The 57,671-nt window shown below is 54.7% G+C and carries 50 protein-coding genes, 2 tRNA genes and 3 pseudogenes (2 of these 55 cut by a window edge); 20 read left to right on the top strand and 35 right to left on the bottom strand.

What is annotated here, in order from left to right; genetic code table 11:
• Nucleotides 1-288, bottom strand: the beginning of a protein-coding gene (gene ompW, locus ACOTZF_RS16260) for an outer membrane protein OmpW (protein ID WP_013096285.1). Its footprint begins 345 nt before the window's first position; 288 of the gene's 633 nt are visible here — the first part of the coding sequence; the start codon lies at nt 286-288; its stop codon lies beyond the left edge, outside the window.
• Between the two features lie 281 nt (nt 289-569).
• On the opposite strand from ompW, the gene ACOTZF_RS16255 reads away from it, so the two are divergent.
• The 4 genes from ACOTZF_RS16255 (at nt 570) to yciA (ending at nt 2,840) form a co-directional block, all read left to right on the top strand.
• A complete protein-coding gene (locus ACOTZF_RS16255) occupies nt 570-974 on the top strand; it encodes a YkgJ family cysteine cluster protein (protein WP_013096284.1) in 405 nt (134 codons plus the stop codon).
• A gap of 25 nt (nt 975-999) precedes the next feature.
• Nucleotides 1,000-1,743 carry a YciC family protein gene (locus ACOTZF_RS16250; protein WP_013096283.1) on the top strand — a complete coding sequence of 248 codons (744 nt, stop codon included), beginning with the start codon at nt 1,000-1,002 and terminating at the stop codon, nt 1,741-1,743.
• Between the two features lie 56 nt (nt 1,744-1,799).
• The gene (locus tag ACOTZF_RS16245; RefSeq protein WP_013096282.1) at nt 1,800-2,339 is read left to right on the top strand and encodes a septation protein A; all 540 of its coding nucleotides are present in this window, start codon (nt 1,800-1,802) and stop codon (nt 2,337-2,339) included.
• A gap of 105 nt (nt 2,340-2,444) precedes the next feature.
• Nucleotides 2,445-2,840: an acyl-CoA thioester hydrolase YciA gene (gene yciA, locus ACOTZF_RS16240; protein ID WP_013096281.1), complete on the top strand. Its 396-nt coding sequence runs from the start codon at nt 2,445-2,447 to the stop codon at nt 2,838-2,840.
• A gap of 38 nt (nt 2,841-2,878) precedes the next feature.
• On the opposite strand, the gene tonB is transcribed toward yciA, so the two are convergent.
• Nucleotides 2,879-3,604 (bottom strand): TonB system transport protein TonB, encoded by a 726-nt coding sequence (tonB, locus tag ACOTZF_RS16235; protein WP_013096280.1) that lies wholly within the window; start codon nt 3,602-3,604, stop codon nt 2,879-2,881.
• A 220-nt stretch (nt 3,605-3,824) separates the two neighbouring features.
• Between tonB and ACOTZF_RS16230 the strand changes: the two genes are divergently transcribed.
• Complete coding sequence (locus tag ACOTZF_RS16230; RefSeq protein ID WP_008502794.1) at nt 3,825-4,121, top strand: YciI family protein; 297 nt, start codon at nt 3,825-3,827, stop codon at nt 4,119-4,121.
• A gap of 36 nt (nt 4,122-4,157) precedes the next feature.
• Here ACOTZF_RS16230 and leuE read toward each other — a convergent pair.
• A pseudogene (gene leuE, locus ACOTZF_RS16225) lies at nt 4,158-4,794 on the bottom strand (leucine efflux protein LeuE).
• 107 nt (nt 4,795-4,901) lie between these two features.
• Complete coding sequence (locus tag ACOTZF_RS16220; protein ID WP_086528096.1) at nt 4,902-5,075, bottom strand: YciY family protein; 174 nt, start codon at nt 5,073-5,075, stop codon at nt 4,902-4,904.
• Nucleotides 5,076-5,219: 144 nt separating this feature from the next.
• On the opposite strand from ACOTZF_RS16220, the gene cls reads away from it, so the two are divergent.
• Nucleotides 5,220-6,680 carry a cardiolipin synthase gene (gene cls / locus ACOTZF_RS16215; protein WP_020690926.1) on the top strand — a complete coding sequence of 487 codons (1,461 nt, stop codon included), beginning with the start codon at nt 5,220-5,222 and terminating at the stop codon, nt 6,678-6,680.
• 33 nt (nt 6,681-6,713) lie between these two features.
• Nucleotides 6,714-7,043, top strand: a complete 330-nt coding sequence (locus tag ACOTZF_RS16210) for an HI1450 family dsDNA-mimic protein (RefSeq protein WP_013096276.1) — start codon at nt 6,714-6,716, stop codon at nt 7,041-7,043.
• A 27-nt stretch (nt 7,044-7,070) separates the two neighbouring features.
• Here ACOTZF_RS16210 and ACOTZF_RS16205 read toward each other — a convergent pair whose 3' ends face one another.
• The 7 genes from ACOTZF_RS16205 to ACOTZF_RS16175 form a co-directional block, all read right to left on the bottom strand.
• On the bottom strand, nt 7,071-7,940 hold the full coding sequence (locus ACOTZF_RS16205) for an ion transporter (RefSeq protein WP_038985402.1): 870 nt from the start codon (nt 7,938-7,940) through the stop codon (nt 7,071-7,073).
• Nucleotides 7,941-7,954: 14 nt separating this feature from the next.
• Nucleotides 7,955-8,959, bottom strand: a complete 1,005-nt coding sequence (gene oppF / locus ACOTZF_RS16200) for a murein tripeptide/oligopeptide ABC transporter ATP-binding protein OppF (RefSeq protein ID WP_020690924.1) — start codon at nt 8,957-8,959, stop codon at nt 7,955-7,957.
• Entirely contained in the window at nt 8,956-9,969 is a 1,014-nt protein-coding gene (locus tag ACOTZF_RS16195) for an ABC transporter ATP-binding protein (RefSeq protein WP_013096273.1), read from the bottom strand. Before ACOTZF_RS16195 ends, oppF begins: the two co-directional genes overlap by 4 nt.
• An 11-nt stretch (nt 9,970-9,980) precedes the next feature.
• A complete protein-coding gene (oppC, locus tag ACOTZF_RS16190) occupies nt 9,981-10,889 on the bottom strand; it encodes an oligopeptide ABC transporter permease OppC (RefSeq protein ID WP_013096272.1) in 909 nt (302 codons plus the stop codon).
• Between the two features lie 12 nt (nt 10,890-10,901).
• Nucleotides 10,902-11,822, bottom strand: a complete 921-nt coding sequence (gene oppB / locus ACOTZF_RS16185; protein ID WP_013096271.1) for an oligopeptide ABC transporter permease OppB — start codon at nt 11,820-11,822, stop codon at nt 10,902-10,904.
• 83 nt (nt 11,823-11,905) lie between these two features.
• Nucleotides 11,906-13,537 (bottom strand): oligopeptide ABC transporter substrate-binding protein OppA, encoded by a 1,632-nt coding sequence (gene oppA / locus ACOTZF_RS16180; RefSeq protein WP_020690922.1) that lies wholly within the window; start codon nt 13,535-13,537, stop codon nt 11,906-11,908.
• 771 nt (nt 13,538-14,308) lie between these two features.
• The gene (locus ACOTZF_RS16175; RefSeq protein WP_020690921.1) at nt 14,309-14,956 is read right to left on the bottom strand and encodes a YchE family NAAT transporter; all 648 of its coding nucleotides are present in this window, start codon (nt 14,954-14,956) and stop codon (nt 14,309-14,311) included.
• A gap of 478 nt (nt 14,957-15,434) precedes the next feature.
• Here ACOTZF_RS16175 and adhE point away from each other — a divergent pair, with 478 nt between their 5' ends.
• Nucleotides 15,435-18,113, top strand: a complete 2,679-nt coding sequence (adhE, locus tag ACOTZF_RS16170) for a bifunctional acetaldehyde-CoA/alcohol dehydrogenase (protein WP_045903122.1) — start codon at nt 15,435-15,437, stop codon at nt 18,111-18,113.
• Between the two features lie 73 nt (nt 18,114-18,186).
• Here adhE and tdk read toward each other — a convergent pair whose 3' ends face one another.
• Nucleotides 18,187-18,801, bottom strand: a complete 615-nt coding sequence (tdk, locus tag ACOTZF_RS16165; protein WP_013096267.1) for a thymidine kinase — start codon at nt 18,799-18,801, stop codon at nt 18,187-18,189.
• Between the two features lie 549 nt (nt 18,802-19,350).
• Here tdk and hns point away from each other — a divergent pair.
• Entirely contained in the window at nt 19,351-19,764 is a 414-nt protein-coding gene (gene hns / locus ACOTZF_RS16160; RefSeq protein ID WP_008502781.1) for a histone-like nucleoid-structuring protein H-NS, read from the top strand.
• A 199-nt stretch (nt 19,765-19,963) separates the two neighbouring features.
• On the opposite strand, the gene galU is transcribed toward hns, so the two are convergent.
• The 3 genes from galU to rssA form a co-directional block, all read right to left on the bottom strand.
• A complete protein-coding gene (galU, locus tag ACOTZF_RS16155; protein ID WP_029883446.1) occupies nt 19,964-20,872 on the bottom strand; it encodes a UTP--glucose-1-phosphate uridylyltransferase GalU in 909 nt (302 codons plus the stop codon).
• Between the two features lie 200 nt (nt 20,873-21,072).
• The gene (gene rssB / locus ACOTZF_RS16150; protein ID WP_013096265.1) at nt 21,073-22,086 is read right to left on the bottom strand and encodes a two-component system response regulator RssB; all 1,014 of its coding nucleotides are present in this window, start codon (nt 22,084-22,086) and stop codon (nt 21,073-21,075) included.
• Nucleotides 22,087-22,177: 91 nt separating this feature from the next.
• On the bottom strand, nt 22,178-23,080 hold the full coding sequence (rssA, locus tag ACOTZF_RS16145; RefSeq protein ID WP_129251834.1) for a patatin-like phospholipase RssA: 903 nt from the start codon (nt 23,078-23,080) through the stop codon (nt 22,178-22,180).
• 115 nt (nt 23,081-23,195) lie between these two features.
• Between rssA and ACOTZF_RS16140 the strand changes: the two genes are divergently transcribed.
• The 4 genes from ACOTZF_RS16140 (at nt 23,196) to ACOTZF_RS16125 (ending at nt 24,906) form a co-directional block, all read left to right on the top strand.
• Nucleotides 23,196-23,654, top strand: a complete 459-nt coding sequence (locus ACOTZF_RS16140; RefSeq protein WP_029883447.1) for a YchJ family protein — start codon at nt 23,196-23,198, stop codon at nt 23,652-23,654.
• A 48-nt stretch (nt 23,655-23,702) separates the two neighbouring features.
• The gene (purU, locus tag ACOTZF_RS16135; RefSeq protein ID WP_013096262.1) at nt 23,703-24,545 is read left to right on the top strand and encodes a formyltetrahydrofolate deformylase; all 843 of its coding nucleotides are present in this window, start codon (nt 23,703-23,705) and stop codon (nt 24,543-24,545) included.
• A gap of 156 nt (nt 24,546-24,701) precedes the next feature.
• Nucleotides 24,702-24,786: transfer RNA gene (locus ACOTZF_RS16130), tRNA-Tyr, on the top strand.
• 35 nt (nt 24,787-24,821) lie between these two features.
• Nucleotides 24,822-24,906, top strand: a tRNA-Tyr gene (locus ACOTZF_RS16125).
• A gap of 138 nt (nt 24,907-25,044) precedes the next feature.
• Here the strand turns inward: ACOTZF_RS16125 and ACOTZF_RS16120 are convergent.
• Nucleotides 25,045-25,488: an Lrp/AsnC family transcriptional regulator gene (locus tag ACOTZF_RS16120; protein ID WP_061771980.1), complete on the bottom strand. Its 444-nt coding sequence runs from the start codon at nt 25,486-25,488 to the stop codon at nt 25,045-25,047.
• 107 nt (nt 25,489-25,595) lie between these two features.
• On the opposite strand from ACOTZF_RS16120, the gene ACOTZF_RS16115 reads away from it, so the two are divergent.
• Nucleotides 25,596-26,492 (top strand): DMT family transporter, encoded by an 897-nt coding sequence (locus tag ACOTZF_RS16115; RefSeq protein WP_129317581.1) that lies wholly within the window; start codon nt 25,596-25,598, stop codon nt 26,490-26,492.
• On the opposite strand, the gene narI is transcribed toward ACOTZF_RS16115, so the two are convergent.
• From narI to ACOTZF_RS16090, 5 genes are all read right to left on the bottom strand, one after another.
• The gene (narI, locus tag ACOTZF_RS16110; RefSeq protein ID WP_013096259.1) at nt 26,489-27,166 is read right to left on the bottom strand and encodes a respiratory nitrate reductase subunit gamma; all 678 of its coding nucleotides are present in this window, start codon (nt 27,164-27,166) and stop codon (nt 26,489-26,491) included. The genes ACOTZF_RS16115 and narI overlap by 4 nt on opposite strands.
• Complete coding sequence (gene narJ / locus ACOTZF_RS16105) at nt 27,166-27,876, bottom strand: nitrate reductase molybdenum cofactor assembly chaperone (protein WP_038419837.1); 711 nt, start codon at nt 27,874-27,876, stop codon at nt 27,166-27,168. The genes narI and narJ overlap by 1 nt, the downstream gene beginning before the upstream one ends.
• Nucleotides 27,873-29,408 carry a nitrate reductase subunit beta gene (gene narH, locus ACOTZF_RS16100; protein ID WP_013096257.1) on the bottom strand — a complete coding sequence of 512 codons (1,536 nt, stop codon included), beginning with the start codon at nt 29,406-29,408 and terminating at the stop codon, nt 27,873-27,875. The genes narJ and narH overlap by 4 nt, the downstream gene beginning before the upstream one ends.
• Entirely contained in the window at nt 29,405-33,148 is a 3,744-nt protein-coding gene (locus tag ACOTZF_RS16095) for a nitrate reductase subunit alpha (protein WP_129251836.1), read from the bottom strand. Before ACOTZF_RS16095 ends, narH begins: the two co-directional genes overlap by 4 nt.
• Nucleotides 33,149-33,529: 381 nt before the next feature.
• A complete protein-coding gene (locus ACOTZF_RS16090) occupies nt 33,530-34,927 on the bottom strand; it encodes a NarK family nitrate/nitrite MFS transporter (RefSeq protein ID WP_013096255.1) in 1,398 nt (465 codons plus the stop codon).
• A 309-nt stretch (nt 34,928-35,236) separates the two neighbouring features.
• Between ACOTZF_RS16090 and narX the strand changes: the two genes are divergently transcribed.
• Both narX and narL read left to right on the top strand, forming a co-directional pair.
• Nucleotides 35,237-37,033, top strand: a complete 1,797-nt coding sequence (narX, locus tag ACOTZF_RS16085; RefSeq protein ID WP_108453042.1) for a nitrate/nitrite two-component system sensor histidine kinase NarX — start codon at nt 35,237-35,239, stop codon at nt 37,031-37,033.
• Complete coding sequence (gene narL, locus ACOTZF_RS16080) at nt 37,026-37,676, top strand: two-component system response regulator NarL (protein ID WP_003856701.1); 651 nt, start codon at nt 37,026-37,028, stop codon at nt 37,674-37,676. The genes narX and narL overlap by 8 nt, the downstream gene beginning before the upstream one ends.
• 3 nt (nt 37,677-37,679) lie before the next feature.
• Here the strand turns inward: narL and ACOTZF_RS16075 are convergent, their stop codons facing one another.
• From ACOTZF_RS16075 to nasR, 7 genes are all read right to left on the bottom strand, one after another.
• Entirely contained in the window at nt 37,680-39,086 is a 1,407-nt protein-coding gene (locus ACOTZF_RS16075; RefSeq protein ID WP_040022167.1) for a YchO/YchP family invasin, read from the bottom strand.
• Nucleotides 39,087-39,223: 137 nt separating this feature from the next.
• Nucleotides 39,224-41,701, bottom strand: a complete 2,478-nt coding sequence (locus tag ACOTZF_RS16070; protein WP_129318196.1) for a nitrate reductase — start codon at nt 41,699-41,701, stop codon at nt 39,224-39,226.
• A complete protein-coding gene (gene nirB, locus ACOTZF_RS16065; protein WP_348563178.1) occupies nt 41,698-45,687 on the bottom strand; it encodes a nitrite reductase large subunit NirB in 3,990 nt (1,329 codons plus the stop codon). Before nirB ends, ACOTZF_RS16070 begins: the two co-directional genes overlap by 4 nt.
• Before the next feature lie 13 nt (nt 45,688-45,700).
• Nucleotides 45,701-46,489 (bottom strand): ABC transporter ATP-binding protein, encoded by a 789-nt coding sequence (locus ACOTZF_RS16060; protein WP_013096250.1) that lies wholly within the window; start codon nt 46,487-46,489, stop codon nt 45,701-45,703.
• 9 nt (nt 46,490-46,498) lie between these two features.
• Complete coding sequence (gene ntrB, locus ACOTZF_RS16055) at nt 46,499-47,380, bottom strand: nitrate ABC transporter permease (protein ID WP_129251844.1); 882 nt, start codon at nt 47,378-47,380, stop codon at nt 46,499-46,501.
• Nucleotides 47,381-47,382: 2 nt separating this feature from the next.
• Nucleotides 47,383-48,630, bottom strand: a complete 1,248-nt coding sequence (locus ACOTZF_RS16050) for a CmpA/NrtA family ABC transporter substrate-binding protein (RefSeq protein ID WP_129318087.1) — start codon at nt 48,628-48,630, stop codon at nt 47,383-47,385.
• Between the two features lie 228 nt (nt 48,631-48,858).
• Nucleotides 48,859-50,043: a nitrate regulatory protein NasR gene (nasR, locus tag ACOTZF_RS16045; protein ID WP_108453038.1), complete on the bottom strand. Its 1,185-nt coding sequence runs from the start codon at nt 50,041-50,043 to the stop codon at nt 48,859-48,861.
• Between the two features lie 72 nt (nt 50,044-50,115).
• Between nasR and ACOTZF_RS16040 the strand changes: the two genes are divergently transcribed.
• The 3 genes from ACOTZF_RS16040 (at nt 50,116) to ACOTZF_RS16030 (ending at nt 52,812) form a co-directional block, all read left to right on the top strand.
• Entirely contained in the window at nt 50,116-50,469 is a 354-nt protein-coding gene (locus ACOTZF_RS16040; RefSeq protein ID WP_020690905.1) for a DsrE/DsrF/TusD sulfur relay family protein, read from the top strand.
• Nucleotides 50,470-50,575: 106 nt separating this feature from the next.
• Entirely contained in the window at nt 50,576-52,360 is a 1,785-nt protein-coding gene (locus ACOTZF_RS16035; protein ID WP_129251848.1) for a methyl-accepting chemotaxis protein, read from the top strand.
• A 212-nt stretch (nt 52,361-52,572) separates the two neighbouring features.
• The gene (locus ACOTZF_RS16030) at nt 52,573-52,812 is read left to right on the top strand and encodes a DUF1883 domain-containing protein (protein WP_013096243.1); all 240 of its coding nucleotides are present in this window, start codon (nt 52,573-52,575) and stop codon (nt 52,810-52,812) included.
• A 41-nt stretch (nt 52,813-52,853) separates the two neighbouring features.
• Here ACOTZF_RS16030 and ACOTZF_RS16025 read toward each other — a convergent pair whose 3' ends face one another.
• Nucleotides 52,854-53,549 carry a gamma-glutamylcyclotransferase gene (locus ACOTZF_RS16025; RefSeq protein ID WP_013096242.1) on the bottom strand — a complete coding sequence of 232 codons (696 nt, stop codon included), beginning with the start codon at nt 53,547-53,549 and terminating at the stop codon, nt 52,854-52,856.
• Nucleotides 53,550-53,726: 177 nt separating this feature from the next.
• Nucleotides 53,727-53,957: a putative cation transport regulator ChaB gene (gene chaB / locus ACOTZF_RS16020; RefSeq protein WP_013096240.1), complete on the bottom strand. Its 231-nt coding sequence runs from the start codon at nt 53,955-53,957 to the stop codon at nt 53,727-53,729.
• Nucleotides 53,958-54,227: 270 nt separating this feature from the next.
• Between chaB and chaA the strand changes: the two genes are divergently transcribed.
• A complete protein-coding gene (gene chaA / locus ACOTZF_RS16015) occupies nt 54,228-55,328 on the top strand; it encodes a sodium-potassium/proton antiporter ChaA (protein WP_029882731.1) in 1,101 nt (366 codons plus the stop codon).
• Nucleotides 55,329-55,417: 89 nt separating this feature from the next.
• Here chaA and kdsA read toward each other — a convergent pair whose 3' ends face one another.
• The 5 genes and pseudogenes from kdsA to prmC form a co-directional block, all read right to left on the bottom strand.
• On the bottom strand, nt 55,418-56,272 hold the full coding sequence (gene kdsA, locus ACOTZF_RS16010; protein WP_094084405.1) for a 3-deoxy-8-phosphooctulonate synthase: 855 nt from the start codon (nt 56,270-56,272) through the stop codon (nt 55,418-55,420).
• Between the two features lie 36 nt (nt 56,273-56,308).
• Complete coding sequence (gene sirB1 / locus ACOTZF_RS16005) at nt 56,309-57,118, bottom strand: invasion regulator SirB1 (protein ID WP_013096236.1); 810 nt, start codon at nt 57,116-57,118, stop codon at nt 56,309-56,311.
• A gap of 3 nt (nt 57,119-57,121) precedes the next feature.
• Nucleotides 57,122-57,264: pseudogene (locus ACOTZF_RS16000) on the bottom strand (siroheme synthase); the annotation flags it as partial.
• 123 nt (nt 57,265-57,387) lie between these two features.
• Nucleotides 57,388-57,486: pseudogene (locus tag ACOTZF_RS15995) on the bottom strand (siroheme synthase); the annotation flags it as partial.
• On the bottom strand, nt 57,456-57,671 hold the 3' portion of the coding sequence (gene prmC / locus ACOTZF_RS15990; RefSeq protein ID WP_040022154.1) for a peptide chain release factor N(5)-glutamine methyltransferase. The gene runs 621 nt beyond the window's last position; only the last 216 of its 837 coding nucleotides appear in the window; its start codon lies beyond the right edge, outside the window; it ends in the stop codon at nt 57,456-57,458. The gene prmC and the pseudogene ACOTZF_RS15995, both read right to left, overlap by 31 nt.

Genomic DNA, 57,671 nt, shown 5'->3' with positions numbered 1-57,671 from the left:
ATGCACCGTGGCGATATCACCGGTTGGGCCTAAACCAACGCGATGACGGAATGGCGTCGCTGCCAGAAGCTCAACGCCAATGTTATCCGTCGCCATATACGTGAATGTTAAACCTAACTGGGTGTTGTTGCTGACGTTGAAGCCGCCCATTCCCAGCACGTTATCAGAACCTTCAGTTGGACGTACCGTTGCCGAACCGGCACGAATAAAGAATTCACCTGCTTCATGCGCATACGCGCCGCCAGAGAGACTGCTTAAGATAAGGGCTGCCACCGCTAATTTTTTCATATCCGCTCCATCGTTGTGGTTTTAGCTGCGGATGAGAATATACTCACAAATGAGTAATAAGTGATCTGTCACAGATCACATTAAAACCAGTAACTTAACATTCATTGATCTGGGTTAATTTTTGGTGACACACCGTAAGGCCAAAAGTTGTTCTTACGTCAATTTTTGGCATTTCCCGGTTACAAAATTTTCTGTTTCCCCCCTCTTGCTCTTCGAATGGCGGCTGGATAATTTAGCGCTCTCACAATGTGATTTGATGCGTTCTTTTTTGCAGGTGTGCCATGAGTGATATGAACCCGTGCATGACGTGCGGAGCCTGTTGTGCGTATTTTCGAGTCTCTTTCTACTGGGCCGAAGCCAGCGATGGCGGCGGCACCGTTCCGGTTCATCTCACTGAACCGTTATCCCCTTTTCTGCGCTGCATGAGCGGTACAAATCAAAAGCAGGCCCGCTGTGTGGCGTTACAAGGCGAGCCAGGCGTGTCGACCCGCTGCTCCATCTATGAGGATCGCCCCAGCCCGTGTCGGGACTTTACGATGTCTGGCGAAGAGGGTCAGGTCAACGAAGCTTGTAATCGCGCCCGCGCGCGCTTCGGATTACCGCCGCTTTACAAAGATATGCTTTTCCATACAAGCCTTGATGCTGCCACGACCGCGTTATCCGGTGTACAATTGCCGGCTAATTAACACCTGCAATACTCAAGGAGAGTGCATGTCTATCACGGCGAAGTCTGTCTACCGTGACACGGGAAACTTTTTCCGCAATCAGTTCGTAACCTTTTTACTGATCGCGTTGTTATGCGCCTTTATTACGGTGGTGCTGGGTCACGCGTTCTCTCCGAGTGACGAACAGATCGCCAGCCTGAGCCAGGGCGACCATCTTGCAGGTAGCGTGGGGTTGTTTGAGCTGGTGCAAAACATGACGCCAGAGCAGCAGCAAATCCTGCTGCGGGCCTCTGCTGCATCGACCTTCTCTGGACTGATCGGCAATGCCATTCTCGCGGGCGGTGTTCTGCTGATGATCCAGCTGGTTTCTGCAGGCCACCGCGTCAGCGCCTTACGGGCGATCGGTGCCAGCGCGCCGGTATTGCCTAAGCTGTTTATCCTCATCTTTTTAACCACCCTGCTGGTGCAGATGGGGATCATGCTCGTTGTGGTTCCAGGCGTACTGCTGGCTATCGTCCTCGCGTTCGCTCCGGTGATGGTGGTGCAGGACAAAATGGGGATCTTTACCGCCATGCGCAGCAGCATCAAACTGGCATGGGCCAATATGCGCCTGGTGGCACCGGCCGTAATTAGCTGGCTGCTGGCCAAAACGCTCCTGCTGCTGTTTGCCCCAAACTTTGCAGTCTTAACGCCGAACGTCGGTGCGGTGGTAGCCAACACGCTGAGTAACCTGATTTCAGCGATACTGCTGGTTTATCTGTTCCGCCTGTATATGTTAATTCGTCAGTAATCCTGTGGCCGGGTGCATCGCAAAACCCGGCCCCACACAGAAGATGGAATCACAGAATGAAGCAGTTTCTTGATTTTTTACCGCTGGTCGTGTTTTTCGCGTTTTATAAGCTGTATGACATTTATGCAGCCACGATGGCGCTGATCGTTGCTACCGCTATCGTGCTGATCTACAGCTGGGTTCGCTATCGTAAAGTCGAAAAAATGGCTCTGATTACGTTCGCACTGGTGGCCGTGTTCGGTGGGCTTACGCTGTTCTTTCACAACGATGAATTCATTAAATGGAAAGTCACCGTGATTTACGCGCTGTTTGCCGGTGCATTGCTGATCAGCCAGTGGGTAATGAAAAAGCCACTGATCCAGCGCATGCTGGGTAAAGAGCTGACGCTGCCACAGGAAGTATGGTCCCGTCTGAATATCGCCTGGGCGCTGTTCTTTATTCTTTGCGGCCTGGCGAATATCTACATCGCCTTCTGGCTGCCGCAGAATATCTGGGTCAACTTCAAGGTCTTTGGTCTGACGGCGCTGACGCTCATCTTCACTCTGTTAAGCGGTGTCTATATCTACCGGCACATGCCGCAGGATGATAAACACTGATGAATCCCCGACCAGAACGTGCACAACAGGCGTTCTGGTCTATTCTCTCCTGCCAAAAATCATAGTAGCATCCCGCCTGAAGTCTTCAGTTACGAGTTTAAAACAATGACAACAAATGACGCCCCTCAGGGCGAACTGGTTTTACGCACACTGGCAATGCCTGCGGACACGAATGCCAATGGCGATATTTTTGGCGGCTGGCTGATGTCGCAAATGGATATGGGCGGCGCAATTCTGGCAAAAGAGATCGCGCATGGTCGCGTTGTGACCGTCCGGGTGGATGGGATGACCTTCCTGCGCCCGGTCGCGGTGGGTGATGTGGTCTGCTGCTATGCACGCTGCGTCAAGCGCGGTAACACTTCCATTTCCATTAACATTGAAGTCTGGGTGAAAAAGGTCTCATCTGAACCGATTGGACAGCGTTATAAAGCAACAGAAGCGCTGTTTATTTATGTGGCAGTCGATAGCGAGGGCAAACCCCGGCAGTTGCCTCAGGCCTGATCTTCAGGCATAAAAAAGCCTCCTTGCGGAGGCTTTTCTTATTCCATCTGCGCCCCGCCGTTCAGGCGGAAAACAATATTAACGATCAACCCACTGCCTGGTTTGCCTGGCTCATAACGCCATCTGCGCATCGCCGATTTCACTTCACGCTCAAACATATTTGAAGGCTGAGCAGACAAGATTTCCACGTTATCAACACGCCCGTCCGGGGTGACGTCAAATTTGACCCGCACGCGACCTTCAATGCGCAACGCCTGAGCACGAGGAGGATATTGCGGCTGGTTGCGGCTCACGGCGCGCGGGCCAGCGGGCGCGGTTGGCGTCGGTTTTGCGGTCGCGGGCGTGTTATTCATCAACGGACGCGAAGGCGCTGTGTTTTCTACCCTCTGCGTAGCGCGTGGTTCAACCGGACGTTCTTCCCGTTTAGGGCGCTCCTCCACCTTTTTCACCGGTTTTGGTTTCGGCTTAGGCTTCGGTTTGGGTTCTGGCTTATGGATCACCACCGGCGCTTCCTTTGGTGGCTCCGGAACCGGCTCAGGTTCTGGTTCTGGTTCTGGCTCAGCAACCGGCTGCGGCGGTGGTGCAACCTGCGGCGGCTCAAGATCCGCAGGCGAGACCATCGTCACTGAAATGGGCTGCGAAGGCGCTGGCATTTCAATAACCTGATGAACCGAGGTATAGAGCAAACCCGCCACGACAGCACCGTGAATCACGACAGAAAGCAGCGTCGGCCAGGGAAAGCGGCGAGGTAAATCAAGGGTCATCGAAGTCATAATCATCAACGTTAAAAAACCGAATCCTGATTTTAAATGCAAATAGCAATCATATTCAATAAGACACTTTGTTCTGGCGCAATTTAGGCGCGGGAGAGGCCAAAAAAGAGGCATTCAGATCAGGGTATTAACATTGTTTTTATTTTACATTGCAGTCAGTTGTCCTTTCACATAACGTAACTGTCACTTTTAATGGTTAAGGAGCTTCACCGTGTTTTACGTGATTTACTCTGAAGATGTCGCTGATTCCCTGGAAAAACGCCAGTCTGTACGCCCTGCTCACCTCGCACGCTTACAGTTGCTACAGGATGAAGGGCGTTTACTGACTGCGGGCCCTATGCCAGCCGTCGACAGCAACGATCCGGGTGCTGCCGGTTTTTCTGGCTCCACGGTGATTGCCGAGTTTGAATCCCAGGAGGCCGCTCAGGCCTGGGCCGATGCCGATCCGTACGTTGCTGCGGGTGTTTATGCGAAAGTGACGGTTCGACCGTACAAAAAAGTGTTCTGATACTAAAAAAGGCTCCCTCAGGAGCCTTTCTTTCAATCAATGCAGCGATGCTAACCGCGCCGCAAACCCGACAAACAACAGTCCTATCAGGCCGTTCCCCAGCTTTGCCAGTTTCTTTTTCGTTTTCAGATAACGTGTGACAAAAGCGCCTGAGAAGATCAGGAAGCTCATATACATAAAGCTTATTAGCTCAAGCGTGGTCGCGAGGATCAGGAAAGAGGTACCGGTATTCTTCGCATTCACATCGATAAACTGAACAAAGAACGAGACGTAGAACAGAATCGCTTTCGGGTTCGTCAGGCTCAATACCAGCGAGCGTTTCATGATCATGCTGGCAGGCTCGGTACCGCTTTCATGCGTATTATTCTGACGGGTAATGACCGACCAAAGCATTTTGCCGCCCAGCCACAGCAGATAAAAAGCACCTAAATAACGTACGATATTAAACAGTACCGGTGTGGTCTGAATTAACGCGGCAACGCCCGCCCAGGCCAGGAACATCAGTACGGCATCGCCGATAAACACGCCGGTGGCGGCGAGATAGCCTTTTTTAACGCCGTGACCAATCCCGGTTTTCAGCACAAACAAAGTATTCGGCCCTGGCACCAGTACGATAAAAAATGCCCCCGACAACGTATGTCCAGAAATTCAGTACGCCAAACTCCGCAAACACTTCTCCCTCCTTTTGCTCAACACAACAGGAATAGCGCTGCAAAGACGCTATTCCCAACAACCAGACGCCATAAAATCATTGGGCACCTTGCGGTGCCCTGATGGTTCTCAGAAATCCTGGACTGCGAACAGCAACGCATTGCGGTGCCGGGTCATTCCACATTTCCTGATGGCGTGTATACGCATATTGCGGCGGGATTGTGCTTCCAGCCAACGAGCCTTACGACGGTTCACCTGTCGCAACATGCGCCAGCGCCCTACTTCAGTTCTACTGCGCTTCATGTCTACAACTCTTTCTTTAAAAGAGAGGCCATTATAAACCCAACCCTGCAGCAAACCAGCGCTTTTAGCTGGCGTTTTTATTTGCCAGATGATTCCTGATGCGTACACTCATAACAATACGCTTTCAAAAGGATTTTTTTACCTATGACAACCTTCTACACCGTGGTGAGTTGGCTGGTCATTCTGGGATACTGGCTGTTAATCGCGGGTGTGACATTGCGCATCCTGATGAAGCGCAGAGCCGTACCCTCTGCCATGGCCTGGCTTCTTATAATTTATATCCTGCCGCTGGTAGGAATTATTGCCTATCTCTCTTTCGGTGAACTTCATCTGGGCAAGCGTCGTGCCGAGCGTGCCCGGGCCATGTGGCCTTCCACCGCCAAATGGCTGAGCGATCTTAAAGCCTGTAAACACATCTTCGCAGAAGAAAACAGCAGCGTTGCCTCCTCATTATTTAAACTGTGTGAACTCAGACAAGGTATTGGAGGGGTAAAAGGCAATCAGCTCCAGCTGCTGACCTCTTCTGATGATGTCATGCAGGCCTTGATCCGCGATATTCAACTGGCTCGTCACAATATCGAGATGGTGTTCTATATCTGGCAGCCCGGCGGGATGGCAGACCAGGTGGCGGAATCGCTGATGGCTGCCGCACGTCGTGGCATTCACTGCCGTTTGATGCTCGACTCCGCAGGCAGCGTCGCCTTTTTCCGTAGCCCCTGGGCAGGGATGATGCGTAATGCCGGCATAGAAGTGGTCGAGGCGTTAAAGGTCAATTTACTGCGCGTTTTCCTGCGCCGAATGGATCTTCGCCAGCACCGCAAGATGATCATGATCGACAACTATATTGCCTATACCGGCAGCATGAACATGGTTGATCCCCGCTTCTTCAAGCAGGACTCGGGTGTCGGCCAGTGGATTGACCTGATGGCAAGGATGGAAGGACCGATTGCCACCTCCATGGGGATTGTCTATTCCTGTGACTGGGAGATAGAAACCGGTAAGCGTATTCTCCCGCCGCCACCGGATGGCAATATCATGCCCTTTGAAGAGGCCAGCGGACATACCATCCATACCATTGCCTCCGGGCCGGGTTTCCCGGAGGATTTAATCCATCAGGCGCTACTGACCGCCACTTACGCGGCGCGTGAATATTTGATCATGACCACGCCCTACTTCGTTCCGAGCGATGACCTGCTGCACGCAATCTGCACCGCAGCACAGCGCGGTGTCGATGTCAGCATCATTCTGCCACGCAAAAATGACTCGCTTCTGGTGGGCTGGGCCAGCCGCGCGTTCTTTAGCGAACTGCTTGCCGCCGGGGTAAAAATCTACCAGTTTGAAGGCGGGCTCCTGCATACCAAAAGCGTCCTCGTGGACGGTGAGTTAAGTCTGGTGGGCACGGTAAACCTGGATATGCGCAGCCTGTGGTTAAACTTTGAAATCACGCTGGTCATTGATGATGCCGGATTCGGCGGTGACCTGGCGGCGGTACAGGACGATTATATCTCCCGTTCGCGCCTGCTGGATGCCCGGCTGTGGGTAAAACGTCCGCTGTGGCAGAGAATTGCTGAACGACTGTTTTACTTCTTTAGTCCGTTGCTGTAAAACGTGCCCAACGATGTTTAACAGGTAGTCATCATGGAAATGGATCTGAACAATCGCCTGACCGAAGACGAAACGCTCGAGCAGGCCTATGACATTTTTCTCGAACTGGCGGTTGATAACCTCGATCCCGCAGATGTGATCCTCTTTAATCTGCAGTTCGAAGAGCGCGGCGGCGCGGAGTTATTCGACCCTGCAGAAGACTGGGCTGAGCACGTGGATTACGATCTCAATCCTGACTTCTTTGCCGAAGTGGTGATTGGGCTGGCAGATGAAGATGGTGGCGAAATTAATGACATCTTCGCCCGCGTGCTGCTCTGTCGCGAGAAAGACCATAAGCTGTGCCATATCATCTGGCGCGAATAGTAAAAGGCTGCGAATGCAGCCTTTTTTTTAATCCGGTAGCGCACTCCCGCAACGGTTACAGTAGCGGGCGTTAAGCTCATGTTCAGTCCGGTGACAACCCGGACATTTTCGCTGCTGTTTGCGGCTCTGAAATGCGCTGCTCATATGGGTTGTGATAAGACCTGTCGGAATGGCAATCACCGAATACCCAATCAGAATCAGCACCGATGCGACGATACGTCCAAGCGGCGTGTGCGGCGTGATATCCCCGTAGCCAACGGTCGTGACGGTGACAATGGCCCAATACACAGAGGCATTCAGCGTTGTGAAGCCATATTTTGGCCCTTCTATCAGGTACATCAACGCACCGAAAACAATCATGACGATCGCGATAAACGAGTAAAACAGAATGAGCTGATGCCGGGCACTGACTATTGCGCTCCAGAAGACCCGCAGAGACGGCATAAAACGCAGCAATTTCAGAATACGTAATACACGAATAACGCGCATCGCCCGCCATGCAAAGACATAGCTCAGGCTAATCTCCGGCCACAACCACATGACATAGAGCGGCAGGACGGTGGCTAAATCGATAAATCCCCAGAAGCTGAAAACATATCTCGCCGGGTTGGGCCAGCAGACGACCCGCAGCAGATATTCAGCAGTAAAGACCAGGGTAATAATCAGTTCGATCCAGACAAAAATATGCCATTCATCATAGGTCAGGTGATACTGCGTCCCGGCTCCCGATTCAAAGAAAATAACCACCACGCTGATGAGTGCAAACAGTCCGCAGATCCCTTCGAAGCGGCGTCCGGATATCGTTTTAGGATCGAATAAAAAATGATAAAGCCGCCGACGGGCTGAGGTGAATAGACTCGACACGGTAACCTCGCAAAAAATAAGGGCTGACATCATGTCAGCCCTTGCGATTATAACGGGTCTACTTTCAGGCAGGAAACCGCATGTCGGAAACTGCCTTCCAGAACCGGTCGTGTTTTCGCACACTCCGGCCCGGCCAGTGGGCATCGCGTACGGAACACGCAGCCTGATGGCGGATTAATCGGCGACGGCAATTCGCCTTCCAGCAGCTGGATGGTTTTATTTTTTTCCAGATCGGGATCGGGAATTGGCACCGCGGACATCAGCGCTTTGGTGTAGGGGTGCAGTGGATTGTGGTACACCTCATCATAGGTGCCCAGCTCCACGGCATGGCCCAGGTACATAACCAGTACGCGGTCAGAAATGTGCTTCACCACCGCCAGGTCGTGCGCAATGAAGATCAGCGACAGCCCCATCTCACGCTGCAGCTTCTGCAGCAGGTTAACCACCTGCGCCTGAATCGACACGTCCAGCGCGGAGACAGGCTCATCGCAGATGATCAGCTTCGGCTCAAGGATTAACGCGCGGGCAATACCGATACGCTGACACTGGCCGCCGGAGAATTCGTGCGGATAGCGGTTGATGAGGTTTGGCAGCAGCCCCACTTTCATCATCATCGCCTTAACACGATCGCGTACTTCCTGACGTGGCATCTTCGGATGATAGGTCCGCAGCGGCTCGGCAATGATTTCACCAATGGTCATACGCGGGTTTAAGGACGCCAGCGGATCCTGGAATATCATCTGGATATCGCTGCGTACGTCGCGCCACTCTTCGGGCTTCATCCCCAGCAGATCTTTACCCAGCCATGCCACTTTACCACCGGTCGCTTTCACCAGACCGATAATGGCACGCGCAAAGGTCGATTTACCGCAGCCGGACTCACCCACCACGCCCAGCGTTTCCCCTTCATACAGACGAAGCGTTACGCCATCCACAGCTTTCAGGGTCTTGGGCGGCTGCCAGAACCACTGTTTACCGTCTTTGATGTCGAAATGCACTTTAAGATCGGCAATTTCGAGCAGCACATTTCTTTTTTCATCTAATGCGTTCATACCAGCTCCTCCTGCGGCTTAAAGCAGGCGCGCAGACGGCCTGGTGCAAACTCTTCCAGCGGCGGAGCGCTGTTACAAATCTCCATCGCGTGCGGGCAGCGCGGCTGGAACGGGCAGCCTTTCGGCAGGCGCAGCAGGTTTGGCGGGTTGCCCGGAATGGTCAACAGGGATTCCCCTTCCGCATCAAGACGTGGCACCGCATTCAACAGGCCGATCGAGTACGGATGCGCAGGCTGATAGAAAACATCGCGCGCTTTGCCATATTCCATCGTACGACCAGCATACATCACCAGCACTTTGTCACAGATACCGGCAACCACGCCCAAATCGTGGGTGATCATGATAATCGCCGTGTTGAACTCACGCTTAAGCTCGTTCAGCAGGGTCATGATTTGCGCCTGGACGGTCACATCCAGCGCGGTGGTCGGTTCATCGGCAATCAGCAGTTTTGGACGACACAGCAGCGCCATGGCAATCATCACACGCTGACGCATACCGCCAGAGAACTCATGCGGGAACATGCGCATGCGCTTACGCGCCTCTGGCATTTTTACCGCATCGAGCATTTTAACGGACTCTTCAAAGGCTTCGGCTTTGCTCAACCCTTTGTGCAGCATCAGGACTTCCATCAGTTGCTCACCGACGCGCATGTACGGGTTCAACGAGGTCATCGGATCCTGGAAAATCATTGAAATCTGCTCAGCACGCAGCTTGTTCAGCTCGTGTTCAGGCAGGTTGAGGATCTCACGTCCGTTGAATTTGGCGGATCCGCCAATTACACCGTTTGCGGCCAGCAGCCCCATCAGCGCGAACGCCGTCTGAGATTTCCCGGAGCCGGATTCGCCCACGATACCCAGCGTTTCACCCGCGCGCAGGTTGAAGTTGAGATCGTTTACGGCGGTGACATCACCGTCCGGTGTCTTAAAGGTGACGCGGAGATCGTTTACATCCAGCAGAAGGTCACTCCGCTGTTGCGCCTGTGGCGCGGTTGCCGTTTCAATAATTGTCATGACGGCGCTCCTTAACGGTCTTTCGGGTCGAGGGCATCACGCAGGCCATCGCCGATAAAGTTGAAACAGAACAGGGTCACGACCAGGAAACCCGCCGGGTATAACAGCAGCCACGGTGAAACTTCCATTGAGTTTGCGCCGTCGCTCAACAGCGCGCCCCAGCTGCTCAGCGGCTCTTGCGTGCCCAGCCCAAGGAAGCTCAGGAAGGATTCAAACAGGATCATGCTTGGTACCAGCAGTGAGGCATACACCACCACCACGCCCAGCACGTTAGGAACAATGTGGCGGACAACGATATTCCCTGTTGATACACCCCCCACCTGCGCCGCTTCGATAAACTCTTTGCGTTTAAGGCTCAGCGTCTGGCCACGTACGATACGCGCCATATCCAGCCAGGAGACCATGCCGATGGCCACGAAGATCAACAGGATGTTCTGGCCGAAGAAGGTCACCAGCAGGATCACGAAGAACATGAACGGGAAGGAGTTTAAAATTTCCAGCAGACGCATCATGACCGAGTCCACTTTCCCGCCGAGATAGCCGGAGAGCGAGCCATAGAGCGTGCCGACGATCACGGCCACCAGCGCTGCTGCAATCCCCACCATCAATGAAATACGGCCCCCAATGGCAACGCGGACCAGCAGGTCACGGCCGGACGAGTCCGTACCAAAGTAGTGACCGGACTCCATATCCGGCGCACTGGACATCATGCCCCAGTCCGTATCGAAATAGGTGAATTGCGACAGCATCGGCGCCAGGGTCACAAACAGCGCGATCAGCACCAGAACAACCAGACTGGCGACCGCTGCGCGGTTATGCATAAAGCGACGGCGGGCGTCCTGCCAGAGGCTACGCCCTTCGACTTCCAGTTTTTCACTGAAGTTTTCCAGCGCCTCGCTGTTTTTCTTACTCAACATCATGGCGTGCTCCAGTTAGTAACGGATTTTCGGGTCGATAACGGCATACAGCACATCGACAACAGCGTTAAAGAGAATGGTCAACGCACCCACAAGGATCGTCAGGCTCAGCACCAGAGAATAGTCGCGGTTGAGGGCACCGTTAACAAACAACTGGCCAATACCCGGCAGACCGTAGATGGTTTCAATAACCATTGAACCGGTAATAATACCGACGAACGCCGGTCCCATGTACGAGAGCACAGGTAAAAGAGCCGGCTTGAGCGCATGGCGGAAGATAATCCGGCGCATCGGCAACCCTTTCGCGCGCGCGGTACGGATGAAGTTAGAATGTAACACTTCAATCATCGAACCACGGGTGATACGCGCGATACTGGCGATGTAAGCCAGAGAAAGCGCCACCATCGGTAAAATCATGAATTTCAGTGCCCCGCCGTTCCAGCCGCCGCCGGGCAGCCATTTCAGCGTGATGGCAAATATCATCACCAGTAACGGCGCGACAACGAAGCTGGGGATAACCACCCCGGTCATTGCGACCCCCATTACCGTATAATCCCATTTGGTATTTTGTTTAAGCGCGGCGATAACGCCTGCGGTGACCCCGAGAACCACGGCCAACAAGAATGCCGCAGCACCCAGTTTTGCCGATACCGGGAAGCTGGACGCCACCAGGTCGTTAACGGAATAGTCTTTATATTTGAATGACGGCCCGAAATCGCCATGCGCCAGTTGCTTCAGATAGTTGAAGTATTGCGTGGAGATAGGATCGTTTAAATGATATTTCGCTTCGATATTCGCCATCACTTCAGGTGGCAGCGTACGTTCACCCGTGAATGGACTTCCCGGCGCGAGACGCATCATAAAGAAGGAAATTGTAATTAGAATAAATAACGTTGGTATCGCTTCTAAACAGCGACGCAGGATAAATTTCAACATTGCCCGTACCTTCTGGCGTGTGCCTGATGAATGTTACAAAGTAGACACAGTGGGGCAAGCCAGGCCCGCCCCACGTATTGCCATTAATGCTTGATAATATAAAGATTCTTAACGGAAATATTATCCAACGGGTCTTTACCGGTATAGCCGCCAACCCATGGTTTCACCAGGCGGGCATTCACGTAGTAGTAAACCGGTACAATTGCCGAGTCTTTATCGAGTTGTTGTTCTGCTTTGGCGTACAGGTCTGCGCGTTTTGCATCGTCAGTAACCTGCAGCGTTTCAGCGATAAGCTTATCGAATGCCGGGCTCTTATAGTGCGCCGTGTTGTTCGAGCTGTCGCTGAGCATGGTATTCAGGAAGGATGTCGGTTCATTATAGTCCGCACACCAGCCTGCACGCGCCACGTCAAAGGTGCCCTGATGACGGGTATCCAGGAAGGTTTTCCACTCCTGGTTTTCCAGCTTAACGTTCGCGCCCAGGTTTTTCTTCCAGATAGAGGCAACGGCAATCGCCAGTTTTTTATGCAGATCGGACGTGTTGTACAGCAGGTTAAACGTCAGCGGCTTATCTGCGGTATACCCCGCTTCGGCCAGCAGTTTTTTCGCTTCTTCGTTACGTTTTTCCTGTGACCACTTGAACCACTCAGGCTCAACCAGTTTCATGCCGTCGGTGTACGGTGGAGTGTAGCTGTAGGCTGGCAGATCGCCCTGGTTTTTCACTTTGTTCACGATGATATCGCGATCCAGTGCCAGCTTCAGCGCCGTACGGACACGTACGTCGGTGAACGGTGCTTTCTGGTTGTTAATTTCGTAGTAATAAGTACACAGGTATGGATCGACGTGAACTTCTTTCGGGATCTCTTTCTTCAGTTTCTGGAACAGTTCAATCGGCATGTTGTTATAGGTCATGTCGATTTCACCGCTGCGGTAGCGGTTCACGTCAGTCACTTCAGAAGAGATTGGCAGGTAGGTCACCTGGTTAATCACGGTTTTGGCGTTATCCCAGTATTGCGGGTTACGCTCCAGAACCATACGTTCGTTGACCACCCAGTCTTTCAGTTTATAAGCACCGTTGGTCACAATATTGGCAGGCTGGGTCCATTTTTCACCGAATTTTTCCACTGCGGATTTCGGTACCGGGGAGACAGACGGGTGAACCAGCAGTTTATAGAAGTACGGAACAGGTTCGCTCAACGTCACTTCAAACGTGTTGGCATCAATCGCTTTTACACCCAGATCGGTGACCGGTTTTTTACCGGCGATGATGTCATCGATATTGGCGATATGGCCATATTGCAGATAGCTCGCATACGGAGAGGCGGTGTTTGGATTCGCCAGGCGCTGCCAGCTGTAAACGAAATCTTCGGCGGTAACCGGTGTACCGTCGGACCATTTAGCATCTTTGCGCAGATGGAAGGTCCAGACTTTAAAATCTTTATTTTCCCACTTTTCGGCGACACCCGGTGCCGGGTGGCCTTCTACGTCAGTGACCAGCAGCCCTTCAAACAGGTCGCGGTTGACGTTTGACTCTGGCACGCCCTCAATTTTATGCGGATCAAGAGACTGTACTTCCGCCCCGTTGTTACGTACCAGCGTCTGCTTCTCAGCCAGCTGTACCCCTGCAGGCACGTCCGCAGCCATTGCAGCGTTGCCCGCGATTAGCGCAGTTAAAATCCCCGCCGCTACCAGATTTTTTTTTGTGATGATGGACATTGTGTTGGTACTCCACTCATTATAATTACTGGCCTTCGCCAGCTGTGTAATCCCCTGTTGGGGCCTGTACAGCGCAGGAGTTTTTTTTGCTGCTGTCAGGTTCTTTTTTTACTTCTTGCTATCACCGACTTCTTTATTACTGACCGCTCGTATGGCCGTCTTGCGTCGATTCTTTACACGTCTCCCCTGTCTGAGACATGTGTTGGATATTCGCGAAGATGACTATATGAAAATAATTCTCATCTTCTTGTTTTATGCTGCAAAATATTAGGCCGGAAAGTATCAAAAGGCGGAAACGCACGCCAATACATTTTGCAAATTTGTTAAGCAATTCTCTTTTACGAAGTGTACTAAATCGTTGAGGGCAGCCCTGCCTGACATGAAAGGACAAGAAAAATCTTTTCATTCAAAGAGATAAAGAAATCAGTCTCTCTGCGCGCGTCGCTGCGCTACCATCACGTCATTTTGTACAAAAATTTAACAACTGATTATTATTTAGCACATTCCTCTAAGGGAACGTTGAATTTACTAATATCATTTCGGTTATCACTCAGCAAGCCCCAGAGTATCGTGTGAGTAAAATAACACAATGATCGCAGGTTTTCTGTGCAGGCAGGAAACGGTGGGATTAATAACTCGTTGAAATATAAGAATTGAACATTATTAGTAGAATTTATTATGACATGTAAGCATTTCAACTTTATTTATATGATTTGCTGATATTCACGTAAAAAAAACGGAGCCGTTGGCTCCGTTCTTTCATATGAAACTTCAGTGCAATAAGCCGGGGAAAATGCTTTTGATGCCGGTCACAATGAATTCGATGCCCAGGGCCATCAATAGCAACCCCATAATACGGGTAATGACGTTTATGCCTGTCTGCCCAAGCAGACGCACCAGCCAGGGTGCCATGCGGAAAACGCCCCAACAACAAAGCGCAAAAATGGCAATGGCGACAGAAAAGCCAATCAGATGCATCCAATTGTGGTAGCGCGTACCCCAGACAATCGTCGAGCTAATAGCGCCGGGACCGGCCATCAGCGGTAACGCCAGCGGCACTACGCCTATGCTCTCGCGAATGGCGGTTTCTGATTTTTCCTGCTTGTTCTGTTTGTCTTCCCCAAGCTTACCGCTGATCATCGACATAGCGATGGTGACCACCAGGATCCCACCCGCAATACGGAAAGAATCAATCGAGATACCGAACACCTGAAGAATGGCATCCCCAAGATAAAGGGAGGTCAGGAGAATAATCGCCACTGACAGGTTAGCGGTAAGATTGGTTTTGTTTCTGGCCGCCGCCGTCTGGTAACTGGTCATACTAATGAAGACAGGAATGATCCCCACCGGGTTGACCAATGCAAACAAACCAATAAAAAACTTAAAATATGTAGGAAAATCAAAGAGCGATAAGATCACATTTTGCTCCGCTTATGCGTATGCCCCTGGGCTGACAATTGTCAGTGAAAATCGCGCTGAAGATACGCTTTTTATCAGCATACTTCACCAGAAATCTGTGCCAAAACGTTATCAATTCATGATGTTAAATATTTGTATAAGCAATGATAGCGCCACTTCCAATAGTTACTTAATTATTTAACACTGGAATAATCTCAAAGAAATAACCCTGCTGAAAGGTATCAGCTTGGGGGAAAATTGACGCAGATCATGATTTTCGTACTCAGAAGTGAGTAATCTTGATTACGCCCCCAGGGAGATGACCTGCCAAAAAAGGATGATGCTAAGGTAAGGCTCTTTTAGTAAATTAGTGTGCTGGTGCAGGAAGTAACCCATTGTTTTACTGTGTGTTACGCAAGTCGTATTGGCTCTGTCTATACTGTCTGACGTATCGAGCGCTGGTTTACTAAAAGAGTTTAAACATTATCAGGAGAGCATTATGGCTGTTACTAATATCGCTGAACTGAACGCCCTCGTCGAGCGCGTTAAAAAAGCCCAGCGTGAATATGCCAATTTCACCCAAGAACAGGTTGATAAAATCTTCCGCGCGGCCGCTCTGGCTGCTGCAGATGCTCGAATCCCTCTCGCTAAAATGGCCGTTGCCGAATCCGGCATGGGTATCGTTGAAGATAAAGTGATCAAAAACCACTTCGCTTCAGAGTATATCTACAACGCCTATAAAGATGAGAAAACCTGTGGCGTGCTGTCTGAAGACGACACTTTCGGTACTATCACCATTGCAGAACCTATCGGCATTATTTGCGGTATCGTTCCAACCACCAACCCAACGTCTACCGCTATCTTCAAATCTCTGATCAGCCTGAAGACCCGTAACGCAATCATCTTCTCCCCGCACCCACGTGCAAAAGATGCGACCAACAAAGCCGCTGACATCGTTCTGCAGGCTGCGATTGCTGCCGGTGCCCCTAAAGATCTGATCGGCTGGATCGACCAACCGTCCGTTGAGCTTTCTAACGCGCTGATGCACCACCCGGACATTAACCTGATCCTGGCGACCGGTGGTCCTGGCATGGTTAAAGCGGCATACAGTTCCGGTAAACCTGCTATCGGCGTAGGCGCGGGTAATACCCCTGTAGTTATTGATGAAACGGCCGATATCAAACGTGCTGTTGCGTCCGTGCTGATGTCCAAAACCTTCGACAACGGTGTTATCTGTGCTTCTGAACAGTCTGTTGTTGTTGTTGATTCCGTTTATGATGCTGTTCGCGAACGTTTCGCCAGCCACGGCGGCTACCTGCTGCAGGGCAAAGAACTGAAAGCGGTTCAGGATATCATTCTGAAAAATGGCGCGCTGAACGCGGCTATCGTGGGTCAGCCAGCGTATAAAATCGCTGAACTGGCAGGCTTCACTGTTCCGGCAACCACCAAAATTCTGATTGGTGAAGTTAAAGTTGTCGACGAAAGCGAACCATTCGCTCACGAAAAACTGTCCCCTACTCTGGCGATGTACCGCGCCAAAGATTTCGAAGACGCGGTAGAGAAAGCAGAGAAACTGGTTGCGATGGGTGGTATCGGCCATACCTCTTGCCTGTACACTGACCAGGATAACCAGCCAGAACGTGTTGCTCACTTTGGTCAGATGATGAAAACTGCACGTATCCTGATCAACACCCCGGCTTCTCAGGGTGGTATCGGCGACCTGTACAACTTCAAACTCGCACCTTCCCTGACTCTGGGTTGTGGTTCCTGGGGTGGTAACTCCATCTCTGAAAACGTTGGTCCAAAACACCTGATCAACAAGAAAACCGTTGCTAAGCGAGCTGAAAACATGTTGTGGCACAAACTTCCGAAATCTATCTACTTCCGCCGTGGTTCTCTGCCAATCGCGCTGGATGAAGTGATTACTGATGGCCACAAACGTGCGCTCATCGTGACTGACCGTTTCCTGTTCAACAACGGTTACGCTGACCAGATCACCTCTGTTCTTAAAGCCGCTGGCGTAGAAACTGAAGTGTTCTTTGAAGTTGAAGCTGACCCAACCCTGAGCGTTGTGCGTAAAGGTGCGGAGCTGGCTAACTCCTTCAAACCAGATGTGATTATCGCACTGGGTGGTGGTTCCCCAATGGACGCCGCGAAAATTATGTGGGTAATGTACGAACATCCAGAAACCCACTTCGAAGAACTGGCGCTGCGCTTTATGGACATCCGTAAACGTATCTACAAGTTCCCGAAAATGGGCGTAAAAGCGAAGATGATCGCCGTTACCACCACTTCCGGTACAGGTTCTGAAGTTACGCCGTTCGCGGTGGTCACTGATGACGCAACGGGTCAGAAATACCCACTTGCTGACTACGCGCTGACCCCAGATATGGCCATCGTTGATGCCAACCTGGTGATGGATATGCCGAAATCACTGTGTGCATTCGGTGGTCTGGACGCTGTAACTCACGCCCTGGAAGCATATGTTTCCGTACTGGCTTCTGAGTTCTCTGATGGTCAGGCTCTGCAGGCGCTGAAACTGCTGAAAGAAAACCTGCCAGCGTCTTACAACGAAGGGTCTAAAAACCCGGTTGCCCGTGAGCGTGTCCACAGTGCAGCAACCATCGCCGGTATCGCGTTTGCTAACGCCTTCCTCGGGGTTTGCCACTCCATGGCTCACAAACTGGGTTCTCAGTTCCACATCCCTCACGGTCTGGCGAACGCCCTGTTGATCAGCAACGTTATCCGTTATAACGCGAATGACAACCCAACCAAGCAGACTGCTTTCAGCCAGTACGACCGTCCGCAAGCACGTCGTCGTTACGCTGAAATCGCAGACCACCTGGGTCTGAGCGCACCGGGCGACCGTACTGCTGCGAAGATCGAGAAACTGCTGGCATGGCTGGAAAGCCTGAAGGCTGAACTGGGCATTCCTAAATCTATCCGCGAAGCGGGTGTTCAGGAAGCTGACTTCCTGGCACACGTTGATAAGCTGTCTGAAGATGCATTCGATGACCAGTGTACTGGTGCGAACCCGCGCTACCCACTGATCTCCGAGCTGAAACAGATCCTGCTGGATACATTCTACGGACGTGAGTTCAAAGAAGGTGACGTTGCTACTGTGAAAACAGAAGCACCCGTCATTAAAGCTGACAAAAAAGCGAAGAAAAGCGCTTAATTGACCGCTGTTAAAAAACCCGCCTCTGGCGGGTTTTTTTATGTCTGAAGATCAGGCTTTGAGTTCTTTGGAACTACTTCCGGTTATCGTGCTGAATCGCCGTCAGGGAGCCCACAGACAACGCCTCTTTATAATGCTTACGACAGACCGACACATAGCGTTCATTGCCCCCTATCACCACCTGCTCACCGTCTGCATAGGGTTTACCAGACTGATCAAGACGAAGCACCATACTGGCTTTACGGCCGCAAAAACAGATGGTTTTCAGTTCGACCAGTTTATCGGACCAGGCAAGCAAATACTGGCTACCGGCAAATAGCTCCCCGCGAAAGTCCGTGCGCAAACCATAGCAGAGAACGGGAATATCAAGTTCATCTACGACCTCTGAAAGCGCATGCACCTGTTCACGCGTCAGGAACTGGCTTTCATCGACCAGAACGCAATGAATGGGCTGGGAAGTATGCTCGGCACGGATATCCTGCAACAGGTCCGTTTGTGGGTTAAACAGTCTGGCCGGTGACGAGAGACCAATTCTTGAACTCACCTTACCTGCACCGAAGCGATCGTCGATTTCAGCGGTGTAAACAACGGTGCGCATCCCTCGTTCCTGATAATTGTAAGAGGATTGCAGTAACGCCGTGGATTTTCCGGCATTCATTGCCGAATAGTAGAAATAAAGTTGTGCCATTGGCCGTCAAACCCTAATCAATGTGTAATATTCCCAATGATTCATTGTACCATATTTTGTCTGGTCATCAGCGATACACCACACAGAGTATGGGGTTCAAGCCGCAGTTAACCACGAGATGCACAGGAAAATAATGCGATAAAACAGGAGGTAAACTGATTCAGCATGCTCTATATGTCGCGAACCCACTAAACATAACACTTCTTTTTATACTGGAATCCACGTTCATTAAAATTCACTATTTATTAACTATTTTTGCCCTGGCAACGCTGGCAGAAACTAATACAAAAGGCTGATATTTATCCGCCGCAACTATAATTCCTGCGGTAAATGTCACAAAAAAAAGATGCAACCGAACGGGTTAAGCAGGTAAGCGTGATAACAAGCGAGCCTGTGTGGGTATGAAATTTAAGTTAGCGTAATTAATAATAGCGCCCATTATTCCGTATTTTTTGAATTCCTTACATTCCCACCTATTGCACAACTGAATTTATCGCTCTATTATTAGGACAACAAACCACCCCCCATTATAAGTTTGAGATTACTACAATGAGCGAAGCACTTAAAATTCTGAACAACATCCGTACTCTTCGTGCGCAGGCAAGAGAATGCACCCTGGAAACGCTTGAAGAAATGCTGGAAAAATTAGAAGTTGTAGTTAATGAACGTCGCGAAGAAGAAAGCGCTGCTGCTGCTGAAATCGAAGAGCGTACGCGTAAACTGCAGCAATATCGTGAAATGCTGATTGCTGATGGTATCGATCCAAATGAATTGCTGAACAGCATGGCTGCAGCGAAGACCGGTACTAAAGCAAAACGCGCTGCTCGTCCTGCTAAATATAGCTATGTAGACGAGAACGGCGAAACTAAAACCTGGACTGGCCAGGGTCGTACGCCTGCTGTTATCAAAAAAGCCATGGATGAGCAAGGTAAACAGCTGGACGACTTCCTGATCAAGGATTAATCCTAACGTATTCAGAAAAATCCCGCTTAATGCGGGATTTTTTTTATCCTCAATTCCTGCAAACATCCCCTTACATGCCGTCATATTGGGACATCGTACTATTTAACGTTCCTTACAGACCGGTGTGGTTACCCTGAGTTGTGGGCATAAAAAAACCGGTGGGCATCGCCTCACCGGTCTTGATCATTTGCAGACGGGGTTATTTTTTAATACCCACGCTCTCTTTCAGCCAGGCTTTAAATTCTTCACCCAGTGAATTGTGGCGGATGCCATATTCCACGAATGCCTGCATATAACCGAGTTTATTACCGCAGTCATGGCTCTTACCTTTCATATGGTAGGCTTCAACGGTCTCTTTCTCGATCAGCATATCGATGGCATCGGTCAGCTGGATCTCATCTCCTGCTCCTGGAGGCGTTTTCGCCAGCAGTGGCCAGATTTCAGCACTCAGGACATAGCGACCTACTACCGCCAGATTAGACGGCGCTACGTCGGCTTTAGGCTTCTCTACGACGCCTACCATTGGCACGCTTTCACCGGGTTCAAGATTAACGCCTTTACAGTCAACAACACCGTAAGCCGTCACGTCTTCAACAGGTTCAACCATAATCTGGCTGCTACCCGTTTCGTCAAAGCGCTTGATCATCTCAGCAAGGTTATCCTGAGACAGATCGGATTCATATTCGTCCAGAATGACGTCTGGCAGAATGACCGCAACAGGTTCATTACCCACAACAGGATATGCACAAAGTACCGCGTGGCCCAGACCTTTCGCCAGCCCCTGACGCACCTGCATAATGGTAACGTGCGGAGGGCAAATAGACTGAACTTCTTCTAACAGCTGACGCTTAACGCGTTTTTCCAGCATGGCTTCGAGTTCGAAACTGGTATCGAAATGGTTTTCGATAGAGTTTTTAGATGAATGTGTAACCAGCACAATTTCAGTGATGCCGGCCGCGATACATTCGTTTACGACATACTGAATTAATGGCTTATCAACCAGTGGCAACATCTCTTTAGGAATTGCCTTAGTTGCTGGTAACATCCTGGTCCCCAATCCCGCTACCGGGATGACGGCCTTTCTGACTTTCGAATTTAGGGCAGCCATTCAAATTCTCCTGAGCTGTTCAAGTTTTGAACTTTTATGCATTAAATAACGCGTTGAGTATATCAGCCTCATCACACAGTCCGGGTCTGAAAAGAACGCGTTGCCGATCAATTAGGATAAATACGCATGAATCTGGGCAGCGATAGTAGCACTCCCCACAAAACACAGGTAAGGCAATCTTAAAATTAAGATCCAACTGCTTATTCCGTGGACAACATTAACCGCAACCGCCCGCCGGCACCCCAAATTTGGCACTGCCAGGAAGAACAGCGATGGCTAATTTGATTAAGATAAGCCGTACCCAATGTCCCCAGCGGCACACCGTTGCTAACCTGAATATGATGTTCCCCGGTATTCAGAGAGGCGTTCAGACCCGCTGAAACGAGGATAAGATTTTTCAATCCACTATGGTAATAGCCAACCAGCAATGGAAATTGTCCTGGTAAATTGGCCTGGCGAAAAAGCTGGTTAACCTGTTTAAGTAAACTGCCTAACTCCGGAAGCCGTTGCCCCTGATGCGATAACTGTTCCTGCAACAGCCCGTTAAATAGCGCACGAAGTAATAACGCTGCTAATACACCATTATCCCCTGCACGGGTAACATCCAGGGAATAAAACGCAAGATCGGAATCCGATAATGGCGCAATATCCAGCACCAGACCGGGCTGATCCGCGGCTACAAGCTGGCGATAATTTATTCGACAGTGTGAAAAGGTCTGTTGTACCGGCGGCTGAAGTTCCTGCAATAGCTTGGCCGCGGCAGGCGGATTACTGACTAAAGCATCCCAGTCCTGGAAAAGGCGCTCTTCTTCCTCGACACGGGAATTAAACATATTCGGATAAAGGCAGGCCAATACCGTTTCACGCAAACGGTTCAGATCTTTTACTGGTTTCAGCAGAATATCCTGCACCCCCAGACGTAATGCTTTGGCAATATCCGCCATATTTTCCGTCGCGGAGATCACCAGTATGGGCGTCTGGTTGCCCTCATTACGCAGATGTTCAACCAACTTCAGGCCATTCATCCGTGGCATTGCGATATCACAGATCATCAGATCGGGCGTGATACTGACCATTTTTTCCAGGGCATCAACACCATCTTCAGCCAGGGCAGTGGTTGCCCCCAGCGAGGATAACCACGAATCCAGTAGCGATCGGAAAACGGGCTCGTCTTCAACAATCAAAATGTGTTTTCCGGCCAATGGCTGCGTCATGGTTCCTCCCCTGGCTGACAGTTACTAAATAGTGGCATGCTATCGGCACTATCGCCTGTCAGATTTTGCTGAAGTAGTCAAAAAAAGGTGCTCAACGTGCGGTTCGCACAAATGGCAATAATTCGTCCATTTTCTTTTCGACGGCTAAAGAGCCCGCTGCGATGGCGGCCTCAGCCCGATGGAAATCAAGGGTAGAGATTTGTGGACAATAGGGTTGAATCAGAATATCCGGTGGGTCGCCCGCCATACGGTTACGTTTGAGGCGGTTTTCCAGCACCTGGATTGAGGTGGTCATAATCTCCATTGCCGTGGGTGCAGCGACCGAGCGGCGCGCGGCTATCCGGCCAATTCGCCCGCGTAAGCGCTCATGCCAGGCCAGTTTTTCCGCCTCGGCATCTTCGCTTTGCAAATTGACCGGCATGAGGTCTTGCTGCATCAGGTGAGCGTCGTGTTGCAAATCGACCGCGATCACGATGTCAGCCCCCATTGCCCGCGTCAAAGAGATTGGCACGGGGTTAACGACTCCGCCATCAACAAGCCAGTACCCATTATGCGGGACAGGAGCCATAAGGCCCGGCATACTGCAGGAGGCGCGAACGGCAAGGTGGATATCCCCTTCGGTCAGCCACAGCTCACGTCCCGTACTGAGATTCGTCGCCACGGCACCAAATGGCATCTGACAATCGCTGAAGTCCTGAAGAGGCATAATCTGACGGAACTGGTTAAAGACGCGTTCACCGCGAAGCAACCCACCGCGCTGCCACGAAAGGTCCATCAGGCGCAGCACGTCCCAGTAACTGAAGGATCGCACCCACGCTTCAAGTTCAGGCAATTTGCCGCACGCATAGGCGGAACCTACCAGCGATCCAATCGAACATCCTGCAACAATATCGACATCGACGCCCATCTGGTTTAAGGCATTTATCACGCCGATGTGTGACCATCCGCGGGCTGCACCTGAGCCCAGCGCCAGTCCAATTTTAACCTTTCTCATTAGCCCTGTTTTACTTCCCCTGGATTCCCGACATAGCGTCAACGCAACAGCTCAGTTAACATGGTGCTACCCGAAGCGTTTTACGCCCTTAATTTTTTGTTCCAGGAAGAGAATCGTGTCTCAACTCTGCCCCTGTGGTAGCGCTCTGGAGTATAGCCTATGTTGCCAGCGATATCTTTCTGGCGATCAGGTTGCACCAGACCCATCACACCTTATGCGTTCACGGTATACCGCTTTTGTGATCAAGGACGCAGACTACCTGATTAAAACCTGGCACCCCTCATGCCAGGCCGCCAGTTTCAAACAGGAGATCGAAGCCGGTTTCGCCAATACCCAGTGGCTCGGTCTTACCGTTTATGAATCCGCACCCGGTAGTCACGAAAATGAAGGTTACGTCAGCTTTGTTGCCCGGTTTACTGAACACAATAAACCGGGTGCCATTATCGAACGTTCCCGGTTCTTAAAGGAAAGCGGGCAATGGTATTATATTGACGGAACGCGCCCGCAGTTTGGTCGTAACGATCCCTGCCCTTGTGGTTCTGGTAAAAAATTTAAAAAGTGTTGCGGGCAGTAACGCCCGACAACCGAGACTTCGCAAATACTCAAACAGGATTTCCCGGCGATGCAATCACTACAACGTAAAGTTCTGCGCACCATCTGTCCCGATCAAAAAGGACTGATCGCACGAATTACCAACATCTGTTACAAACATGAATTGAATATCGTGCAGAACAACGAATTCGTTGACCACCGTACCGGTCGTTTCTTCATGCGTACCGAACTGGAAGGTATTTTCAACGACACCACTCTGCTTGCCGATCTGGACAGCGCGCTGCCGGAAGGTTCCGTACGCGAGCTGACACCAGCAGGACGTCGTCGCATCGTGATTCTGGTGACCAAAGAAGCCCACTGCCTGGGTGATCTGCTGATGAAAGCTAACTACGGCGGTCTGGATGTCGAAATCGCCGCCGTTATCGGTAACCACGAGACGCTGCGTACGCTGGTAGAGCGTTTTGATATTCCCTTCGAGCTGGTGAGCCATGAAGGCCATACGCGTGAAGAGCACGACAACCTGATGGCTGAGGCTATTGAAGCGCACAACCCGGACTACGTTGTCCTGGCGAAATACATGCGCGTGTTGACGCCCTCCTTCGTGGCGCGTTTCCCGAACAAAATTATCAACATTCACCACTCCTTCCTGCCCGCCTTTATTGGCGCACGCCCCTACCATCAAGCCTATGAACGCGGCGTGAAGATCATCGGCGCAACGGCGCATTACGTAAATGACAATCTGGATGAAGGCCCAATCATCATGCAGGACGTGATTCATGTGGATCACACCTACACGGCGGAAGACATGATGCGTGCCGGGCGCGATGTTGAGAAGAACGTTCTGAGCCGCGCACTCTATCAGGTGCTGGCGCAGCGCGTATTCGTTTACGGTAACAGAACGATCATTCTTTAATCGACAGTGAAATGAATTGGTTAGCTTTACAGCTTTGCGGGTAAAAATCAGGCAACCAGTTTATTTTTCTTGTGGTAACGCTTTACAGGGGCGTGTCATTTGATATGATGCGCCCCGCTTCCAGCAGGAAGCAGGCCAGTACAAGCATTACCCCGTGGTGGGGTTCCCGAGCGGCCAAAGGGAGCAGACTGTAAATCTGCCGTCATCGACTTCGAAGGTTCGAATCCTTCCCCCACCACCATCTCTCAGCACGACCTCAAAATTAGAATTACCCCTGGTGGGGTTCCCGAGCGGCCAAAGGGAGCAGACTGTAAATCTGCCGTCATCGACTTCGAAGGTTCGAATCCTTCCCCCACCACCATTACTTCCATGCCGCAGGGCGCAACGCGCCGAGTAATCCTTCCCCCACCACCATCAATTTCAAAAAATCATAATAGAACCTAACCGAGCACACTTTCGTAGGCCGGGTAAGGCGTAGCCGCCACCCGGCGACAGACGTTTACATCGGCGGCAAGCGTCGCTTCACCGGTGAGCTCTTCACAATCGACGTATTACACTGGGCATGCTCCGCCAGCCCGTCCAGCAACACATCCAGTTGCTCAATTGACCGCACCACCAGCCGGATGACAAAACAGTCTTCACCGGTCACTTTGTCACTTTCAATGCACTCCGGCATCGCCTGGATGTATTTATCCACTTTATGTAACAGTCCAGGCAACGGGCGAACCCGCACCAGCGCCTGCAGCGTATAACCTAACGCCGCCAGATTGACCCGGGCACCGTAACCCAGAATCACTCCACGCTCTTCCAGCCTTTTCAGGCGTTCTGCCGTGCTGGGCGAAGTCAGACCAACACGACCGCTGAGCACCTTCAGCGACATACGCGCATCGTCGACCAGACAAGCCAAAATTTGCCGATCGATATCATCGAGAAGGTATTCCATCATTTTCACCTAATTTTAAAAAGCCATTCGAGTATTTAACCTTATCTCAACCCTGTAAAACCCGACAGCAATTTTCGACAATAGCGTCATCAACCAGGAGGTGAATGATGCGTGACTTACATAAAGGCGTCTGGCAAATGAGCCTGGCGATGTTAATTTCCGGCTCGATTGGCGCGTTTGTTTTACTCTCCGGACTGCCAGTGTCAGAAGTGGTTTTCTGGCGCTGTCTGATCGGCGCAATCGCACTGTTCATTTTCATTCGGATGAGCCAAAAACCCTTTAGTCCCCTCACCCGTACCTCTCTGCTGCTGGCTATTCTCGGCGGGGTAGCATTAGTGGTGAACTGGCTGCTGCTGTTCGCTGCCTATGAACGTATTTCGATTGGCCTTTCCACTGTGGTCTATAACACTCAGCCCTTTATGCTGGTGATGATGGGTATGTTATTAGGCGAACGCGTCAGTCTGGTCAAATGGGGCTGGCTGTTTCTTGCCTTCGGCGGGGTGGTAATTTTGCTCTCAGGCGAACTGTCCGGTTCCCATGGCTCAGCCTGGCTCGCGGGGATCGGTCTGGCACTGGGTGCGGCGTTCTTCTATGCGTTGACGGCGATTATTGCCCGCAAACTGAAATCCATCGCGCCACAGCATATAGCGTTTATTCAGGTGCTGACAGGCGTGGTAATGCTACTGCCGTTTGCCCGTATGCCCGCCTTGTCCGCTGATTTTCCGTGGCCAATTTTACTGACGCTGGGCATTGTCCATACCGGTATCATGTATCAGCTGCTGTATAGCGCCATCCAAAAACTTCCGACGCCCATTACCGGTTCACTGTCCTTTATCTATCCGGTAGTAGCCATCGTTGTCGATAATGTGGTCTTCGCGCATTCGCTGGATATTACCCAACTGGCGGGCGGCGCGCTGATCCTGTTTGCTGCGGCAGGCAATAATCTGGGCTGGGGCGAAAAAAAACCCCGCGAATGCGGGGTTAGTATCAAAACGACAAATTAGCGACGGGCACGCACAATCTGGTATTTGCGCGTCAGGTACTCCACCGGCGCGCTCCAGATGTGCACCAGACGAGAGAACGGGAACAGCACAAACAGGGTCATACCCAACACCAGGTGCAGGCGGAAGATAAACGCCACCCCATCCAGATGTTCAGATGCGCCTCCGTGGAAGGTCACTACGGACTGCGCCCATCCCACCAGCTTCATCATCTCGCTGCCGTCCATATGCTGCGCCGAGAATGGAATGGTCAGCAGACCCAGTGCGCACTGAACCATCAGCAGAGAGAGGATCAGGATATCCGCCGTGGTAGTGGTAGCCCGCACACGCGGACTGAACAGACGGCGTTTCAGCAGCAGCAGACCACCCACCAGGGTCATCACGCCGCAAGCGCCACCCGCGATCATCGCCATCTTCTGCTTCACTTCGATGGGCAGCCACGCTTCATACATCCAGTGTGGCGTCAGCATTCCCAGGAAGTGACCGGCAAAAATCCCCAGAATACCGATGTGGAACAGGTTAGACGCAACGTGCATCCCTTTACGATCCAGCATCTGGCTGGAGGCAGCACGCCAGGTGTACTGGCCATAGTCATAACGCAGCCAGCTTCCCACCAGGAACACGGTGCCCGCGATATACGGGTAAATGTCAAAGAAGAACATATTCAGGAAGTGCATTAGTGCCGTCCTCCGTTAGAGATATTCAAATATTGCGGGGCAACCGCGCCGGCAAAACGACGCTGGTGAGCCGAAATTTCAGATTCGCCGCAGCTCTGGTCAGCAAAGAATTTCACCTGCTCTTCTTCCCAGACCGCATCCAGCGCCTGTGGCGTGTCGTCGCGGGCTTCGTCCGCAATTTTCTCCGCCACTTTTTCACTGTCGACCGAGGCATTCGCCAGCTTCACCAGCACCCCAAACAGCGCCGCATAGCGGCTCTCGCGCTGCTGAAGACGGGCGCTGAGCAACGCCAGAATCGGCGCGATGTCCTGCAGACCACCCAGCGCTTCTTCTTTTGGCAACTGCGCCAGATACTCCAGGTACAGCGGAAGATGATCCGGCAGCTCGCGGCTGTCGAGCTGCAGGCCGTGCTGCTCGTACTGGGCCATCAGGTCCACCATCGCCTGCCCCCGATCGCGGGATTCACCGTGAACGTGTTCAAACAGCAGCAGCGAGGTTGCGCGACCGCGATCAAACAGCTGGCTGTAATCCGCCTGTGCATCGAGAAGATCGCGCGCTAACAGGTCGCGGAGGAAAACGCCCAGTGTCTGGGCATCTTCTTTATCCAGGTTTTCAGAGGACGCGAGCGCATCAAAGAGTTCCTGCTGATGCTGCGCCAGCGCGGCATCCGGGTACTCCAGCAGACGCGAAACAATCACGAGTTCAATCATGGGTGCGGCTCCGTTTTGCTGGTCACATCCATGGCGTCGATGCGGCGGCTGTTGAACAGGTTGAATTTGCTGTCTGACCCGTGGCAACCGTCGCCAAAGCTAAAGCCACAACCGTTTTTCTCCGGGAAGGCTTCGCGGGCCAGTTCACGGTGGCTGCTTGGTACCACGAAACGATCTTCATAGTTGGCAATGGCCAGGTAGCGGTACATCTCCTGGGCCTGCGCTTCGGTCAGGCCGACCTCTTCCAGCGCACGGGTGTCGGTCACGCCGTCCACGGTTTCCGCACGTTTGAAGTGGCGCATCGCCAGCATACGTTTCAGCGCCAGCAGTACCGGCTGGGTATCGCCTGCGGTCAGCAGGTTTGCCAGGTACTGAACCGGGATACGCAAGCTCTCCACGTCCGGCAGAATGCCGTTGCTGCCCAGCTCGCCTGCATCCGCGGCTGACTGAATCGGCGACAGAGGCGGCACGTACCAGACCATCGGCAGCGTGCGGTATTCCGGGTGCAGCGGCAGGGCCAGCTTCCAGTCCATCGCCATTTTGTATACCGGAGACTGCTGCGCCGCGTCGATTACGCTCTGCGGAATGCCGTCTTTCAGCGCCTGCTCAATCACTTTCGGATCGTTCGGGTCAAGGAACACGTCCAGCTGACGCTGGTACAGATCTTTCTCGTTCTCGGTGCTCGCGGCATTTTCAATCGCGTCCGCGTCATACAGCAGCACGCCGAGGTAACGAATACGGCCTACGCAGCTCTCGGAGCAGACAGTCGGCATACCGGCTTCGATACGCGGGTAACAGAAGATGCACTTCTCAGACTTACCGCTCTTCCAGTTGAAGTAGATTTTTTTGTACGGACAACCGGTGATGCACATACGCCAGCCGCGGCACTTATCCTGGTCGATCAGTACGATGCCGTCTTCTTCACGCTTGTAGATGGCGCCGCTCGGGCAGGTCGCCACGCACGCCGGGTTGAGGCAGTGCTCACACAGACGCGGCAGGTACATCATGAAGGTGTTTTCAAACTGGCCGTACATCGCCTTCTGCATGTTCTCGAAATTCTGGTCTTTGGCGCGCTTTTCGAACTCGCCGCCCAGAATTTCTTCCCAGTTTGGACCGCTGGTAATTTTGTCCATGCGCTGACCGGTGATCAGCGAGCGAGGACGGGCGATCGGCTGGTGCTTACTTTCCGGCGCGTTATGCAGGTTCTGGTAGTCGTAGTCAAACGGCTCGTAATAATCTTCGATACCCGGCAGATGCGGGTTGGCGAAGATTTTACCCAGCAGCATCGCACGGTTACCCATGCGCGGCTGCAGCTTACCGTTGATTTTACGGATCCAGCCACCCTTCCACTTCTCCTGGTTTTCCCAGTCGGTCGGGAAGCCGGTACCCGGCTTACTTTCCACGTTGTTGAACCAGGCGTATTCCATCCCTTCACGGCTGGTCCAGACGTTCTTACAGGTGACTGAGCAGGTATGACAGCCGATGCATTTATCCAGATTCAGCACCATGCCGACTTGTGAACGAATTTTCATTTTACGCTCTCCTGTACCTGGTCATTACCTTCGCCATCTAACCAGTTAATATTTTTCATCTTACGTACCACCACGAACTCATCGCGGTTAGAACCTACCGTACCGTAGTAGTTAAAGCCGTAGGCCAGCTGTGCATAGCCACCGATCATGTGGGTCGGCTTCGGCGTAATACGGGTCACGGAGTTGTGAATACCGCCGCGCTGCTCGGTGATCTCTGAACCCGGCAGGTTCACGATACGTTCCTGCGCGTGGTACATCATGGTCATCCCGGCCGGTACGCGCTGGCTCACCACCGCACGCGCCGTCAGGGCGCCGTTGCTGTTGAACACTTCGATCCAGTCGTTATCTTCAATACCCAGATCTTTGGCGTCCGCTTCACTCATCCACACAATCGGACCACCGCGGGACAAGGTCAGCATCAGCAGGTTGTCGCTATAAGTAGAGTGGATCCCCCACTTCTGGTGCGGCGTCAGGAAGTTCAGCGCCTTCTCCGGGTTGCCGTTCGATTTCGCGCCCATCACCGCTTTCACGGAGCGGGTGTCGATTGGTGGACGGTAAACCAGCAGGCTTTCGCCGAAGTCACGCATCCACTGGTGATCCTGATACAGCGACTGACGACCGGACAGAGTACGCCATGGGATCAGCTCGTGAACGTTGGTATACCCGGCGTTATAAGAGACATGTTCATCTTCCAGGCCAGACCAGGTCGGGCTGGAGATAATTTTGCGCGGCTGCGCCTGAATATCGCGGAAGCGGATTTTTTCGTCTTCTTTGTTGAGCGCCAGATGCGTATGGTCGCGGCCGGTGAATTCACTCAGCGCTTTCCAGGCCTTCACGGCAACCTGGCCGTTGGTTTCCGGTGCCAGGGTCAGGATCATTTCTGCCGCATCAATCGCCGTATTCAGCATTGGCTGGCCTTTGGCCGGGCCGTCCGCTTTGGTGTAATTGAGCTTGCGCAGCAGATCCATTTCGCTCTGGGTGTTCCAGGCAATCCCTTTCCCGCCGTTGCCGATTTTCTCCATCAGCGGGCCGATAGAGGTAAAGCGCTCGTAGGTCGCCGGGTAGTCACGTTCCACCGGAATAATGTGCGGCGCCGTTACGCCCGGGATCAGGTCACATTCACCTTTTTTCCAGTCCTTCACGTTCAGCGGCTGCGCCAGTTCGGCAGCTGAGTCGTGCTGGATAGGCAGCGTCACCACGTCGGTCTCTTTGCCCAGGTGCCCTACGCAGACTTCAGAGAATTTCTTCGCGATGTCTTTGTAGATATCCCAGTCGCTTTTTGATTCCCACGCCGGGTCAACGGCCGCAGACAGCGGATGAATAAACGGATGCATATCCGAGGTATTCATGTCGTCTTTTTCGTACCAGGTAGCGGTAGGCAGCACGATATCGGAGTACAGGCAGGTGCTGGAGAGACGGAAGTCGAGGGTCACCACCAGATCCAGCTTGCCGTCGAGACCGTTGTCTTTCCACTCCACCTCTTCCGGCTTCACGCCGCCCTGCTTGCCGAGATCTTTACCCTGGATACCGTTTTCGGTACCGAGCAGGTATTTCAGCATGTACTCGTGGCCTTTACCGGACGAGCCCAGCAGGTTGGAACGCCAGATGAACAGGTTACGCGGATGGTTTTTACCGTTTTCCGGCTGCTCGGCCGCAAAACGGATTGAACCGTCTTTCAGAGACTTAACGGTGTAATCCACCGGCGACATCCCTGCCTTCTTCGCCTCTTCTGCAATACGCAGCGGGTTAGTGCCCAACTGAGGTGCAGACGGCAACCAGCCCATGCGCTCGGCACGGACGTTAAAGTCGATCAGATGACCGCTGTAGCGGGATTTATCTGCCATCGGTGATAGCAGCTCCTGCGCGGTAACCGTCTCATAGCGCCACTGGCTGGAGTGGTTATAGAAGTAGGAAGTGCTGTTCATATGACGCGCCGGACGCTGCCAGTCAAGGGCAAACGCCAGCGGCTGCCAGCCGGTCTGCGGACGCAGTTTTTCCTGGCCCACGTAGTGCGCCCAGCCGCCACCGCTCTGACCGACACAGCCGCAGAAGATCAGCATGTTGATCAGGCCACGGTAGTTCATATCGAGGTGATACCAGTGGTTCAGACCGGCACCGACGATAATCATTGAACGACCGTGGGTTTTGTCAGCGTTTTCTGCGAATTCACGGGCGATACGGGTGATCTGCGCACGCGGTACGCCGGTGATCTGCTCCGCCCAGGCTGGGGTGTACGCCTTCACATCGTCATAGCTGGTCGCGCAGTTTTCATCGTTCAGACCGCGCTCCAGACCGTAGTTGGCCAGCGTCAGGTCATACACGGTGGTCACCAGGGCGCTAGAGCCGTCGGCCAGCTGCAGGCGTTTCACCGGCAGTTTGTGCATCAGGACGTTCTGTAGCTCAACCTTGTTGAAGTGCTCAGAACCTTCGCCGCCGAAGTACGGGAAGCCCACTTCTGCGATCTCATCCTGGCTGCCCAGCATGCTCAGGCGCAGCTCGGTCTCTTCGCCGGTTGTACCGTTACGTTGTTCAAGGTTCCATTTGCCCTTCTCACCCCAGCGGAAGCCGATTGAACCGTTTGGCACCACCAGCTCACCGTTGCTGTTATACGCGACGGTTTTCCACTCAGGGTTGTTTTCCTGGCCAAGCGCGTCCACCAGATCCGCCGCACGCAGCGTACGGCCTGCCGCGTAGTAGCCGTCACGCTCTTCCAGCATCACCAGCATTGGCATGTCGGTATAACGACGCACGTAATCGGTGAAGTACTGGCTTGGTTTATCGAGGTGGAATTCACGCAGCATGACGTGGCCCATCGCCAGCGCCATCGCGGAGTCAGTACCCTGTTTAGGCGCCAGCCACAGGTCACACAGCTTGGCAATTTCGGCGTAGTCCGGGGTCACCGCAACGGTTTTGGTGCCTTTGTAACGCACTTCAGTAAAGAAGTGTGCATCCGGGGTACGGGTCTGCGGTACGTTTGAGCCCCAGGCGATAATGTAGCTTGAGTTATACCAGTCGGCGGACTCCGGCACATCGGTCTGTTCACCCCAGGTCTGTGGAGACGCTGGTGGCAGGTCGCAGTACCAGTCGTAGAAGCTCAGACAGGTTCCCCCAATCAGGGAAAGATAGCGCGCGCCAGAAGCGTAAGAGACCATCGACATCGCCGGGATCGGCGAGAAGCCTGCCACGCGGTCAGGACCGTAAGTTTTGACGGTATAGACGTTAGAGGCGGCAATCAGCTCATTCACCTCTTTCCAGGAGGAGCGAACAAAACCACCGCGGCCACGCGCCTGCTTGAAGCTTTTCGCTTTGTCGGCGTCTTCGATGATGGATGCCCACGCCTCTACCGGATCGCTGTGCTGCACCTTCGCTTCACGCCACATTTTCATCAGGCGCTTGCGCATCAGAGGATATTTAAGACGGTTCGCACTGTAGAGATACCAGGAGTAGCTGGCGCCACGCGGGCAGCCACGTGGTTCATGGTTCGGCATATCCGGGCGGGTGCGCGGATAGTCGGTCTGCTGCATTTCCCAGGTCACCAGACCGTTTTTAACGAAAATCTTCCAGCTACACGAGCCCGTGCAGTTTACACCGTGGGTTGAACGGACGACTTTGTCATGCTGCCAGCGCTGGCGGTAACCGTCTTCCCAGTCCCGGTTGGTATCCAGAACCTGGCCGTGCCCATCGGCAAAAGTTTCACCCTTCTGTTTGAAGTAGCGAAACCGGTCCAAAAATTTGCTCATCGGGTATCTCCTGTGTGGAGCCTGTGGCTCTCTAAATCGACATTGCTGATTTGCAGCGAAGGTAACGTCCTGTAAGAGAGGGAGAATTGATAACGATCAAGACGGAGGGGGACTATGAAGTGAGGTGTTATAACGAATACCACCAAAGCGGTAGAATTTTTATTTTTATATCTCAATGATTTTAAAGGGTATTTTTTATTTATCGTACAATAAGTCCGCCTGTTTTTAACATCTCGGGTATTAAGGGGTAGGCTCGGCTGAAAAGCGATGGCGATCACAGAGTTACCTGCGGGCGGGACGTTAGAAAAGTCATTAGTATGTTGTAACTACTGAGGAAGCAAAAAAACGCGACCCGAAGGTCGCGTAAACGGATAATCAAACTTACTTATTTTTCTTGGAATTACGGCCATATACCAGCCACGTGATGGCGACACAGGCGATATAGAAAACGAGGAATACTTTCATTGCTCCTGCCGGAGAGCCGGTCAGGTCCAGCGAGATCCCGAACGCTTTTGGAATAAAGAAGCCACCGATAGCGCCAATCGCGGAGATAAAGCCCAGCGCTGCCGCTGTATCCGTTGCCGCTTCGCGCATGGCCTGCTCTTCGCTACCGCCCTGCGCTTTCACGCGGTCCATGGTCAGCTTACGGAAGATGACGGAGATCATCTGGAAGGTAGAAGCACTTCCCAGCCCGGCCGTCAGGAACAGCACCATAAACACGCCGAAGAAGGCGATGAAGTTACCGCCCTGTCCGTCGGCTGGCAGGGTCAGGAACAGCAGCGCACAGAAGACCGCCATCACAACGAAGTTAATCAGCGTCACGCGGGTCCCGCCCAGACGGTCAGAGACCATGCCGCCCAGCGAACGCGCCAGCGCGCCAATAAACGGTCCGAAGAAGGCGAACTGCAGAATTTGCACCTCCGGGAACTGGGTTTTCGACAGCATGGCAAAGCCCGCAGAGAAACCAATGAACGAGCCGAAGGTCGCCAGATAGAGCAGCGCCATCACCCACAGGTGGCCGCGCTTCAGCACCGGCAACTGCTCGCTCAGGGATGCCTTCGATGCAGACAGGTCATTCATAAAGAACCAGGCCGCAAGGGTAAAGACCACCAGGAACGGTACCCAGATCCAGGCCGCGTTTTGCAGATAGAGGGAAGAGCCATCTGCCTGCGTCACACCACCGCCGCCAAACGCCGCGAAGATAGAGACGGAGATCGCCAGCGGTGCAATCAGCTGCATTACGCTGACGCCCATGTTACCCAGGCCGCCGTTAATCCCCAGCGCACCACCCTGCTTCGCTTTCGGGAAGAAGAAGCTGATGTTTGCCATGCTGGACGCAAAGTTTGCGCCCGCAAAACCGCAGAGCAGAGAGATGATCACGAACACGCTAAACGGCGTGGAGGTGTCCTGCACCGCAAAACCGAGCCACACGCAAGGCACGATCATGATACCGGTACTGAACGCCGTCCAGCGACGGCCGCCAAAAACCGGCACCATGAACGCGTAAGGCACGCGCAGCAAGGCTCCCGACAGCGACGGCAGCGCGGTCAGCATAAACAGCTGATCGGTGGTAAAGGTAAATCCGACCTTAGGCAGGTTCACCGCTACCGCGCTGAACAACATCCATACGCAAAACGCTAACAATAAACATGGAACGGAAATCCACAGATTTCGGCTTGCGACACGGTGGCCGCGCTGCTGCCAGAACGCCGGATCTTCCGGACGCCAGTCAGTTATAACGGCACCATTTTCCCTTTCGGGAGCGGATGTGTGACTCATAGACACCTCTGATTCTCGAATGATGCTGCAAACATTAGGGTTTTAGGGCGGCGGTAAGTTGATATAAATCAAAGGAAAAGTGGGAGGATTTGCGGCGAAAAAAAAGTCATCATCCTTAGTGAGTAGAGTAAAACGGTAAAAAAGACGTGGTTTTTCACAGGACTGACGTCTCGCTGTCCATTCCTCCCCCTGAGCCTTACCCCATTGGCAATTTAGAGGTAATCCTTTATTGGTATGGGTATACTCCAGGGTATGCACCAGAATAACGCCATTCCTGCAAGCAGGCCACGTCAGGAGCCCGGCAACTCTATGTTAAAAAGATGTTTATCTCCGCTAACACTCGTCAATCAGGTCGCCCTGATCGTTTTGCTGTCCACCGCCATCGGCGTGACCGGCATGGCGATTTCCGGCTGGCTGGTACAGGGTGTACAGGGTAATGCCCATGCCATCAACGAGGCAGGCTCACTACGCATGCAGAGTTATCGTCTACTGGCAACGGTGCCGTTAACCCAGGACGATCAGAAGCTGCTGGACGATATGGAACATACCGCTTTCAGCACCGAACTGGAAAGTGCCGCGATTCGTGCCGGTCAGGAATCCCAGCTTAAAGCCCTTCAGGGCTACTGGCACACTCAGCTGGAGCCGGGGTTAAAGCAGGCGAAAAATCCTGATACCGTTGCCCATGATGTCGCCGGGTTCGTTTCCCGCATTGATACCCTGGTCTCCTCTTTCGATCAAACCACCGAATTACGCATCGACCGGGTGGTGATGATCCACCGGGCGATGGCGCTGTTTATGGGGCTGCTGCTGATTTTCACCATTGTCTGGCTGCGCGCCCGGCTGCTAAATCCCTGGAAGCAACTGCTGGCGATGGCCCGCGCGGTGACTGCCCGGGATTTTACCCAGCGCACCCACATCAGCGGACGTAACGAAATGGCGATGCTGGGCCAGGCGCTGAACACCATGTCAGATGAACTCGCCGAGAGTTACGCGGTGCTGGAAAAACGCGTACAGGAGAAAACCGCGGGGCTGGAGCAGAAAAACGAGATCCTCTCGTTCCTGTGGCAGGCTAATCGCCGCCTGCATATGCAGGTGCCGCTGTGCGAACGTCTCTCTCCGGTCCTGAATGGCTTGCAGAATCTGACCCTGCTGCACGACCTGGAGCTTCGGGTGTACGACATGGAAGATGAAGAAAATCACCAGGAGTTTACCTGTCAGTCAGACATGACCTGCGATGACAAAGGCTGCCACCTGTGCCCACGCGGCTTACCGCCGCTGACCACCAGCGGCACGACGCTGAAATGGCGGCTGACAGACAGCCACACCCAGTACGGTATTCTGCTGGCGACCCTGCCCGCCGGGCGTCATCTGAGCCACGACCAGCAGCAACTGGTGGATACGCTGGTTGAACAGCTGACGGCCACGCTGGCACTCGACCGCCATCAGGAGAAGCAGCAGCAACTGATCGTGATGGAAGAGCGCGCCACCATCGCCCGCGAACTCCACGACTCTATCGCCCAGTCGCTCTCCTGTATGAAAATGCAGGTCAGCTGTCTGCAAATGCAGGCCGCAGAAATGCCGGAAAGCAACAAAGCGCTGCTGAGCCAGATCCGCAACGAGCTGAATACCTCCTGGGTACAGCTTCGCGAACTGCTGACCACCTTCCGCCTGCAGCTCACCGAGCCCGGCCTGCGCCCGGCGCTGGAAGCAAGCTGCCAGGAATTTAGCGCCCGACTGGGGTTCCCGGTGAAGCTCGATTACCAGTTACCGCCTCGTTTTGTGCCTTCGCATCAGGCCATTCATTTACTGCAGATCGCCCGCGAAGCGCTGAGCAACGTGCTAAAACACGCTGACGCGACGGCGGTCACCGTTACCGTTAGCCAGCACGATAATCAGGTGAAGCTCACGGTTCATGACAACGGCCGCGGCGTGCCGGAAAATGCCGAACGGACAAACCATTACGGTTTAATTATCATGCGAGACCGCGCCCAAAGCCTGCGCGGTGATTGTCAGGTTCGTCGGCGAGAAACAGGTGGCACAGAAGTGGTTGTCACCTTTATCCCCGAAAAACCCCTCACAACTATCCAGGGAGAAACCCATGACTAATCAGGAACCGGCATCCATCCTGTTGATTGACGACCATCCGATGCTGCGTACTGGCGTAAAACAGCTGGTCAGCATGGCACCTGATATCACCGTCGTTGGCGAAGCCAGCAACGGTGAACAGGGCATTGAACTTGCCGAATCGCTTGATCCTGATTTGATCCTGCTCGATCTGAACATGCCAGGCATGAACGGTCTGGAGACGCTCGATAAGCTGCGTGAAAAATCGCTGTCGGGACGCGTGGTGGTCTTTAGCGTCTCAAACCATGAAGAAGATGTCGTCACGGCGTTAAAACGCGGTGCAGACGGCTACCTGCTGAAAGATATGGAGCCGGAAGATCTGCTCAAGGCCCTGCAACAGGCTGCCGCAGGCGAAATGGTACTGAGCGAGGCGTTAACCCCGGTGCTGGCCGCCAGCCTGCGGGCAAACCGCGCCACCTCCGACCGCGACGTCAGCCAGTTAACCCCGCGCGAGCGCGATATTCTGAAGCTGATTGCCCAGGGTCTGCCGAACAAAATGATCGCCCGTCGTCTGGATATCACCGAGAGCACGGTCAAGGTGCATGTGAAACATATGCTGAAGAAGATGAAGTTAAAATCCCGCGTTGAAGCCGCCGTGTGGGTGCATCAGGAACGCATTTTCTGAGGATTACTCATCCGGGAGTAACTTCCAGCGCGGGTCGTCGTCAGGTAACGCGACAAGCGGCTGAACCACGGTAAGCGTGATCTCATTGGATGAGACGCGCTGTCCTTTTTCATCTTCAACCACCGCCGACAGGTGCCAGCGGTTCTTCGCCCCGTCACTGTCATCCCAGGCAGGCATAATCACACTCCAGCCATCGCTGCTGTGCGTGTTGGCCGGTGCGGTCAGGCTCAGTGCCTGGGTATCGCCCTGCCAGTGGATCTGCCGAATACCATGAGTGCTGCGTACCTGAAGCTTGAGCATCACGGTCTCGCCCCCTTTCAGATCCCACGGCGGGGTCGCCAGCCAGACGGAGAGCGTTTTGCGCTGGCGGAACTCCATTACCGGCAGATTATCCCGCTCCGGTGAATCATAGCGACTGCCGCGCAGGGAGCGCGTGGCGGCAACTTCGCTGGCAGAAAGCTGCTTGGCAAGGGGCACGCCGAAGCGGTAGTTGAGCTTAAGCCCGAGGTTGTTCTGACTCGCACCGCTCTCGCCCTGCTTATGCGCCGCCGTCAGGGTGACCAGCGGAACAGGCGTATAGTTAAGCCCCAGGTTGACCGCCACCGGGTTGTGATAGCCGGTTCCACTGTTGAACAGGTCAACGTTGTCACCAAAGTACTGCTCGAAGCTGACGCTGGTGTTGAAATGATGAAACCACGGCAACCAGGCTTTAGCGGTCACGTCATAGCCACGCGCCATGCGCTGCTCCTGCACGTCCGAACTCTCGCGCCAGCTGGCCAGCGGTTGATAGTAATTGGCAGACAGACGCAGATTCTCGCCCCACGCCTCCGCGCCCAGCCCGGCACGCTGCAGGTTTTCATCAAGCAGGTTATCGTAAAAGGTGTTGTAGCCGAGCAGCCATTTTCCGGCAACCCAGCGCTGACCGATGCCGGCATTGCTCACCAGGCCGTCACTCTGCTGCGTCAGCCCCAGCTGGCTCCAGCTCAGGTAACGGTTGTTATCATTCCAGGGGATGAACCAGCTCCCGCTGCTGCCGTTAAAGTTCCCCTCGTCATCCACCAGTAAATTGACGCTGGCGTTGCCCCAGGGCGAGAGCCAGGACTCAATCTGCTGATTCACCTCGCCGCTCACCGCGTCACGCACCTTACCAAACGCGAACTGACGCGCCTGCTCGCCGGTGGTGAGGCCGTTATCGGTCATACTGGCTTCGCCAAAGGCTTTTGCCATTTCGGCCAGGTGCTTTTCCCCCTCGTCTGTTGGCGTCGCCATGCCGAGATCGGGCAAACTGTCCCCGTTGTTATCAAAGGGGTTTTCTGCCTGATGCATAAAGGAATTCGGGGCACCGTGAACGGCACCCGCCGTAAGAAGTGGGAGTAATAACAGAAAGCGAATGCGGGACGATACAGCCATCAACGTCGTAAATAAGAACCTGTGTTTATGAGGCAACGCTTTTAATGTTAACGCGATAAGCTGTGAAATGCAGTCTTAGCGCAAATTTCAGGAATATCCTGAACATTATTGTCGCCTTACCCGACACTCTTAGACCATTATCCAAACAGCCCTTTCAGCTCCGGCACGCAGGAACCGCAGTTGGTGCCACACCGTAGTTTCGCCCCCAGCGCTGCAACGGAATCGCACCCGCCGACAATCGCCTCCCGTATCGCATTTTCCCCGACGCAGTAACAGCTGCAGATAATGCGTCCCGGATCGACACTCTCCCCCGCGCCCGCGCCGTTCAGGAGCGCATGCCGCTCCGCAAGCGTCTCTGGAGCCCGACGGAAAGCCTCTTCAATAGTCGCATGCGCCAGCGCTGGCAACGTAGTCCCTTCCCAGAATCCGAGCATCAGCTCGCCGTTATGCCATGCCAGTACGCTGCTGCGCGCATCCGTCCGGGCAAGTTGCAGCTGCCAGCCCTGCTGTTCAGCATACTCTTTCACCCACGGCATCAACGGTTCGTCAGCCGCCACCGTCAGGCGTGATGCTTTGCGCCACCAGTGTACCGAAGGCGGCAGTTCCGGCAGCACACGGGCATACAGCTCTCCCTGCCATTCAGGCTGCCATGGCATGATCCTGACGGCGGTCTGTTTACTCTCCGGCTGGCCGGACTGCGGATCGCAGCGCCCTGCCACCAGCGTATTAACCTTTCCCTGACGGGCAAACTGCGCATTCCAGTGCATGGGCGCGAATACTTCCCCCTCCCTTTGTCCATCGTTGATACGTACTTTTGCCACCATCACTCCACGCGGAGAACTGATCCGTGCCAGTTGCCCGTCGCAAAGGGCGAAACGCGCGGCATCTGCGGCGCAGATCTCAACGCAGGGCTCAGAGATATGCTGCATCAGCCCGGGAACATATCCCGTACGGGTCATGGTATGCCATTGATCGCGGATGCGTCCGGTATTCAGCAGCAACGGATATAACGCATCTGGCACCGCGCCGTGCGGACGCGGGTCAACGGGCACCATATTCCGGTGGGGAAAATCGCCCGCCGCCCACTGATAAGGCTCAAGCTGATCCCAGGCCTCACGGGTAAGCCCCGCCAGCGCATGCAGATTAAACGCCCGTGCCCCGTCATTCTCAAATGCCGACAGCGCCGCATGTTCACAAAAAATTTCCTGCGGATGTTCCCAGGCAAAGGCCTCACCATAGCCCAGCTGTTTCGCCACCTGGGCAACAATCCACCAGTCCGGTTTTGCCTGGCCCGGGGCAGCCAGAAAGGCGCGCTGGCGCGAAATCCGCCGTTCGGAGTTGGTGACCGTACCGTTTTTCTCTCCCCAGCCCAGCGCCGGGAAACGAATATGGGCGTAGCGGCTGGTGTCGGTCTCCTGCATCACCTCAGAGACAATGACCAGCGGACAGTTCGCCAGCGCCTGGCATACCGCGTGACTATCCGGCAGCGAGACAGCCGGATTGGTGCCCATGATCCATACCGCCTTTACCTCACCGCGGGCAATGGCGTCAAACAGCTCAACGGCCATCAGGCCCGGCGTTTGCGCCAGCCGTTCTGTTCCCCAGAAACGCGCCACCCGCAAGAGATCGTCCGGCTCGAAGTTCATATGCGCCGCCAGTTGATTCGCGAGGCCACCCACTTCCCGTCCCCCCATCGCGTTTGGCTGGCCGGTCAGCGAAAACGGCCCGCAGCCCTGACGGGCAAATTTCCCGCTGGCAAGATGGACGTTAATGATGGCGTTGCACTTGTCGCTGCCGCTGGAAGACTGGTTGATCCCCATGGTGTAGAGCGTAATGGCACGCGGCGCCGTGAGGAACCAGTCGTAAAACGTGGCAATCTCCTGTGCATCAAGACCACAAAACCCGGCCACGCGGGCAATCGGCCAGTCGTCAGTACCCTGAATCAGGTTGAGCAAACCGACAAACAGCCCGGCGTCACTGCCGGGCGCGAGCGCCAGATGCAGGTCGGCGATATCACAGGTGGCGGTTTTACGCGGATCGATCACCACCACTTTCATTTGCGGATTGTTTTGCCGCGCCTGAACCAGCCGCTGATAAAGCACCGGATGCGTCCATGCCGCGTTTGAACCCACCAGCACCACCAGATCGCTGTTCTCCACGTCCTCATAGCTGCACGGCACCACATCTTCGCCAAATGCGCGCTTATAGCCTGCTACCGCCGACGACATGCAGAGCCGCGAGTTGGTATCGATGTTCGCCGCGCCGATAAACCCTTTCATCAGCTTATTGGCAGCGTAGTAATCCTCGGTGAGTAGCTGGCCGGAGGCGTAAAACGCCACCGCCTGCGGCCCCCAGGTGTCGATAATCGCCCGCAGCCGCTCGCCAGCCGCGCTTAACGCCTGCGGCCAGTCCACCTCCAGCCCGTCCACCGCCGGGTGCAACAGCCGCCCCTGCAGGCCCGTGGTTTCACCTAACGCCGCGCCTTTGACGCACAGCCGTCCAAAACTGGCGGGATGGCGTTCATCGCCGCGCACCGTGACCTTGTCGCCCTCAACCCGGGCCACCACGCCGCAACCGACGCCGCAGTACGGGCAGGTTGTTCGGGTTCCATTCATGATGCCTCCGCACGGACCAGCAACGCGTCGTTCCCCACCCACACCTTGCCGTTTTCGATTTTCACCGGCCAGGCGCGCACCGCAGGCTCACCGTTATCCACCTGGCAGCCGTCGCGCAGGCGAATACGCTGTTTATAGAGCGGCGAGATGACCACCGGCTCACCCGCCGCATCGCCAAGAATACCGCGTGACAGCACGTTCGCATCGCTGCCTGGCTCCTGATCGTCAAGGGCATAGACCGATTTGCCAAAACGGAACAGCGCGATCGGCTTACGCCCCAGCCGGGCGCCGATCCCCGCCTGCTCCGGGATCTCATCCAGACCGCAAATTTCCTGCCAGCGTTTGTTCTCTTCCGTCGCCGGACCGTTCACCGCCGTGCGGAACAGCGCCAGACGGTTCGGATCGTTAAGCGTGGTCTGCCATTCACACTGATACGTTTCCACCACACGGGCCATCTCCTGCTCCAGCTCCTGCGCAATACCGAGGCTATCGTCGAGGATCACCTCCCGCAGATAGTCGAGACCGCCTTCAAGGTTGTCCATCCAGGTGCTGGTCCGCTGCAGGCGATCCGCCGTGCGAATGTAGAACATCAGAAAACGGTCGACGGTACGGATCAGCGTCTCTTCATCCAGATCGCTGGCGAAGAGATCCGCGTGTCGCGGCTTCATGCCGCCGTTGCCGCACAGATAAAGATTCCAGCCCTTGTCCGTGGCGATCACGCCGACATCTTTGCTTTGCGCCTCGGCACACTCGCGGGTACAGCCGGACACCGCCATTTTGATTTTGTGCGGCGCGCGCAGCCCCTTGTAACGGTGCTCCAGTTTGACCGCAAGGCCGGTGGAGTCCTGCACGCCATAGCGGCACCAGGTTGACCCGACGCAGGATTTCACGGTACGCAGGGATTTACCGTACGCATGCCCGGTTTCAAATCCGGCCTCCACCAGCGCCTGCCAGATCTCCGGCAACTGCTCCAGCGTGGCACCAAACAGGTCAATACGCTGTCCCCCGGTGATCTTGCTGTACAGCCCGTAGCGCTTTGCGATCTGCCCGATAGCAATCAGCCCGTCGGCCGTTACTTCCCCGGCGGGCATGCGCGGCACGATGGAGTACGTTCCGTCCTTCTGAATATTGGCAAAGTAGCGGTCGTTGGTGTCCTGCAGCGGCAGATGCGCCGGTTTCAGCAGGTATTCGTTCCAGCAGGAAGCCAGCACTGACCCCACCAGCGGTTTACAGATCTCACAGCCGTGCCCTTGGCCGTAGCGGCTAATCAGCTGGTCGAAGGTACGAATATGGTTGACGCGCACCAGGTGGTATATCTCCTGACGCGAGTACGGGAAGTGCTCACAGATATCTTTTTTCACCTCCACGCCCTGCTCAGCCAGTTGGAACTCCATCACCTGTTTCACCAGCGCGCTGCACCCACCGCACCCGGTCGCCGCTTTGGTGCACTGCTTGATGGCACCGATCTCCGTCGCACCGGCGCTTACTGCCTGGCAGATATCGCCTTTGCTGACGTTATGACAGGAGCAGATCTGCGCGCTGTCCGGCAGTGCCGCCACCCCCAGCGCTTTTGGCGCGCTACCGGAGAAGGCTGGCAAGATGAGCGTTTCAGGCTCTTTTGGCAGGCTGATTCCGTTAAGCATCATCTGCACCAGCGTGGCGTATTCGCTGGCATCCCCCACCAGCACGCCGCCGAGCAGGGTTTTGTTGTCATGGCTAACGACAATTTTTTTATAGATTTGCTGCGGGCCGTGGGTCCACTGGTAGCTCAATGCCCCCGGCGTACGGCCATGGGCATCCCCAAACGAGGCCACGTCCACGCCCAGCAGCTTAAGTTTGGTGCTCATATCCGCGCCGGTGAAGGATTTCTCCTCACCCGCCAGCTTGGCCGCCGCCACGCGTGCCATCTGGTAACCCGGCGCCACCAGACCGAAGATTTTACCTTCCCACAGCGCACATTCCCCGATGGCGAAGATGTCCTTATCTGAGGTCTGGCAGGCGGTATCAATGCAGATCCCGCCACGCTCGCCGATCGCCAGGCCGCTGCTGCGCGCCAGCGCATCCTGCGGGCGGATCCCGGCAGAGAAGACCACCATATCGGTGTCCAGCTGTTCACCGTCGGCAAAACGCAGGACCAGTCCGTCGTCAGTGGCCGCAATTTCAGTGGTGGCTTTGCTCGTGTGAACCCCGACGCCGAGCGCTTCAATTTTTTTACGCAGCATCGCCGCGCCGTCGTTGTCGAGCTGTACCGCCATCAGGTTGGGGGCGAATTCCACCACGTGGGTTTCTAGCCCCAGTTGTTTGAGGGCGTTGGCCGCCTCCAGCCCGAGCAGGCCACCGCCTATGACCACGCCGCGTCGGGATCCCTTCGCATGCGCGGCAATGTTATCGAGATCGTCCAGCGTACGGTAGACAAAGCAGCCCGGTAGCGTGTTGCCCGGCACCGGCGGCACAAACGGATATGAGCCGGTCGCCAGCACCAGTTTGTCCCAGTGGATTTCGTGACCGCTGGCGGTACGCACCACGTGCGCGTCGCGATCGATGGCGATAATTTGCTGCGACAAACGCAACTCTATGCCGTGTCTGGCAAAGAAATCGCCCTCCACCAGCGAGAGGGACTCCGCGCTGCGGCCGCCAAAATACTCTGAGAGATGTACGCGGTCGTAAGCGGCATAACGCTCTTCGCCAAAGACGACAATCTGGTATTGCTGATGCAGATTGCGGTTTACGCAGTCTTCAAGAAAATGGTGGCCGACCATACCGTGCCCAACCACCACCAGAGTAGGTTTTGTCATAGCGTTCTGTCCTGCAACCTGCGGTTGCGTCGTAGTGAATCGATCGAACAGCCAGTCCACGTGTGCGGGCGCAGCCGTTGCCAGTAAATCGGTAAATGTTGCCGCGCTGCGGCAATCTCCCATCAGCAGTACGCCAGCCAGCGCACCGCGATGAATCAGTAAGCGACGGTATTGACGGGTCAGCGGATCCCACGCGTCCCAGACCGTATCCTCCGGTTGCGCCGTTACGCGCCCGGCGCTGAAGAGCTCCACACCGGTAACCTTCAGGCGCATCCCGCTGTCGGTATGGGCAAAAGGCACAGGAGCGTCCCCTGCCAGCCGGGCGGCGAGAATGTCCGCCTGTGCCAGGCAGGGGGCAACCAGGCCAAACGTCTGACCGTCGATTTCGCAGCACTCCCCAATGGCGCTAATAGCCGGGACGGAGGTATTCATCTGCTGGTCGACCACAATGCCACGGGCGCAGCGAATACCGCTGGCACTTGCAAGGGCGATGTTGGGCTGCACGCCGGTAGCCAGCACCACGCGCGCGGCGCTAACCTGACGTCCGTTGTGTAGCGTCACTGAATCAGGCGCGATTGCCGCGATCCCGGACGACAGCTCGCAGCGCACGCCGCGCTCCGCCAGCGCAGCCTCCAGCAGCAGCCCCGCCTGCCGATCCAGCTGTTGTTCCATCAACCACGGTCCGCGATGCACCAGCGTGACGTTGTCACAAGTTTGTGCCAGCGCCGCTGCCGTCTCAACGCCCAGCACGCCGCCGCCCAACACCACCGCTGGCCCCGGGATCTGCGCAATGGCTCGCGTATCCTCAAGGCGGCGGAAGGTAAAGACGTGTGGCGCATCGCCCCCGGGGATCGGCGGCACGAACGGTATCGACCCGGTGGCGAAGACCAGTTCATCCCACCCCAGCGTGGTCTGCGCGGTACGGATTTCCCGTTTCACCACGTCCACGGCGAGCACCTTTTGCCCCCTGAGCACCGTGACGCCGCGCTCGCGGTACCAGTCATCGTCCTGCAGGCGGATCTGTTCCGGACGTTTTTCCCCACCCAGCACCGGCGAAAGCTGGATGCGGTTGTACGCATGCTCAGGCTCCTCACCCAACACGGTGATCGCGAAGCGGCCAGGCGCACGCCCGGTCAGCGAGGCAATCAGCCGTGTTGCTGCCATTCCATTGCCGATAATGACCAGTCGCATCGTGGTGCCCCCACTACGCCGCTTTGGGCTGTTTTTCATAGAGGAAATGGAGGATCTGCTGGCGCATGTGGTGGTAGCGGCTGTCGTCCGCCAGCTGCACCCGGTTACGCGGACGCGGCAGGTCAACCTCCAGGATTTCGCCGACGGTCGCCGCCGGGCCGTTGGTCATCATCAGCACGCGGTCAGAGAGCAGCACCGCTTCGTCCACGTCGTGGGTGATGAGCACAATGGTGGTGTTGAGCGCCTGCTGGATTTGCATCACGGAGTCCTGCAGATGGGCACGCGTCAGGGCATCCAGCGCGCCAAACGGTTCATCCATCAGCAACACTTTCGGCTTCATCGCCAGCGCACGGGCAATGCCCACGCGCTGCTTCATGCCGCCTGAGATTTCCCCCGGGCGTTTATGCAGGGCGTGCCCCATCTGCACGCGATCGAGGTTGTGTTCAATCCACTCACGACGCTCCGCCTTGCTCATGGTGTGGCGGAACACCTGATCGACCGCCAGCGCAACGTTGTCGAAACAGGTCAGCCACGGCAGCAGGGAGTGGTTCTGAAAGACCACCGCACGCTCCGGTCCCGGACCCGCAATTTCACGGTTGTCGCAAATCAGTCCCCCTTCCGTCGGCAGGGTGATCCCGGCGATTAAGTTCAGCAGCGTTGATTTGCCGCAGCCGGAGTGGCCAATCAGGCTCACGGTTTCCCCTTCGTGGATATCAAACGAGACGTTCTGCAGCGCCAGAAATTCACCGCTGGCGGTAGAAAAACGCTGGCTTACGGCCTGGACCTGAATGATTGGTTTCATATTCGCTCCTTATTTTTCCTGCCAGCTAAAGCGACGGGCGATCAGCATCAGCCCCTGCTCCAGCAGTAACCCGACCACGCCAATGATGACGATGGCGATGAGAATGTTTTCTACGTTGAGGTTGTTCCACTCATTCCAGATCCAGAAACCGATCCCCAAGCCGCCTGTCAACATTTCGGCGGCGACAATCACCAGCCAGGCGATACCGATGGAAAGACGTACCCCGGTCAACACCGCCGGCAGCACCGCCGGGAAGAGGATCCGACGCAGAATGGTCCACTCAGAAAGCTGCAGCACGCGGGCGACATTGAGGTAATCCTGCGGAATACGGAGTACCCCTTCGGCGGTGTTAATCACCATTGGCCAGATCGAACAGATAAAAATGGTCCAGCTGGAAGCCGGCTCTGCTTTCTGGAACAGCAGCAGGCCGATAGGCAGCCAGGCCAATGGGCTGACCGGGCGCAGCAGCGCAATCAGCGGGCTGAACATGCGTGAGAAAAAGGTGAAACGGCCAATCAGAAAACCGAGCGGGATACCGACTAACGCGGCCAGGCCAAAGCCCACCGCCACGCGCTGCAGGGAGGCAAGTACGTTCCAGCCGATCCCCATGTCGTTTGGCCCGTCGCGATAAAACGGATCGGCAAACAGGGTGATGGCAGAATCCAGCGTGCTCAGCGGCGTCGGGAAGCCTTTGCTGTTGATTGCCGCCAGTTGCCAGAGCACCACCAGCAGCCCCAGCCCCAGCAGCGCCGGAACGATACGCTGGAGCACGTCGTTAATCCGACGGGCAATCGCCGGAGGACGACGGCGAACCTGAACCGGTGGCAGGGTAATCACCTCGCCACTCACCGGCGTCTCGTGTTTTGCTTTCGTGCTGTGCAGATGCTGCATAATCAGGCCCCTTTACGGTGAATAGCGAAGCGGTTGGCATAGCCTTCAGGATCGGTACCGTTCCAGACGGTGCCGTCCATCAGGGTGCTACTGCGTAGTGGTGAAGTCGGTGTGGTAATGCCCCCCACCGCGGTGGCAGCATCCTGCCAGACCGCCGTCTGGTTGATACGCCGGGCAATGTCGACATAGTCCGGTGCAGATTTAAGCAAGCCCCAGCGGCGGAACTGGGTTAAGAACCACATGCCGTCGGAGAGATACGGGTAGCTCACAGCCCCCTCGTTGAAGAAACGAATCGGATGCGCGTCCTGCCAGCGCGTGCCCACCCCGTTGTCGTACTCACCCAGCATCCGTCCGGTGAGGTACTGCTCTTTGGTGTTCAGCCATGCGCGACGCGAGAGGATCTGCGCCGTTTCACGTTTGTTTTCCGGTGAAGCGTCGATCCAGCGCGCGGCGTCCAGTACTGCGCTCACCAGTGCCCGCGCGGTGTGCGGATTTTTCTCCACCCAGTCGCGACGGGTACCGAGGATTTTTTCCGGGTGGTCAGCCCAGATAGACTGCGACGTTGCAGCGGTAAAACCGATGCGATCGTTAATGGCCCGGGCATTCCACGGCTCGCCGACGCAAAAGCCGACCATATTGCCAATACGCATGTTCATCACCATCTGCGACGGCGGTACCACCACGGTGCGAACATCGTCAAACGGGTTAATGCCCGCACTGGCCAGCCAGTAGTAGAGCCACATGGCGTGCGTGCCCGTCGGGAAGGTATGCGCGAAGGTGTACGTGCCCGGTGCCTGCTGACCAATCAGTTTCTTCAGCCCGTCGAGATCGCGAACGCCCTTCTCTGCCAGATCGGCAGAGAGCGTAATCGCCTGGCCGTTCTGGTTGAGGGTCATCAGATTCGCCATCTGCTGTGGCTTACCGGCGATCCCCAGTTCCAGTCCGTACAGCAGACCGTAAAGAATGTGCGCCGCGTCCAGCTCCCCCGCGACTAACTTATCGCGCACGGCCGCCCAGCTCGCCTCTTTGGTGGGCACGATGGTAATGCCATGCTTTTTATCGAACCCTTTCAGCGCCGCGATGACCACCGGAGCGCAGTCGGTCAGCGGGATAAACCCGATGCGCACCGTCTCCTGCTCGGGTTTATCCGAGCCTGCCGCCCACGCGGCCTGCATGACACCCGGCAACAACATTGCACTGCTCGCCAGCACGCTGGCCTGCAAAAACCGCCGTCTCGACAAATCCGCCATGACCACTCCTGAAAAAAAGACAAAAAAAAGCGCCCGACAGTGCCGAAGCACCGCTGGACGCCTTTATCCCGAAGACTGATGCACCGCCGTTGGCGCACCGTCAAAATTGGTTACTGAAATAATGCAAAGCTAATGCCAGGTTTTAATGCCTTGTTTTTATGGCTTTTGCCCCACTGGCTCTGCAAAAACGCACCTCAATCAGGCACAACGTGCCCACTGATTGTGCAGCTACTCCTTAGGGGTTAGCTGCCACAATCGCTTCACGGTAAGCAGCGCGCGGGCGATATCCACCATGCGCTGGTTCTTGTCCATCGCCATTTTGCGCAGCGCCGTCCACGCCTGTTCCTCACTCATATTGTGGTGGGTCATCAGCACGCTTTTGGCTTTATCAATGGTCTTGCGCTCTTCCAGCGTATCGCGCAGCGTCGCGAGCTGGCGGGAAAGCTGTTCTATTTCACGAGCCTGCTGGCGAACCAGCGGCAGCAAAGGTTTATCCGGATAAAGCGCGAGCGGATCGTCATTCTCATCGGCACTTACCGGATGTTGAGGGTCATGATGGATACGCTCATCAACCGCCAGCATCAGGTCGGCGATAACCATCTCCTCCAGGGTGCGCAGGTGCTCAAGACGCGACGTTTGCAGGGCGAACCAGTTCAGCGCCGTGTCGCCATTATCCGCAGCAGGCTGGCGGGTACAGGCCACACGCCGGAGTTGCTCCGTCTCGCGGTCGGGCTGACAGTCCCGGGAAAAGGTGCTCTGCACATCCGCCGGGCTGTGGCTTAAAAAGATCTCAAAACAGGCCTGCTGCCCGTCAATGCGATCCACCAGCCTCTGGCGGGTGACATCATCAAAAAAACCCTGCGTGAAGCCGATAGCCCCCAGCGCCCGCTCTTGTCCCGCCAGCTCTTTGCCCTGCATCAGGCTGTAGAGGGCAACAAAACGCCCCGCCAGTTGCGGATCGTCAATGCTGTCGTTGAGCTGCGGCACGATACTGAGCAGATGGCGAAGCATGCGACAGTAATGCTCCATCGCCTGCGGGGCGGTAACGGTTTGTTGGTTCACCCCTTCTCGCAGGGCGCGGAGTGATTCAAGGCTCTGCAACGCAGCGGCGATGCGCTCACACACGGCGCTGCCCGGCACTGGGGAGTGTCTATCCAGAATGCCATACAGTATGGTGAGATTTTCATCCACCAGAGCCCGGCTGGCTTTGCATTCGGGGGCATAGAGCTTACCCTGTGAGCAGAGCCAGACGTTTGATGCACCGCGCTCGCACTGTAGCATATGCACCAGCTGGCTAATGCCATTCACCAGTACGCCCAGCTGTGACAGCTTGCTGAGCTGCTCCTGGCGCAACGCCTTTGCGCGCTGGAGCCATTCGGTTGCACCCGACGAATTGCCAGCCATTAATGTCATGCTTACTCTCCCGGATAACCCTACCTGGGAGAATGAAGCAATATTCGTGCCTTAATATAAACAGGAGTTAACATGCAGAAGATTGTGATCGTCGCCAACGGGGCGGCCTACGGTAGCGAATCCCTTTTTAACAGCCTGCGTCTGGCCATAGCGCTGCGCGATAATGCGAGTGAGCTGGATCTGCGGATCTTTTTGATGTCCGACGCGGTCACCGCTGGCCTGAAAGGCCAAAAACCGGCAGAGGGCTACAACATTCAGCAGATGCTGGAGATCCTGACGGCGCAAAACGTGCCGGTTAAGCTCTGCAAAACCTGTACCGACGGGCGCGGTATCACCGGGCTGCCGCTGATTGACGGCGTGGAAATTGGCACACTTGTCGAGCTGGCCGAGTGGACGTTAGCCGCCGATAAAGTATTAACTTTTTAATAATAAACCCGTAAAAATATTATTTTCTTATGGACGCGGTTTCAGCATCAAGTTTACCTGCGGGGTTGCCGATAGGCATGGAAACAACACAGCAGGTATTTCACTTATGTTCAGATCGATTCGTGCTCGCATCATTGCCGCGACGACAGGCTGCCTGGTCGTCGCCCTTCTTCTCAATACCGTCATTAATTTCCAGGTCACGCGCCAGGATAATCAGCAGTCGCAGCGTGACATTCTGACCAGCACCAGCGCCAGCCATAACATGGCGATTGCCGACTGGGTGAAAAGCAAAATGACGGTCATTACCTCCGCCCAGAGCGTGGCGCTGAGTGACGACCCGGTACCGGTCTTTAAACAACTCGCCCAGGCGGGAGGCTTCACCAACGTCTATGTGGGCTATGCCACTAAAACGGCGAAATTCTCTGAGCCTGCGGGCGTGCCTGCGGATTATGACCCGACCATTCGCCCCTGGTATCAGCAGGTGGTCAGCCAGGACGGACCGGTGGTGACCGCGCCTTACGTGGACGCCGGAACCGGAAAACTGGTGGTAACTTTTGCGGTACCGGTAAAAGAAAACGGGACCCTGAAAGCGGTGGTGGCGGGCGACGTGGCCATGGATAGCGTGGTGGCTAACGTGCGCGGCATTCACCCGACCCCGGCCAGCAGCGGGTTACTTCTGAACAGCGACGGCAGCGTTATCGCCTCCAACGATCCGGCCCTGACGTTAAAACCGTTTGCTGAGACCATTACCGGCACCGATTTAGCGACCCTGAAAAGCGGTGAACCGGTTGATGGCACATTTGACGGCGGTGATAAAACCCTCGTGGCCACGGCCGTTCCGGGAACAAACTGGATGCTGGTGGTCGCGCTCGACAATAACGACGCCACCTCCGGCATGCGCTCGCTGCTGAAAGCCTCGGCACTCTCGCTGGTGATCCTCGCCCTGCTGAGCGGCGCGCTTGTCCACATCCTGATTGCCCGCCTGCTCAAGCGGTTGTCCGATATCCGCGACGCGATGCATAACATCGCCAACGGTACCAACGACCTCTCCCAGCGCCTGCCGGAGAGCGGTAACGACGAAGTGGCGCAAATTGCCCAGGCGTTTAACGCCTTTAGCGATAAGCTCTCGGTGGTGATGATCCAGCTGCGTGATGCCAGCGCCTCGGTGAAAAATGCCGCCCAGGAGATTGCGGCTGGCAACCAGGATCTCTCCGGGCGCACCGAGCAGGCAGCCTCCAGCCTGCGTGAAACCGCCAGCGCCGTAGAGCAGATCACCGCGTCGGTGACTCAGTCAAATGAGTCCGCGGCAGAAGCGAATGAACAGGCCAGTAAAGCCTCCGCTGCGGCCTCACGCGGCGGTGAGGTCGTTTCTCAGGCCATCAGCACCATGCAATCCATTGAAGTGGCTTCGGCAAAAATTGGCGATATCACCAGCGTGATTGATGGCATCGCCTTCCAGACCAATATCCTGGCGCTGAACGCCTCGGTGGAAGCGGCGCGCGCCGGTGAGCAGGGCCGCGGGTTTGCCGTGGTGGCAGGCGAAGTACGTAACCTGGCGAGCCGCAGCGCCCAGGCGGCGAAGGAGATCAAATCGCTTATCGACTCCACCACCGACAGCGTGGCAACCGGCTCCCGCTATGTACACCTGGCAGGGGAAAGCATGGATGAGATCCGCGCCAGCATCGGCAGCGTCTCGGGTATCATGCGTGAAATTTCCATCGCCACCAGCGAGCAGATGAAAGGCATCCATGAGATCAACCATGCTGTCACGCACCTCGACAGAATGGTGCAGCAGAACGCTGAACTGGTGGTGCAATCCGCCGCAGCCGCCAGCGCCCTGCAGAGCCAGGCGGGCGACCTTGCTGAAACTGCCGGACATTTCCGCATTTAATTTTCTTCTGGCGCGCCTTCACCGTGTAAATGCGCGCCAGCTGAATGCTTTCAGGTGTTTTGTCATTTTTGTTTAAACGTTATGCCATTTTTTGATCAAAATCAGCATCCCGACGCTCCCCCTTTGGTGTTATGCCATGAGTGAATTGTGAACAACATCACGCTCGGAAATGGCAGCAGGGAGAGCGTTGTTTAAGACTACGGGGTAAATAAATGGCACTGGTAAAAACAAGTTTGAAACTGTTTGGCGGGGATACGGTAGTGGTGCGTTGTTCAGAGCGCTGCCGTATTCATTTGATGAGTGCGAAGGCACAAAAACAATCGCAGGCAGATATCCTGACCGTGCAGGATGATAAGGCGTGGCTAACCGTCCCTTATACCGGCACATGGGATGTCCTGATTGACAGCCATAGTCAGTCACTCGAACACTCAGTCAGCTACGTGGCCGCTTAAAAACAGACGCCCGGTCTGCACTCTCGCAGCCGGGCGTATTATCAGGCAAAACCCGGACGCAGCGGGTTATTCAGCGGATTTCCTTCCAGCAGCGCTTTCACCTTCGCTACCAGCTCATTCAGACACTCGTCCTGCATGCCGAGGCGCGTCAGTTCCTGATCGAGTGAAAACAGATACTGCGCGTTTGTGCCGAGCGGTCCACTGGCCGCCGCAATCAACGGCGCGATCACCTGCGTGCGGGTATCCGCTTCATACAGGGGATGGCGCGGATCCATAATAAACACCAGCGCGTTGACGGTGCGTCCGTCATCAAGTTCCAGCTTGCACCAGCTTGGCATATAGCAGCCGGTGATCATCTCGCGCTTCCAGAGCAGCGTCAGCTCCTCTTCGAGGGTGGCATCCGGCAGGCGATACGCCACCCCCGTGGTGCGTCCGCCCTCTTTCAGTGCAAGCATACGTCCCGGCTGACAGGCACTTCCGCGTCCGGCGGTTAATCGCAGACAAAATGCGCGATGCCACCCCGGGAGCGTACCTGTCGCCGATTCGACAAATTCCAGAGCCGGGTTCCACATCAGCGAACCGTAGCCAAAAATCCATACCGGGCCATCATCCGGGCGGCAGGCAAGCGTGGCAGCGAGCGACGCCGCACGTTGTTCAGCTGACCAGAGAAGCGATTCCTCAATAGCACCAAATGCCGTCTTACAATCTGCCTTCATTAAGAAATCACGCGTTAACACTTTACACCTCCGCCACTGCATGCTTCCTTGCGACATCTCTAATTCACCTTCCCGGCATTATCTACTGGTCATTTTGCCAGCAGTTGAATAACGATAAGCAATTCGCGGGCCAGTTGCAATACAACGGCAGTTCAACCGCCTGAAAAGTCAAAATGAAGGCAGCTTATTATTTTACGGCTATTTCTTTTTATGCCATTTATCATCGTCTCCTTTCTCGTAGTCATGTTTTACTGCCGCCCAGGCCACTTTATGCGCCGTCTCTTCCCGGCTGGCATCGTCCCGACGATCGTCTTTATCTTTGTATTGATCCCAGGCGCTGTTAAACGCCTCTTTATAGATATCCTGCGCATGTGCGGGCAGTACGTTTTGCACGTTATCGGGTAAATCGCGTTTCGTTTTATATGGCATCGCTAACCTCTCTTTTGCTTAAAAAGATAAGTGTGGACGACGATGCTGCAAGCTGCCAGTCGCGGATCAATTTTGAAGAATTAATGAAGTTAATTACATGTTATTTAATATGTATTAATCAAAAATATGACATTATGGATATCAGGAGACTTAAAACAGGATTAGGGTAAAATTAAGTAAAAGATAAAGGGTATTTAACAGAGATCTGTTAATTTAATGACCTCAAAATTCTATCTATAATTACAAGCACCTGCATTGATGGAGAAGCACATGACAGCAGCACACGAGGCGGTAAAAACCCGCCACAAGGAGACGTCGCTCATTTTCCCGGTTCTGGCACTGGCTGTGCTGCTCTTCTGGGGAAGCAGTCAGTCACTGCCAGTGGTGGTTGGTATCAATATTCTTGCGCTGGTAGGGATTTTAACCAGTGCCTTTAGCGTGGTTCGCCATGCCGATGTCCTGGCCCACCGTCTGGGCGAGCCGTATGGATCGTTAATTCTCAGCCTTTCCGTTGTGATTCTTGAGGTCAGCCTCATTTCCGCGCTGATGGCGACCGGCGACGCCGCACCAACCCTGATGCGCGACACGCTCTATTCCATCATTATGATTGTGACCGGCGGTCTGGTGGGCTTTTCACTGTTGCTGGGCGGCCGTAAGTTCGCCACCCAGTATATGAACCTGTTTGGCATTAAACAGTATTTGATCGCCCTGTTCCCGCTGGCGATTATCGTGCTGGTCTTCCCGATGGCGTTGCCGGGAGCAAACTTCTCTACCGGTCAGGCGCTGCTGGTCGCATTGATTTCCGCCGCCATGTACGGCGTGTTCCTGTTGATTCAGACCAAAACGCACCAGAGTCTGTTTGTGTATGAGCATGAAGATGACAGCGACGACGATGACCCGCACCATGGCAAACCGTCTGCCCACAGCAGCGCGTGGCACACGGTTTGGCTGATCGTACATCTGATTGCGGTTATCGCCGTCACCAAGATGAACGCCAACCCGCTGGAGACACTGTTAACCGAGATGAATGCCCCGGTGGCCTTTACCGGCTTCCTGGTGGCGCTGCTGATCCTCTCGCCGGAAGGGCTGGGCGCGCTGAAAGCGGTGCTGAACAATCAGGTACAGCGCGCCATGAACCTGTTCTTCGGCTCGGTACTGGCGACCATTTCGCTTACCGTTCCGGTGGTGACGCTGATTGCCTTTATGACCGGTAACGAGCTGCAGTTTGCGCTGGGCGCGCCGGAGATGATTGTGATGATGGCGTCACTGCTGCTGTGTCAGATTTCGTTCTCAACCGGGCGCACCAATGTACTCAACGGCGCGGCGCATATGGCGCTGTTTGTGGCGTATCTGATGACGATATTTGCGTAGTTTTATCTGGTGCGGGCTGATATACCCTCACCCCAACCCTCTCCCACAGGGAGAGGGAGAAAAAAAACCCGCCGAAGCGGGTTTTTTTATTAGTTGCTGGTATCCAGCTCGTCGAAGCTCTTCACCAGATCGTCAATCGCTTTGATCTGTTTCAGGAACGGCTCCAGTTTGTCCAGCGGCAGCGCGGATGGACCGTCGCATTTCGCATTCGCCGGATCCGGGTGCGCTTCAATGAACAGACCCGCCAGGCCGGTCGCCATACCGGCGCGCGCCAGTTCGGTCACCTGCGCACGACGGCCACCTGACGCGGCGCCAAACGGGTCGCGGCACTGCAGAGAGTGGGTCACGTCAAAGATCACCGGGGACTGGTTAGAGACGTTTTTCATCACGGTGAAGCCCAGCATATCCACAACCAGGTTGTCGTAACCGAAGTTGGAACCACGGTCGCACAGGATCACCTTGTCGTTACCGCCTTCGATAAACTTATCGACGATGTTCCCCATCTGGCCTGGGCTCACGAACTGCGGCTTCTTCACGTTGATGACCGCACCGGTTTTGGCCATCGCTTCCACCAGGTCAGTCTGACGAGCCAGGAACGCTGGCAACTGAATAACGTCAACCACGTCAGCCACAGGCTGCGCCTGAGACACCTCGTGAACGTCGGTGATCACTTTCACGCCAAAGGTCTGCTTCAGTTCCTGGAAAATTTTCATCCCCTCTTCCAGGCCCGGGCCACGGTAGGAGTGAATGGAAGAGCGGTTGGCTTTGTCAAAAGAGGCTTTAAACACGTACGGGATGCCCAGCTTCTGGGTCACGGTCACGTAGTGCTCGCAAATACGCATGGCGAGATCGCGGGATTCCAGCACGTTCATACCGCCAAACAGCACGAACGGCAGGTCGTTTGCCACGTTGATATCACCAATGCTAACCACTTTTTGTTTCATAGGATCGCCTTATTCAGGTGTGAATCGGAATTAAGATTAATGCAGTGTAATTTGTTTGTGCGAGATCGCGTTGATCTGCGCGCGAATCATTTCGCTGATCGGGTCTTCCGGGCATTGCTCGACGAAATAGCTTAAATCGTTCAGCGCCACATGCTCGCAGTCGAGCTGGGCATAAATCAGCCCGCGGTCGCGAATTTCGTACGGGTCTTCCGGATTAAATTGCAGCAGCACTTCGCTGGCGCGCAAGGCCAGCTCCATCTGCCGCTCTTCCATCAGTGCAGATTTCAGCGTATCCAGCAGCTTGCGGATCACTTCGGCGTTATCGGCTTCGTCGAGATCTTCGTTAAAGAGCTCGGCCACCGGGCTGATATTACCTTTCAGCCAGACATCCAGCGTATGTTCATCCAGCGTATCGCCGTTAAACGGATTGATTAACCACATCTCCCCGTCCAGCCACTCGGCACGCAGGATCATCTGCGTCGGGAAAATGACCGGCACCAGTGGAATATCCAGACGGTGCGCGATCCACAGCAAAATAGAGCCCAGCGCAACGGCGCTGCCCTGACGATTTTTTAAGACCTGGTCCAGCCATAATGCGTCAGACAGGCGATACACGCCACGCGTGTCGCAGAAACCCCACTCGCCGTAGAAAAGCTCCAGCAGCTTTTCCAGTTGCCAGTCCTGCGGACGCGCCTGATTGATCTCTTCGCGCGCCAGGCTGACCAGACTTTCCAGCTCATCGTAGACATACTGCGACGTGAAATCGTCGCGAATCATCTCCGAAATCAGGATCATGCCATCGCAGAGCGGCACTTTATTAAATTCGAAATCGGCTAAGGACCTCATGACTTACCCCAGTAACGGTATTCTTGTGGTGGCGAGTTTAATGATGATGTACAGCACCACCAGACCCAGCAGAAAGGCGATAAACCCGACCTGCTGGCTGCGCGGACGACGACGTCCAGGCGCGATAAAACCCAAAACGATATATACCCATCATACTTCAAGCTGCATGCGCGTTGGCTGCGCTCGCTCACCTCAGTCACATAGTTAACTATGCTCCTGAGGACTCGCTCTCTTGCCGCCTTCATGCAACTCGAATTATTTTGGGTATAGATGATAACGCCAAACAGCTTTTCAGTCAGCCATGCGCCTTTATCAGTAAATGGCAGATAACCTGTTTTCACTGCCACTGCCACTGCCCCAGCGTCAGACGCTCGTTACCGCCGTAGTCGCGGCAGGTCTCGACAGCAGCATAACCCGTCTGCCTGAAGAGCCCACGCACCGCCTCCCCCTGCGTCCAGCCATGCTCCACCAGCAGCCAGCCGCCGGGCAGGAGATGTTGTCGTGACGTTGTCACAATGTGTTCCAGATCGGCCAGCCCTGCATTACCTGCGAC

It is taken from the genome of Enterobacter cloacae complex sp. SHL021, assembly GCF_049237765.1.
Classification (GTDB): Bacteria; Pseudomonadota; Gammaproteobacteria; order Enterobacterales; family Enterobacteriaceae; genus Enterobacter; species Enterobacter cloacae.
This window is presented reverse-complemented; position numbering and strand designations above follow the sequence as displayed.

Excerpts from the sequence above, each read along its gene's own strand:
- chaA (WP_029882731.1), top strand. The coding sequence starts at position 54,228 with ATGACAGCAGCACACGAGGCGGTAAAAACCCGCCACAAGGAGACGTCG.
- ACOTZF_RS16250 (WP_013096283.1), top strand. The coding sequence starts at position 1,000 with ATGTCTATCACGGCGAAGTCTGTCTACCGTGACACGGGAAACTTTTTC.
- ACOTZF_RS16205 (WP_038985402.1), bottom strand. The coding sequence starts at position 7,940 with ATGATGTCAGCCCTTATTTTTTGCGAGGTTACCGTGTCGAGTCTATTC.
- rssB (WP_013096265.1), bottom strand. The coding sequence starts at position 22,086 with ATGACGCAGCCATTGGCCGGAAAACACATTTTGATTGTTGAAGACGAG.
- ACOTZF_RS16075 (WP_040022167.1), bottom strand. The coding sequence starts at position 39,086 with ATGGCTGTATCGTCCCGCATTCGCTTTCTGTTATTACTCCCACTTCTT.
- ACOTZF_RS16195 (WP_013096273.1), bottom strand. The coding sequence starts at position 9,969 with ATGACAATTATTGAAACGGCAACCGCGCCACAGGCGCAACAGCGGAGT.
- kdsA (WP_094084405.1), bottom strand. The coding sequence starts at position 56,272 with ATGAAACAAAAAGTGGTTAGCATTGGTGATATCAACGTGGCAAACGAC.
- ACOTZF_RS16030 (WP_013096243.1), top strand. The coding sequence starts at position 52,573 with ATGGCACTGGTAAAAACAAGTTTGAAACTGTTTGGCGGGGATACGGTA.
- tdk (WP_013096267.1), bottom strand. The coding sequence starts at position 18,801 with ATGGCACAACTTTATTTCTACTATTCGGCAATGAATGCCGGAAAATCC.
- nasR (WP_108453038.1), bottom strand. The coding sequence starts at position 50,043 with ATGACATTAATGGCTGGCAATTCGTCGGGTGCAACCGAATGGCTCCAG.
- ACOTZF_RS16255 (WP_013096284.1), top strand. The coding sequence starts at position 570 with ATGAGTGATATGAACCCGTGCATGACGTGCGGAGCCTGTTGTGCGTAT.
- chaB (WP_013096240.1), bottom strand. The coding sequence starts at position 53,957 with ATGCCATATAAAACGAAACGCGATTTACCCGATAACGTGCAAAACGTA.
- ACOTZF_RS16245 (WP_013096282.1), top strand. The coding sequence starts at position 1,800 with ATGAAGCAGTTTCTTGATTTTTTACCGCTGGTCGTGTTTTTCGCGTTT.
- ACOTZF_RS16120 (WP_061771980.1), bottom strand. The coding sequence starts at position 25,488 with ATGGAATACCTTCTCGATGATATCGATCGGCAAATTTTGGCTTGTCTG.
- oppF (WP_020690924.1), bottom strand. The coding sequence starts at position 8,959 with ATGAACGCATTAGATGAAAAAAGAAATGTGCTGCTCGAAATTGCCGAT.
- purU (WP_013096262.1), top strand. The coding sequence starts at position 23,703 with ATGCAATCACTACAACGTAAAGTTCTGCGCACCATCTGTCCCGATCAA.
- adhE (WP_045903122.1), top strand. The coding sequence starts at position 15,435 with ATGGCTGTTACTAATATCGCTGAACTGAACGCCCTCGTCGAGCGCGTT.
- oppA (WP_020690922.1), bottom strand. The coding sequence starts at position 13,537 with ATGTCCATCATCACAAAAAAAAATCTGGTAGCGGCGGGGATTTTAACT.
- narH (WP_013096257.1), bottom strand. The coding sequence starts at position 29,408 with ATGAAAATTCGTTCACAAGTCGGCATGGTGCTGAATCTGGATAAATGC.
- sirB1 (WP_013096236.1), bottom strand. The coding sequence starts at position 57,118 with ATGAGGTCCTTAGCCGATTTCGAATTTAATAAAGTGCCGCTCTGCGAT.
- rssA (WP_129251834.1), bottom strand. The coding sequence starts at position 23,080 with ATGAGAAAGGTTAAAATTGGACTGGCGCTGGGCTCAGGTGCAGCCCGC.
- narL (WP_003856701.1), top strand. The coding sequence starts at position 37,026 with ATGACTAATCAGGAACCGGCATCCATCCTGTTGATTGACGACCATCCG.
- ACOTZF_RS16210 (WP_013096276.1), top strand. The coding sequence starts at position 6,714 with ATGGAAATGGATCTGAACAATCGCCTGACCGAAGACGAAACGCTCGAG.
- oppB (WP_013096271.1), bottom strand. The coding sequence starts at position 11,822 with ATGTTGAAATTTATCCTGCGTCGCTGTTTAGAAGCGATACCAACGTTA.
- ACOTZF_RS16115 (WP_129317581.1), top strand. The coding sequence starts at position 25,596 with ATGCGTGACTTACATAAAGGCGTCTGGCAAATGAGCCTGGCGATGTTA.
- yciA (WP_013096281.1), top strand. The coding sequence starts at position 2,445 with ATGACAACAAATGACGCCCCTCAGGGCGAACTGGTTTTACGCACACTG.
- galU (WP_029883446.1), bottom strand. The coding sequence starts at position 20,872 with ATGGCTGCCCTAAATTCGAAAGTCAGAAAGGCCGTCATCCCGGTAGCG.
- ACOTZF_RS16035 (WP_129251848.1), top strand. The coding sequence starts at position 50,576 with ATGTTCAGATCGATTCGTGCTCGCATCATTGCCGCGACGACAGGCTGC.
- ACOTZF_RS16060 (WP_013096250.1), bottom strand. The coding sequence starts at position 46,489 with ATGAAACCAATCATTCAGGTCCAGGCCGTAAGCCAGCGTTTTTCTACC.
- oppC (WP_013096272.1), bottom strand. The coding sequence starts at position 10,889 with ATGATGTTGAGTAAGAAAAACAGCGAGGCGCTGGAAAACTTCAGTGAA.
- narX (WP_108453042.1), top strand. The coding sequence starts at position 35,237 with ATGTTAAAAAGATGTTTATCTCCGCTAACACTCGTCAATCAGGTCGCC.
- ntrB (WP_129251844.1), bottom strand. The coding sequence starts at position 47,380 with ATGCAGCATCTGCACAGCACGAAAGCAAAACACGAGACGCCGGTGAGT.
- ACOTZF_RS16040 (WP_020690905.1), top strand. The coding sequence starts at position 50,116 with ATGCAGAAGATTGTGATCGTCGCCAACGGGGCGGCCTACGGTAGCGAA.
- narJ (WP_038419837.1), bottom strand. The coding sequence starts at position 27,876 with ATGATTGAACTCGTGATTGTTTCGCGTCTGCTGGAGTACCCGGATGCC.
- narI (WP_013096259.1), bottom strand. The coding sequence starts at position 27,166 with ATGCACTTCCTGAATATGTTCTTCTTTGACATTTACCCGTATATCGCG.
- nirB (WP_348563178.1), bottom strand. The coding sequence starts at position 45,687 with ATGCGACTGGTCATTATCGGCAATGGAATGGCAGCAACACGGCTGATT.
- ACOTZF_RS16070 (WP_129318196.1), bottom strand. The coding sequence starts at position 41,701 with ATGAATGGAACCCGAACAACCTGCCCGTACTGCGGCGTCGGTTGCGGC.
- ACOTZF_RS16090 (WP_013096255.1), bottom strand. The coding sequence starts at position 34,927 with ATGAGTCACACATCCGCTCCCGAAAGGGAAAATGGTGCCGTTATAACT.
- tonB (WP_013096280.1), bottom strand. The coding sequence starts at position 3,604 with ATGACCCTTGATTTACCTCGCCGCTTTCCCTGGCCGACGCTGCTTTCT.
- hns (WP_008502781.1), top strand. The coding sequence starts at position 19,351 with ATGAGCGAAGCACTTAAAATTCTGAACAACATCCGTACTCTTCGTGCG.
- ACOTZF_RS16220 (WP_086528096.1), bottom strand. The coding sequence starts at position 5,075 with ATGAAGCGCAGTAGAACTGAAGTAGGGCGCTGGCGCATGTTGCGACAG.
- cls (WP_020690926.1), top strand. The coding sequence starts at position 5,220 with ATGACAACCTTCTACACCGTGGTGAGTTGGCTGGTCATTCTGGGATAC.
- ACOTZF_RS16095 (WP_129251836.1), bottom strand. The coding sequence starts at position 33,148 with ATGAGCAAATTTTTGGACCGGTTTCGCTACTTCAAACAGAAGGGTGAA.
- ACOTZF_RS16050 (WP_129318087.1), bottom strand. The coding sequence starts at position 48,630 with ATGGCGGATTTGTCGAGACGGCGGTTTTTGCAGGCCAGCGTGCTGGCG.